Annotated in this window: 53 protein-coding genes and 1 pseudogene (2 of these 54 cut by a window edge); 22 read left to right on the top strand and 32 right to left on the bottom strand. The window is 61.8% G+C overall.

The annotated features are described in order from the left end of the window. Positions 1–105, bottom strand: partial view of a hypothetical protein gene (locus VLJ37_01115; protein ID HSA58269.1) — the start only. It extends 348 nt beyond the left edge of the window; the window shows 105 of its 453 coding nt (coding positions 1–105); it begins with the start codon at positions 103–105; the stop codon falls past the left edge of the window. 67 nt (positions 106–172) lie between these two features. On the opposite strand from VLJ37_01115, the gene VLJ37_01110 reads away from it, so the two are divergent. Together VLJ37_01110 and VLJ37_01105 are read left to right on the top strand one after the other, a co-directional pair. Further along, the gene (locus tag VLJ37_01110; protein ID HSA58268.1) at positions 173–1,177 is read left to right on the top strand and encodes an NAD-dependent epimerase/dehydratase family protein; all 1,005 of its coding nucleotides are present in this window, start codon (positions 173–175) and stop codon (positions 1,175–1,177) included. Positions 1,178–1,180: 3 nt separating this feature from the next. Further along, the gene (locus VLJ37_01105; protein ID HSA58267.1) at positions 1,181–2,323 is read left to right on the top strand and encodes a lysophospholipid acyltransferase family protein; all 1,143 of its coding nucleotides are present in this window, start codon (positions 1,181–1,183) and stop codon (positions 2,321–2,323) included. A 19-nt stretch (positions 2,324–2,342) separates the two neighbouring features. On the opposite strand, the gene VLJ37_01100 is transcribed toward VLJ37_01105, so the two are convergent. The 5 genes from VLJ37_01100 to VLJ37_01080 are packed head-to-tail and all read right to left on the bottom strand — an operon-like array spanning position 2,343 to position 6,405. Continuing rightward, complete coding sequence (locus VLJ37_01100; protein HSA58266.1) at positions 2,343–3,692, bottom strand: glucose-6-phosphate isomerase; 1,350 nt, start codon at positions 3,690–3,692, stop codon at positions 2,343–2,345. Positions 3,693–3,706: 14 nt separating this feature from the next. Continuing rightward, positions 3,707–4,111, bottom strand: a complete 405-nt coding sequence (locus VLJ37_01095) for a hypothetical protein (GenBank protein HSA58265.1) — start codon at positions 4,109–4,111, stop codon at positions 3,707–3,709. Between the two features lie 10 nt (positions 4,112–4,121). Continuing rightward, positions 4,122–4,535, bottom strand: a complete 414-nt coding sequence (locus tag VLJ37_01090; protein ID HSA58264.1) for an SCP2 sterol-binding domain-containing protein — start codon at positions 4,533–4,535, stop codon at positions 4,122–4,124. A 16-nt stretch (positions 4,536–4,551) separates the two neighbouring features. Next, positions 4,552–5,727, bottom strand: coding sequence for an iron-containing alcohol dehydrogenase (locus VLJ37_01085; GenBank protein ID HSA58263.1), 1,176 nt, complete (start codon positions 5,725–5,727; stop codon positions 4,552–4,554). A gap of 48 nt (positions 5,728–5,775) precedes the next feature. Then, on the bottom strand, positions 5,776–6,405 hold the full coding sequence (locus VLJ37_01080; protein HSA58262.1) for a hypothetical protein: 630 nt from the start codon (positions 6,403–6,405) through the stop codon (positions 5,776–5,778). Positions 6,406–6,516: 111 nt separating this feature from the next. On the opposite strand from VLJ37_01080, the gene VLJ37_01075 reads away from it, so the two are divergent. Genes VLJ37_01075 through VLJ37_01060 form a run of 4 tightly spaced genes read left to right on the top strand, consistent with a single transcriptional unit; the run spans position 6,517 to position 10,840 of the window. Next, a complete protein-coding gene (locus tag VLJ37_01075; GenBank protein HSA58261.1) occupies positions 6,517–7,005 on the top strand; it encodes a sigma-70 family RNA polymerase sigma factor in 489 nt (162 codons plus the stop codon). Continuing rightward, the gene (locus VLJ37_01070) at positions 7,002–7,751 is read left to right on the top strand and encodes a hypothetical protein (GenBank protein HSA58260.1); all 750 of its coding nucleotides are present in this window, start codon (positions 7,002–7,004) and stop codon (positions 7,749–7,751) included. Before VLJ37_01075 ends, VLJ37_01070 begins: the two co-directional genes overlap by 4 nt. Further along, positions 7,748–9,289: a caspase family protein gene (locus tag VLJ37_01065; protein HSA58259.1), complete on the top strand. Its 1,542-nt coding sequence runs from the start codon at positions 7,748–7,750 to the stop codon at positions 9,287–9,289. Before VLJ37_01070 ends, VLJ37_01065 begins: the two co-directional genes overlap by 4 nt. A 12-nt stretch (positions 9,290–9,301) precedes the next feature. Then, positions 9,302–10,840 carry an HTTM domain-containing protein gene (locus VLJ37_01060; GenBank protein HSA58258.1) on the top strand — a complete coding sequence of 513 codons (1,539 nt, stop codon included), beginning with the start codon at positions 9,302–9,304 and terminating at the stop codon, positions 10,838–10,840. Between the two features lie 3 nt (positions 10,841–10,843). On the opposite strand, the gene purF is transcribed toward VLJ37_01060, so the two are convergent. From purF to purB, 5 genes are read right to left on the bottom strand one after another with little or no spacing between them, the layout of a single operon-like run. Then, complete coding sequence (gene purF, locus VLJ37_01055) at positions 10,844–12,220, bottom strand: amidophosphoribosyltransferase (GenBank protein ID HSA58257.1); 1,377 nt, start codon at positions 12,218–12,220, stop codon at positions 10,844–10,846. Further along, positions 12,205–14,457, bottom strand: a complete 2,253-nt coding sequence (gene purL / locus VLJ37_01050; GenBank protein HSA58256.1) for a phosphoribosylformylglycinamidine synthase subunit PurL — start codon at positions 14,455–14,457, stop codon at positions 12,205–12,207. The genes purF and purL overlap by 16 nt, the downstream gene beginning before the upstream one ends. Then, a complete protein-coding gene (gene purQ, locus VLJ37_01045) occupies positions 14,454–15,110 on the bottom strand; it encodes a phosphoribosylformylglycinamidine synthase subunit PurQ (protein HSA58255.1) in 657 nt (218 codons plus the stop codon). Before purQ ends, purL begins: the two co-directional genes overlap by 4 nt. Further along, the gene (gene purS, locus VLJ37_01040; protein ID HSA58254.1) at positions 15,107–15,346 is read right to left on the bottom strand and encodes a phosphoribosylformylglycinamidine synthase subunit PurS; all 240 of its coding nucleotides are present in this window, start codon (positions 15,344–15,346) and stop codon (positions 15,107–15,109) included. The genes purQ and purS overlap by 4 nt, the downstream gene beginning before the upstream one ends. Continuing rightward, entirely contained in the window at positions 15,343–16,635 is a 1,293-nt protein-coding gene (purB, locus tag VLJ37_01035; protein ID HSA58253.1) for an adenylosuccinate lyase, read from the bottom strand. Before purB ends, purS begins: the two co-directional genes overlap by 4 nt. Before the next feature lie 154 nt (positions 16,636–16,789). On the opposite strand from purB, the gene VLJ37_01030 reads away from it, so the two are divergent. From VLJ37_01030 to VLJ37_00965, 14 genes and pseudogenes are all read left to right on the top strand, one after another. Continuing rightward, positions 16,790–20,128: a hypothetical protein gene (locus VLJ37_01030; GenBank protein HSA58252.1), complete on the top strand. Its 3,339-nt coding sequence runs from the start codon at positions 16,790–16,792 to the stop codon at positions 20,126–20,128. 69 nt (positions 20,129–20,197) lie between these two features. Next, positions 20,198–23,422, top strand: a complete 3,225-nt coding sequence (locus VLJ37_01025) for a hypothetical protein (protein HSA58251.1) — start codon at positions 20,198–20,200, stop codon at positions 23,420–23,422. Positions 23,423–23,521: 99 nt separating this feature from the next. Next, positions 23,522–25,237 carry a CTP synthase gene (locus tag VLJ37_01020; GenBank protein ID HSA58250.1) on the top strand — a complete coding sequence of 572 codons (1,716 nt, stop codon included), beginning with the start codon at positions 23,522–23,524 and terminating at the stop codon, positions 25,235–25,237. A 79-nt stretch (positions 25,238–25,316) separates the two neighbouring features. Beyond that, on the top strand, positions 25,317–26,792 hold the full coding sequence (rpoN, locus tag VLJ37_01015; GenBank protein ID HSA58249.1) for an RNA polymerase factor sigma-54: 1,476 nt from the start codon (positions 25,317–25,319) through the stop codon (positions 26,790–26,792). Between the two features lie 15 nt (positions 26,793–26,807). Then, entirely contained in the window at positions 26,808–27,137 is a 330-nt protein-coding gene (gene raiA / locus VLJ37_01010) for a ribosome-associated translation inhibitor RaiA (protein HSA58248.1), read from the top strand. 64 nt (positions 27,138–27,201) lie between these two features. Continuing rightward, the gene (locus VLJ37_01005; protein ID HSA58247.1) at positions 27,202–27,663 is read left to right on the top strand and encodes a PTS sugar transporter subunit IIA; all 462 of its coding nucleotides are present in this window, start codon (positions 27,202–27,204) and stop codon (positions 27,661–27,663) included. 8 nt (positions 27,664–27,671) lie between these two features. After that, a complete protein-coding gene (hprK, locus tag VLJ37_01000) occupies positions 27,672–28,634 on the top strand; it encodes an HPr(Ser) kinase/phosphatase (protein HSA58246.1) in 963 nt (320 codons plus the stop codon). Further along, positions 28,631–29,521 (top strand): RNase adapter RapZ, encoded by an 891-nt coding sequence (gene rapZ, locus VLJ37_00995; protein HSA58245.1) that lies wholly within the window; start codon positions 28,631–28,633, stop codon positions 29,519–29,521. The genes hprK and rapZ overlap by 4 nt, the downstream gene beginning before the upstream one ends. Positions 29,522–29,525: 4 nt before the next feature. Beyond that, on the top strand, positions 29,526–29,939 hold the full coding sequence (locus VLJ37_00990; protein ID HSA58244.1) for a PTS fructose transporter subunit IIA: 414 nt from the start codon (positions 29,526–29,528) through the stop codon (positions 29,937–29,939). A 28-nt stretch (positions 29,940–29,967) separates the two neighbouring features. Continuing rightward, complete coding sequence (locus VLJ37_00985) at positions 29,968–30,213, top strand: HPr family phosphocarrier protein (GenBank protein ID HSA58243.1); 246 nt, start codon at positions 29,968–29,970, stop codon at positions 30,211–30,213. Continuing rightward, the gene (ptsP, locus tag VLJ37_00980; protein ID HSA58242.1) at positions 30,210–31,970 is read left to right on the top strand and encodes a phosphoenolpyruvate--protein phosphotransferase; all 1,761 of its coding nucleotides are present in this window, start codon (positions 30,210–30,212) and stop codon (positions 31,968–31,970) included. Before VLJ37_00985 ends, ptsP begins: the two co-directional genes overlap by 4 nt. Before the next feature lie 84 nt (positions 31,971–32,054). Further along, positions 32,055–33,206 (top strand): annotated as a pseudogene (metK, locus tag VLJ37_00975) (methionine adenosyltransferase). Positions 33,207–33,307: 101 nt separating this feature from the next. Further along, entirely contained in the window at positions 33,308–34,570 is a 1,263-nt protein-coding gene (gene ahcY / locus VLJ37_00970) for an adenosylhomocysteinase (GenBank protein ID HSA58241.1), read from the top strand. A 24-nt stretch (positions 34,571–34,594) separates the two neighbouring features. Next, positions 34,595–35,101: a response regulator gene (locus tag VLJ37_00965; protein ID HSA58240.1), complete on the top strand. Its 507-nt coding sequence runs from the start codon at positions 34,595–34,597 to the stop codon at positions 35,099–35,101. Here VLJ37_00965 and VLJ37_00960 read toward each other — a convergent pair. Continuing rightward, positions 35,091–35,939, bottom strand: coding sequence for a hypothetical protein (locus VLJ37_00960; protein HSA58239.1), 849 nt, complete (start codon positions 35,937–35,939; stop codon positions 35,091–35,093). The two genes, VLJ37_00965 and VLJ37_00960, sit on opposite strands and share 11 nt — an antisense overlap. Before the next feature lie 247 nt (positions 35,940–36,186). On the opposite strand from VLJ37_00960, the gene VLJ37_00955 reads away from it, so the two are divergent. Beyond that, positions 36,187–38,259 (top strand): calcium-binding protein, encoded by a 2,073-nt coding sequence (locus VLJ37_00955; GenBank protein HSA58238.1) that lies wholly within the window; start codon positions 36,187–36,189, stop codon positions 38,257–38,259. Here the strand turns inward: VLJ37_00955 and truA are convergent. From truA to rpsB, 20 genes are all read right to left on the bottom strand, one after another. Beyond that, positions 38,256–38,990, bottom strand: coding sequence for a tRNA pseudouridine(38-40) synthase TruA (truA, locus tag VLJ37_00950; protein ID HSA58237.1), 735 nt, complete (start codon positions 38,988–38,990; stop codon positions 38,256–38,258). The two genes, VLJ37_00955 and truA, sit on opposite strands and share 4 nt — an antisense overlap. A 52-nt stretch (positions 38,991–39,042) precedes the next feature. Then, entirely contained in the window at positions 39,043–39,648 is a 606-nt protein-coding gene (locus tag VLJ37_00945; protein HSA58236.1) for a hypothetical protein, read from the bottom strand. A 16-nt stretch (positions 39,649–39,664) separates the two neighbouring features. Continuing rightward, positions 39,665–41,428, bottom strand: coding sequence for a hypothetical protein (locus VLJ37_00940; GenBank protein ID HSA58235.1), 1,764 nt, complete (start codon positions 41,426–41,428; stop codon positions 39,665–39,667). Between the two features lie 22 nt (positions 41,429–41,450). Further along, positions 41,451–42,467 (bottom strand): aspartate-semialdehyde dehydrogenase, encoded by a 1,017-nt coding sequence (locus tag VLJ37_00935; protein ID HSA58234.1) that lies wholly within the window; start codon positions 42,465–42,467, stop codon positions 41,451–41,453. Then, positions 42,464–43,555: a 3-isopropylmalate dehydrogenase gene (leuB, locus tag VLJ37_00930; GenBank protein HSA58233.1), complete on the bottom strand. Its 1,092-nt coding sequence runs from the start codon at positions 43,553–43,555 to the stop codon at positions 42,464–42,466. Before leuB ends, VLJ37_00935 begins: the two co-directional genes overlap by 4 nt. A 2-nt stretch (positions 43,556–43,557) precedes the next feature. After that, a complete protein-coding gene (locus VLJ37_00925; protein HSA58232.1) occupies positions 43,558–43,848 on the bottom strand; it encodes a hypothetical protein in 291 nt (96 codons plus the stop codon). Positions 43,849–43,930: 82 nt separating this feature from the next. After that, complete coding sequence (locus VLJ37_00920; GenBank protein HSA58231.1) at positions 43,931–45,460, bottom strand: 2-isopropylmalate synthase; 1,530 nt, start codon at positions 45,458–45,460, stop codon at positions 43,931–43,933. Continuing rightward, positions 45,444–46,289 carry a CDP-diacylglycerol--serine O-phosphatidyltransferase gene (pssA, locus tag VLJ37_00915; GenBank protein ID HSA58230.1) on the bottom strand — a complete coding sequence of 282 codons (846 nt, stop codon included), beginning with the start codon at positions 46,287–46,289 and terminating at the stop codon, positions 45,444–45,446. The genes VLJ37_00920 and pssA overlap by 17 nt, the downstream gene beginning before the upstream one ends. Before the next feature lie 5 nt (positions 46,290–46,294). Further along, positions 46,295–47,029, bottom strand: a complete 735-nt coding sequence (locus VLJ37_00910; protein ID HSA58229.1) for a phosphatidylserine decarboxylase family protein — start codon at positions 47,027–47,029, stop codon at positions 46,295–46,297. Then, on the bottom strand, positions 47,010–47,504 hold the full coding sequence (gene ilvN / locus VLJ37_00905; protein HSA58228.1) for an acetolactate synthase small subunit: 495 nt from the start codon (positions 47,502–47,504) through the stop codon (positions 47,010–47,012). Before ilvN ends, VLJ37_00910 begins: the two co-directional genes overlap by 20 nt. 98 nt (positions 47,505–47,602) lie before the next feature. Next, the gene (gene ilvB / locus VLJ37_00900) at positions 47,603–49,363 is read right to left on the bottom strand and encodes a biosynthetic-type acetolactate synthase large subunit (GenBank protein ID HSA58227.1); all 1,761 of its coding nucleotides are present in this window, start codon (positions 49,361–49,363) and stop codon (positions 47,603–47,605) included. Between the two features lie 67 nt (positions 49,364–49,430). Then, positions 49,431–50,072 carry a tRNA (adenosine(37)-N6)-threonylcarbamoyltransferase complex dimerization subunit type 1 TsaB gene (tsaB, locus tag VLJ37_00895; protein ID HSA58226.1) on the bottom strand — a complete coding sequence of 214 codons (642 nt, stop codon included), beginning with the start codon at positions 50,070–50,072 and terminating at the stop codon, positions 49,431–49,433. Between the two features lie 4 nt (positions 50,073–50,076). Next, positions 50,077–51,444, bottom strand: a complete 1,368-nt coding sequence (gene rseP / locus VLJ37_00890) for an RIP metalloprotease RseP (GenBank protein HSA58225.1) — start codon at positions 51,442–51,444, stop codon at positions 50,077–50,079. 7 nt (positions 51,445–51,451) lie between these two features. Beyond that, positions 51,452–52,606: a 1-deoxy-D-xylulose-5-phosphate reductoisomerase gene (locus tag VLJ37_00885; GenBank protein HSA58224.1), complete on the bottom strand. Its 1,155-nt coding sequence runs from the start codon at positions 52,604–52,606 to the stop codon at positions 51,452–51,454. Next, positions 52,603–53,400 carry a phosphatidate cytidylyltransferase gene (locus tag VLJ37_00880; protein ID HSA58223.1) on the bottom strand — a complete coding sequence of 266 codons (798 nt, stop codon included), beginning with the start codon at positions 53,398–53,400 and terminating at the stop codon, positions 52,603–52,605. The genes VLJ37_00885 and VLJ37_00880 overlap by 4 nt, the downstream gene beginning before the upstream one ends. A 38-nt stretch (positions 53,401–53,438) precedes the next feature. Beyond that, complete coding sequence (locus VLJ37_00875) at positions 53,439–54,170, bottom strand: isoprenyl transferase (protein HSA58222.1); 732 nt, start codon at positions 54,168–54,170, stop codon at positions 53,439–53,441. A 1-nt stretch (position 54,171) separates the two neighbouring features. Then, a complete protein-coding gene (frr, locus tag VLJ37_00870; GenBank protein ID HSA58221.1) occupies positions 54,172–54,729 on the bottom strand; it encodes a ribosome recycling factor in 558 nt (185 codons plus the stop codon). Between the two features lie 9 nt (positions 54,730–54,738). Beyond that, a complete protein-coding gene (gene pyrH, locus VLJ37_00865; protein ID HSA58220.1) occupies positions 54,739–55,446 on the bottom strand; it encodes a UMP kinase in 708 nt (235 codons plus the stop codon). After that, on the bottom strand, positions 55,447–56,301 hold the full coding sequence (gene tsf / locus VLJ37_00860) for a translation elongation factor Ts (protein ID HSA58219.1): 855 nt from the start codon (positions 56,299–56,301) through the stop codon (positions 55,447–55,449). It lies immediately after the preceding gene. After that, positions 56,298–57,146 carry a 30S ribosomal protein S2 gene (gene rpsB, locus VLJ37_00855; GenBank protein ID HSA58218.1) on the bottom strand — a complete coding sequence of 283 codons (849 nt, stop codon included), beginning with the start codon at positions 57,144–57,146 and terminating at the stop codon, positions 56,298–56,300. The genes tsf and rpsB overlap by 4 nt, the downstream gene beginning before the upstream one ends. 152 nt (positions 57,147–57,298) lie before the next feature. Between rpsB and VLJ37_00850 the strand changes: the two genes are divergently transcribed. Further along, a protein-coding gene (locus tag VLJ37_00850) for a YbaK/EbsC family protein (protein HSA58217.1) crosses the window boundary here: on the top strand, positions 57,299–57,671 show its 5' portion. 110 nt of this gene lie beyond the right edge of the window; 373 of the gene's 483 nt are visible here — the first part of the coding sequence; the start codon lies at positions 57,299–57,301; the stop codon falls past the right edge of the window.

The following is a 57,671-nucleotide window of genomic DNA, read 5'->3' as shown; positions in this document are numbered from 1 at the left end:
CTTTGTCGCGTTGCCGACCTTGCTGCCCAGGTCCAGCGCCTGCGAGTTCGCCGAGACGAGTAGCGCGATGGCTCCGGCGAGAGCCGCCAGTCTTGTTCCCTTCATGGTTCCTCCTCTGTGCATGGGTTGATGTTGCATAACGAAGGGAATGTGTTAACCTTTTTCGACCCAAATGGCAAGAAAGACCCGCAAGTCCGCCCCGCCCGCGATCGCCCTGACCGGAACCTCCGGTTTCGTGGGCAGTTCGCTCCTGAGGGAACTCGAAAAAGACCCGGCCTACCGTCATGTGGTGGCGATCGACTACCGGAAGCCCCCTTTTGAGACGACCAAGACCAAGTTCTACCGGCTGGACCTCACGGAGACGCTGGCGGACTCCAAACTCTTGGAGATCCTCGAGAAGGAGAACGTCGAGACCCTCGTTCATGCGGCCATTCCCGTCTCGCCCCCGCACGATTTGTCCTGGGCGCATGAGCTGGTGTCGGTGGGCACGATGTACGTCCTCGACGCCTGTGCCGCGTGGAAGGTCAAGAAACTGGTTTTCGCCTCCACCACGGAAGTCTACGGCGCCCATGCGACGAATCCCAATTTCCTGTCCGAGGACCACCCGATGCACGGCGGGTTCAAGAGCCGGTTTCTGAAGGACAAGATCGAGGCCGAGTTGCAGGCGCAGAAGTTCGCACGGAAGCACCCGGAGACCGTCGTGACGATCCTCCGGCCCAGCACGATTCTGGGCCCGAACGTCAGAAATTATAAGACGAATTTCTTGCAGTCGCCGGTGATCTTCACGGTGATGGGATATGACCCCCTCCTGCAATTCGTCCACGAGGAGGACGTCATCCGGGCCTTCAAGCTGAGCCTCGACAAGGATTATCCGGGGATCTTCAACATTGTCGGTGACGGCGTCCTGCCCCTGTCCAAGGTTCTGAAGCTGGCCGGCAAGCTCTCGCTTCCCGTCCCCGCCCCGCTTCTCTACCCCATCGTTCAGCTCCTCTGGTACGGCAACGTCGTTCCGGCCCCGGCCTCGCGTTTGGATTTTCTCAAGTACCTTTCCGTCGCCGATGGGACGAAGGCCAAGAAGACGATGGGATTCACCGCACGTTATTCGACGAAAGAGACCCTGCTTTCGTTCATCGGGGCGCAGAGACTCCGCGAGGTCAATCTGCTCGAGGCGACGTAGGCCATGACGAAACACGAAGGAAAAATCGTCCATCTCAAGTCCGTCCCGGCCGGTCCGGACACGGGATCGTCCTTTGAAGAACTCATCCGGAAGCTGGAGAACCGGATCGACCTCATCGAAAAGGAATTCAGGGACATCCGTCCGGCATCTCACCACGGCGAGCTCTCCTCCCTCATCGGTCGCCTGGAGGACCGCATCCAGAAGGTCTCGGAGGAGATCCGGGCGGGCCGAGTCTTCGCCGACGGAAAGAAATCGCTCGCGTTCGTGGAAATCCTCCAACGCCTGAAGAGGCTCCTAAGCCTCCAAGCCACGAAGGATTTTTTGCGCGACCTTTGGTTCGGCCGTTCCGGCGTTGCGGACGAGAGTTATGACGTGGACGAGTTCGGGATGGATCCCGTCTTCATCCAGAAGGTGAAGCCCCTCTTCGACTTCCTCTACTACAACTACTGGCGCGTCTCGGTGGACGGACTGATCCATGTCCCAGCCACGGGCCGCGGGCTGATCGTCGCGAATCATTCGGGCACGCTGCCCTACGACGGCTCGATGATCGCCGCGTCGGTGATCAACGAGCACCCCTCGCGCAAGGACGTGCGCTTCCTGGTGGAGGATTTCGTCTACCATTTTCCCTTCCTGGGCACGTTCATGTACCGCATCGGCGGCGTGCGCGCCTGCCCCGAGAACGCCGAGCGTCTCCTCGCCAAGGAACATCTCGTGACGGTGTTCCCGGAGGGCATCAAGGGCATCGGCAAGAACTACAAGGAGCGCTACCGCCTGCAACGCTTCGGTCGCGGGGGATTCATCAAGCTCGCCCTGCGGATGAACGCCCCCATTCTTCCGACGGCCGTCATCGGGGCGGAGGAAATCCACCCTCTGCTCTACAAATCGACCCTTCTCGCGAGACCATTCGGAATTCCCTACATCCCGATCACGCCGACCCTCCCGCTTCTGGGTCTTTTGGGGATCATTCCCCTGCCCTCGAAATGGACGGTCATCTTCGGGGAACCGATCCGGTTTTCACCCAAGTACGGCCCCAAGGACGCGGAGGATCAGCTGCTGGTCAACCGCCTGTCGGAGATGGTGCGGTGCCGGATCCAAACCATGGTGACGGAAGCCCTCAAGAAGCGCCGCTCGATCTGGTTCGGATAATACCTCGGAGGGGGCTTCTCTAAATCATGTAATTTCTAGATTTTGTGGGCGTAATGCGGCCGCTCAGAAACTCGCGCACGTTCCGCTTGATCCGCTCCACGGCGGGCTGGTCGAAGGGATTCACGCCCAGCAATTGCCCGGCATACACCGTTTCCAGCTCGGCCATGAGCAGAAGCTGTCCCAGGCCGTAGGCGTCCATCCTCTTGAGAAGGATCGTCTGGCTGGGTCGACCCCGCGCGCGCAGGGCCTCCTCGGTCGCGAGGCGCGAAGCGGAGGACAGGTCATGAATCGCCTTCTTTTCGATCAGCGCCGCGTCGTCGCCCAAGACATGCGACCAATCGGGAGCCTCGGGAAGCGCCTCATCGCCCAACGCCTCCTCAACGTCCAGAAAAGTCACCGTCTTGTCCTGGGGGCCGTCGAGGTAGAGTTGAAGCTGGGAATGCTGGTCTTGGGGACCGGCGGAGGACACGGGTGTCGAGCCGACCGAGCCCGCCGCCTCGTTCAAAGGCCTCTTGCCCAGGCTTTCCGCCCAGAGCTGGGCGAACCAGGGCGCAAAATCCTTCAAAGCGTCGGCGTAGGACAGCAGGACGCGGATGTTCCGCTTCCCCAATTTCTCGAAACGCTCCTGCAATATGGCGCTCATCAATGCGGGATTGAGCCAGGGGTCATCCGTGCCGCACCGCTCCTCCATCCTGCGCGCACCCGCCAGAAGGGATTCCACGTCCGCCCCCGCCAGGGTCGCCGGAAAAAGCCCGACGGGACCCAGCACGGAGAACCGTCCCCCCACCCCCGGAGCGATCTCCAAGCTCGGAAATCCCTTTTCCTCCGAAAGCCTCCGAAGGGGGCCTTCGCCGGGATCGGTTATGACGACCACGTGCTTCCACGCTTGATCGCCGAGCGCGGCGCGGAATGTTTCGAAAAAGTACAGAAAGGCCGCCCAGGTCTCGAGCGTCCGGCCCGACTTGCTGATGACGACGAGGAGGGTTTCGGAGGGCCTCGCGGATTTCGCGGTCATGGCCCACGAACCGGCGTCGAGCGTGTCGCAGATTTCCACGGCGACCGCGTGAGGCGACCCCAGGGCGTTGACCAGCAGACGCGGCCCCAGCGCCGAACCGCCGACTCCCAGAACCACCGCCTTTTGGAAACGCTCGCGGACGCCGCGCGCGAGTTCGGAGAGTCTGCGGAGGTCTTCCGTACAATGGGGCAGATCGAGGAAGGGCATCTGGCCCAGCTTCCTCAACTCGTTGATTCCGCGATGGACTTGCGAGGCCTGGGAGCGTACGGCGTCGATGTCGACGCGGGTCAGGCCCGACGGCCCGACGGAATCGGACATCATGTGATTGAAGTCGAAGAGGATATCGGCTTTCACCGGGGAACCTGCCGTCATTTCACACAGACAATCGTATAGGAGGCCGTGCAGCCCTGGACCTCGGGGGGAATCTCGACGCGAGGCTGGACAACTTTTTCACAGATCACCTCGCCCGTCTCGCGGTTGATGGAGACCTGCGTGGAGATGGCGTTGCCGTCGATGGTCGCCGCGGCGGCCGTGAATTTGCATTGGGCAGACGAGAATCCCGCCGGAATCTGGATGAAGCTGCCGTCTCCCGCGAATCCCGCGTCGACCGCGACATTTCCGCCGGCACCCGAGATCGACGCGTCCTTGACGCCTCCGGCGATGGCGCCGTCGTCAACTTCCTCGGGAGACTGCGCCAGGGCCTCGTTACCCGCCTCGGCCCCGCACCCGGACAGGACCGCCAGCATCAGAATCATCGTCAGCCAGGTCTTCATAAAATCCTCCTTAGGGGATGAGATAGGAAGCGAACCCCTTTTCCTGAAGATATTTGGGGTACATGTCGTACGCCGGTTTGATGATGGGCAGGAGCTTGAGGATCTTGGGGATCGGCCCCTTGGCCACCATCTCGCGCCTCGCCAGGGCGACGACCAGGTTCACCTTGCCGAACCAAAAGCGATGGGCCGTGTCGGCCTTCATGCTCATCTCGACATTCGCCTTCTTGACGTCGTCGTTGTAGCTGAAGACGGGGGATTCGCCGGACAAGTCAATCGTGATGGCGAGCGGCGGGTCGGCGTAGGCGAACTTGAGGATTAACTTCGAGTCCAGGAGCTTTTTCCGCATCGCCTCGTCCGTCGTCAGGTACTCAAAAAACCCTCCCAGGACCTCCTTCAGCCGCTCCGATGACTCGAATGTGGGCATCACCGCCTCCTTTGGTCTAATAGGCCTTTTTCACGGCCTCGAGGACGTCTTCCTTGACGACTTCTCGCGGGTTGTAAAAGCTCGTCCCGTCGTTGACCGCGCCTTCGGCGATCGCTTCCAATTGATCCTCGGTCACGCCGGCGTCCCGCAGACGATAAGGCAGGCCGCAGGCCTGGCTCAACTCTTCGCGAAGCCTCAAGACCGCCTCGATGCCCTTCCGGGCCGACGACTCCACACTCAAGCCGGCCGTTTTCACGCCCAGGAGATTCGCGATCTCGGCGTACTTTTCCGCGCAAACAGACAGGTTGTACTCCATTCCCCAGGGGAGAAAGATGCTGTTGGCCGTGCCGTGATGGACCCCCACGAGGCCTCCGGTCGCATGAGCCATGCCGTGGACGACGCCCACCATCGCGTGGTCGAAGGCGATGCCCGCCATGGTCGCGGCCGTGAGGAGATCCCCGCGGGCGTCGATGTCCTCGCCGTGCAGGACCGCCTTGAGGATGTTTTGCCGGATCAATGGGATCGCCTTGGCGCCCATGGCCTCTGAGAACGGATTGGCCTGAATGCTCGTGAAGGATTCGATGGCGTGCGTGAGGGCGTCCATGGCCGTCGCCGCCGTCAGCTTCGGAGGAAGCCCCACGGTCAACTCGGCGTCCAAGACGGCCAAGGCCGGCGCCAGATGACGGTCGACGAAGGAGAGTTTCGTGTGGGTGTCCTCGTCCAGGATGACCGCCGCGCGGGTCACCTCGCTCCCCGTCCCCGCCGTCGTGGGAATGGCCACGAGGGGCTTGAGCGGGCCAGGCAGGGTTTCGGCGCCAGAATAATCGCGGACCAGGTCGCCTCCATGGGTGAAGAGGATCGCCGCGCCTTTGGCCGTGTCGAGGACGCTCCCGCCGCCGATGGCGATGAATCCATCCACGTCGAGTCGCGCCGCCTCGTCCGCGCAGCGCTTGACCGCCTTGAGCTCGGAGTTGGGCGGGACCTCCCTGTAGATGCCCTTGATCTGAACCCCGGCGTTCTTCAGTCCTTCCAGAACCGGATCGATGACCTTGAGCTCGGCCAACATCTTGTCGGTAACGATCAAGACCTTGGTCAGGCCCAAGGCCTCAAGTTCCGCCGTGAATTCACGCGCGATACCGGGGCACGAGATGATTTTGGTGGGGCAGTGGAACTGAAAAAAAGCCTGAGGCATCCGGTACTTATATCCCGGAATGCCTCAGGCCGCAAGAATTACGAAGAATTATGAGGGCTGGGTCTCGGGGGCCGGATCTTCGGTGGGCTGGGTCTCCGGATTGACCGTTCCATCTGTGGGCCCGCTGGGGAAAAGGTCATTCGAGGGACAGGCCGGGTAAGGGTCCTCACCGCACATCGGGCTTTCCAGGGGCACCAAGAAGGGACCGACGTCTCCACCCCGGCGGCAGGTCGAAGTGCCGAGGTAATAGACATCCTTGTCGTCCACGGAGTTCGGGCCGTCGCACCAATAGTCAAAGTGGCAAACATGCCCCTGGCGGAAGCAGTCCCCTTCCACTTCGTTTTCGTCGATCGCGGCCGCGCAGATGATCTTGTCGCCGGTGATCTCACCATTCGGGTCGGGAGCGAAGAAATAGAGCCCGTTGTCAAAGTTCAATTGAGCGGGAAAGACGAGCGTGTTGTATTCAATATTGACGTGCTCGCCCGAGCCGTCCACCAAAAGCTTGTCCTCCACGTCCAATTCTTGGCCGTTGTCCGTGGTGTCGCTGCCGTAGCTGTAACCATTGCTGTCCAAAAGCGCATTGGCAAACTGGGACCCGCAGCTGGAGCTCGCGCCCGAAGTGAAGAGGAAGCTCGCCGGCAGCGCGAAGAGAACAGCGAGGCGGATGAATGTTTTCATGAAAATCTCCTTCGCCCGTTCGACACGCCCTCCTTTGAGATTGCGCCGGAATATATTTTTTGATTCGCCGGTTGCGTGAAGACCCTCTCTTGTGTCTAAAAATCCCCCCTCGTGAACAAGGACGATATCCAAGCGCTTTACGAACAGTACGGAAGCTGGATCTTCAACCGCGCGCGTTCCTTGCTCAAGGACGAACAGTCGGCCCATGAGGCCATGCAGGACGTCTTCCTCAAGGTGCTGGAGGCGAAGGCCGACTTCCGGGGCGACTCCTCGCCCTGGACCTGGCTCTACCGGATCACTACCAATCACTGCTTGAACATGATTCGGAGCCGGAAGGCCTGGCGGAAGGCCATGGAGGGCGTGGGCCGGGAACAGTTGGTCCTGGAGCAAACCCATGAAAACGGCGCGGAAGTACTCGTCAACAAGGACTGGTTTGTCAAAATCATGGAAGGCGAGGATGAAACCACGCAGCGCATCATTTTTTGCTATTACTTCGATGAAATGACGCAGGAAGAGATCGTTGAGGCACTGGGAATTTCCCGAAAAACGGTCTATAAAAGGCTTAAGAAGTTCATGGACAAGGCCAGGAACAGACTATGAAGGACGATTGCCCCAGACCGCTGGACTTGGTCAACGCCTTCCTGGAAGGAAACGGGAAGTGGGACGGCCACGTCCGCGCCTGCCCGTCTTGCGCCGGGCAGATCCGGGAACTTGAGGCGGACCGGAAGGCGTTCTTGATCAAACACCCCTTTTCCTCCTTTTGGGAAGGCTTGGAGAAGAGGAGAGAAAAGCGCCCTTCGGCGTTTGGGCGCTTTTGGGACCAGATCCGCTCCTCGGGCGCCCTCCGGGCCGCGGCCGCCATGGCGAGCGTCGCGGCGATCATGTTCCTGGTCTACCACCGCCCCACCCCGCCAGCGCCGAATCCCGAGATCCTGTCGAAGGGGGGCGTGGACCTGGGCTTCTATGTCGCCTCCGCGACGGGGGGCGAGGCCGAGCGGGGGAAAAGCGGCATGGCCGTCCCCGCTGGGACGGCGCTCCAATTCGTCTACTCCGCTGGAGATCCTTATCTGATTTTGATCGGCGTCGAGGCCGACCGGTCCTTGTCCGTCTACTACCCGTCCTCGGGAACCGAGAGCGCCTCCGTCGCATCGGGGAGCCAAAAGAAACTGCCGCAGGGGCTTCGCTGGCAACCCAAGACCGGTTACGAGCGTTTTTACGGCGTCTTCTCGAAGACCCCCGTCAAGCTGGAGGAGATCCAAAAGGCCTTGGAAGGAATTGCGATTGAGAAATCCGCCAAGCTTCCTCTTCCCTACGCCCAGGCCTCTGTGATTTTATACAGGAAGTGAACGTCACGCCCATCTTCCGCGCGGTCTTCCTCGCTCTTTTTCTCTTGGTTTCGCTTCCGGCGGGTGCGGCCATCCATCGGATCGCCCTCATCGTCGGAAACAACGAGGGAAGCGACACAAAACCGTTCCTGCGTTATGCCGAACAGGACGCCAAGAACCTCTCCAGAACCTTGACGCAGATCGGCGGGTTCGCGGACGCCGACGTCACCCTTCTTCTGGACAAGAATCCCGGCACGGTCCTGGAAAAGGCCCGGGCGCTCGCGGCCAAGGCGTCCCGCCTCTCCCGGACCCCACAGGATCAGGTGCTTTTCCTCTTCTATTATTCCGGCCACTCCGAAGGAAATCTCCTGGAACTGGGGCCCTCGACGCTCGACTTTCAGGACCTCTACGACGAGCTGAAAAAAATACCGGCGACGACCCGAATCGTCATCCTCGACACCTGCCAGAGCGGCCGGATGATCCAAACCAAGGGCGGCGTACCGATCCCTCCGTTCTCCATCCCGTCCGACCAGCCGCAGCTCCCCAAGGGCGAGGTCTTCATCACGTCCAGCATGCCGATCGAGGACTCGATCGAGTCCTCCGAGTTCCAGGGATCGCTCTTTACGCACACGTTCATTTCGGGCCTCAGGGGCGCGGCGGACTTTGACCTCGACGGCCGTGTCTCCTTGAACGAGGCCCTCTCCTTCGCAAGCCAGTACACGTCGCTGAAGGCCAGCGCCGTTCAGAAGCGCCAGCATCCCACCTACGAATTCAACCTTTCCGGAACGGGGGAGGTTTACATGACCGAACTCATGGCCGGCGCTCCCCTGCTCTATCTCCCACCCGCGGAGGAGGGAACGTTTCTGGTCTACGAGCGAAAATCGGGGGCTCTCGCCGCGGAAATCCCCAAAAAACCCGGCGCCCCCCGCTACGTCGCCCTGCCTCCCGGGGACCTGAGCCTCCGCAAGGATTCCGGCGGCTTCTCCCAGGAGCAATCGATCGACGCGGACCTGGGGGGTCTCTATTACTTCCGGTCGGACGAGGCCCAACGGGTGCGCATCAGTCCGTCGCGTCGGATCCACTCGCCTCTGGCCGACGGAAAGGCCGCGGCCGTGACCCTGCGCGAGGGCGAGATGGTCCGTCTGCGCCTCTCGGAGAGGATCACGAGCAAGGACAACCAGGCCGGAGACCAGGTCCGCCTGGAATCCGCGGAAGACGTGTACGTGAACAACCGGCTCGTCATTGAGGCGGGGGCGCCCGCACGAGGCGAAATCCTGGCGCTCCGCCGAAAACGCGGGATCGTCCACGGAGAGCTCGTCTGCCGGCTGGGCTACGTCCGCGCGGTGGACGGCCAGTGGATCCCGCTCGAGGGCATGATTTCGCGGAATCCCTCCGGCTCTCTGACGCCCACCGGCTCGGAGACCGAGACCGACGTCGCATCGGCGATCACGGCCTTTTTCTTCCTGCCCTTCTACCCCCTCTTCAAGGGCCGCGACGCCGTCCTGGAAGAAGGCACCCTGTTCGAAGCTTTTGTGGCGCGCGACGCCGCCATACGTTAAGTTAGCCGTCCGATGGGGGACTTCCGCGCGCGGCTCAGGGACAAGCTGACTCACATATTCGGCAGCGACCTGCGCTCTCTCGCCGCATTCCGGATCGGGCTGGCGGTCCTCATTTTTTTCGACCTCGCCGACCGGGCCCGAGATTTGAGGGCCCACTACACCGACTGGGGCCTCATGCCCCGCGGAGCGTTGCTCGATCTCTTTCTGCACCCCTCGTGCTTCTCCTTCCATTTCATGAACGGGACCTGGCAGTGGCAGGCCTTCCTCTTTCTCGTCGCGGCGCTTTTCGCCCTCGGCCTGCTCCTCGGGTACCGGACGCGCTTCATGACCGTCGGGTCTTGGCTCCTCTTGGTCTCGCTCCAGAACCGGAATCCCTTGGTCCTCCAGGGCGGCGACATCCTGTTTCGGATGATCCTCTTTTGGGCGATGTTCCTTCCTCTCGGAGCCCGGTGCTCGATGGACCGCCGCCTGGCACGCGTCTCCGAAGAAACGGACCCGAAGATGGTCCTCACTTGGGCGACGGCGGGAGTCCTCTTTCAGGCGTTTCTTCTCTATTTCTTCGCCGGCATCCTTAAGACGGGTCCCGAATGGACGAAGACCTACACGGCCGTCTACTACGCCATGAGCATCGACCAGCTCACCACCCCCCTCGGCCATTGGCTCCTCGGCCACCCCGGTCTCATGAAGGCCCTGACCTACCTCACCATCAAGATCGAGATCTTCGGGCCGCTCCTTTTCTTCATCCCGGTTTGGACGGGCTTTTTCCGCCTCGCCGCCATCCTCCTTCTCTTTGGGATGCAGATGGGGTTCGGCTCTGCGATCCGGGTCTACATCTTTCCGTGGATCTGTTTTTGCGCGACCTTTCCGATGATCCCTTCGGTCTTTTGGGACAAACTGCCACGCACCTTCAAAGCCTTTAGCGGATGGGGTCTTCGTGCGGCCGAATGGATGCGCACACGGGCCTTTTTCGAGCCGCTGCAGCGCCGCCTGCCGCCCAAACCGCCCTCCGTCGCGACGCCCCGCTGGCTCAATCTGACCGCCGCCTTCTTTCTCGCCTACGTCCTCCTTTGGAATTTGGGCACCCTTCCCGCGTCCTTTCTGAAGAAAAAGATCGACGTGCCCGGTCGGCTCAAATGGATCGGCTCGGCCCTCCGGATCGACCAGCAATGGAACATGTTCGCGCCCTATCCGCTCAAGGACGACGGCTGGTACGTGATCCCGGGCACGCTCGTGGATGGGACGGAGATCGACGTCTTCCGGGGCGGCGGTCCGGTCTCCTGGGAAAAGCCCAAGTACGTCGCCTACACCTACAAGAACCAGCGCTGGCAGAAATACATGATGAACCTCTGGAGCCGGGATTTTGCAAACTTCCGGGAGTTCTACGGAAAGTACCTTTGCCGGTCATGGAACGACAGCCACAGGGCAGGCGAAAAGCTGGACCACTTCACGATCTACTACATGAAGGAAGATACGCTCCCCGAACGGGAGGCCGAGCCCGAGAAGATCAGTCTTTGGGAGCATTATTGTTTCAAGATGCCGGAGAAGAAGTGAGCCCTATCTCGATGCCAGCTTGAGTTTGCTTGAGCTTTCCTCCACGGGAACCGGGTAGTTCCCCGTAAAGCACGCGTCGCAAAACCATTCACCGGGATTCTTCTCGAACCAGTAGAGCCCCTTCGTCGAAAGATAGCCCAATGTATCAGCCCCGATGTATTTGCGGATCTCTTCGACCGAGTGCGACGAGGCGATCAGCTCCCCGCGGCTCGGCGTGTCGATGCCGTAGAAGCAGGGGTCCGTCGTGGGCGGCGAGGAAATGAGCATGTGGACCTCCTTCGCCCCCGCGTCCCGGATCATCTTCACGATCTTCTTGGAGGTCGTGCCCCTCACGATCGAGTCATCGACGACGATCACCCTCTTGTCCTTGATCAGCTCGCGCACCGGATTCAATTTGATCTTCACCCCGAAGTGCCGGATCGAATCTTTGGGCTCGATGAACGTCCGGCCCACGTAGTGGTTCCGGATCAGGCCCAACTGAAACGGGATGCCGGACTCCTCCGCGTAACCCAGGGCCGCCGGCACGCCGCTGTCCGGGATGGGGATCACGATGTCTCCCTCGATCCTGTGCTCCCGAGCGAGCTGCTGCCCGAAACCCTTCCGCATGAGGTAGACGTCCCGGCCAAAAATGTGGCTGTCCGGCCTGGCGAAGTAGATGAACTCGAAGATGCACATCGCCTTCTTGTGAGGGACGCCGAACGGCTTTTCGGAATGCATGCCGTCCTTGTCAAACACCAGGACCTCGCCGGGGTCCATCTCGCGCACAAAATCCGCCTCGATCAAGTCCAGCGCACAGGTCTCGCTCGCCACGACCCAGGCATCGCCCTTGCGGCCAACGACGAGCGGCCTCCAACCGAAGGGATCGCGCGCGGCGATCATGCGGGTCTCGGTCAGAAAGACGAGCGAATAGGCCCCCTTCACCTGTTTCAGGGCGTCGATGATCCTCTCGACGAGAGAGCTCTTGGTCGACTGCGCAATGAGGTGGATGATGACCTCCGTGTCCATCGTGGACTGGAAGATCGACCCGTGGGCCTCGAGCTCGGCGCGGATTTTCTGGGCGTTGACGAGGTTCCCGTTGTGGGCCACCGCCAACCCACCCCGGGAATAATCCACGGCGATCGGCTGGCAGTTCTTGAGGGCGCTCTCGCCGGCCGTCGAATACCGCACGTGGCCGATGGCCCGGGATCCGGGGAGTTTTTGGAGATTGGTCTCGTTGAAGATCTCCGCGACGTGCCCCATGTCGCGGTGGCTGTGCAGGGCCTTGCCGTCGGAGGAGACGATGCCCGCGCTCTCCTGCCCCCGGTGCTGGAGGGCGTAGAGCCCCAAATACGCGAGGTTCGCGGCCTCCGGATGGTTAAAAATGCCTACGATGCCGCACATTCCCCGAACACACTCCTCTCAAAACCCGATGCCCAGACCGATTCAAGTTCTTTCACGGGAACATTAATCAAGTCTTTGATATTTAAATGCTTTCCGGTAACGCTTCCGATCTGTTTTACCGGGACATTTTTCAGTCTAGCGGCTTTGAGGAGGGACTGCAAATCGGATTCCCGGATGCTGACAAGGATGCGGGATTGGGTTTCGGCGAACAATCCAACGGCCCCGTCCCCTGAGATGGCAATGGAGGCCCCCAGGAGACCGGGTCCTGTGAAACAGCATTCGGCCAGGGCGACGGCGATCCCGCCTTCCGAACAATCGTGGGCCGAACGAATCCAGCCCTTCTTGATCCCCGCCAGGCAGAGGTCCTGGACCGCCTTCTCTTTCTTGAGATTCAAGGCCGGCGCGTCCCCGCAAATCTTGCCGGTCGTCAGCTTCAAATACTCGGATCCTCCCAGATCCCTTTCGGACGCGGCGGACGGGCCCAGCAAGACGATCACGTCCCCTTCCTCCTTGAACCATTGGGTGCAGTGCGTGGAGACGTCGTCCAATAGCCCGATCATGCCGATCGTCGGCGTCGGAAAAACCGCCCCGTCCGGGGATTGATTATAAAAGCTGACGTTTCCCGAGATGATCGGCGTGCCCAAGACCCTGCAGGCCTCTCCCATCCCGTTTAGGGCCTCCCGGAACTGCCACATGATTTCGGGGTCTTCGGGACTCGCGAAGTTCAGGCAATCCGTCACCGCCAAAGGGCGGCCGCCCGAGCACGCGATGTTCCGCGCCGCCTCGGCGACGGCGATCGCCGCCCCCCGCCGGGGATTCAGGTAGACATAACGGCTGTTGCAGTCGGAGGTCATGGCCAGGCCCTTCTTCGTCAGCTTGCCTTCGGTATGCGGCTCCTTGATCCGGACGACGGCGGCATCCGAGCCCGGCAGGACGATCGTGTTCGCGCCGACCATGTGGTCATACTGGCGGTAGACCCATTTCTTGCTGGCGATGGTGGGGGAACCTAACAACTTCTTTAACGTTTCGCTGCCATCGGACCGGGCGAACACGAGGTTCGCCCCTACAATTTCCGCGAATTCCTCGCGCACCCGCCCCAAATAGGCCGGCTTCTTGACCGGCCTCTTGTACACCGGCGCCTCGTCCGTGATCGGCCCCGTGGGGATGGTCCCCTCGAGTCCTCCCTCCTTGAGGACCTTGACCCGGTCGCCCTTGACGACCCGGCCGACGACCGCGGCATCCAGGTCCCACTTGTCGAACAGCTTCAGAATCCTCTTCTCCGACCCCTTTTTGCCCACGAGCAACATCCGTTCCTGGGACTCCGAGAGCATGATTTCGTAGGACGTCATGCCCTGCTCGCGTTGAGGGACCGTCGCCAGGTCCAAGTCGATCCCGACGCCCCCCTTCCCCGCCATTTCGAGGGAGGAGCAGGTCAAGCCCGCCGCGCCCATGTCCTGGATTCCGACGCAATCCTTGCCGTGAAAAAGCTCGAGACAGGCTTCCATCAGGAGTTTTTCCGTGAACGGATCGCCGACCTGCACCTGCGGCCTCTTCTGTTCGGAACCCTCTTCAAACACGTCGGAGGCCATCGTGGCGCCGTGGATGCCGTCCCGCCCCGTCTTGGAGCCCACGTAGATGACGGGATTCCCGACTCCCGCCGCCTTGGCGTAAAAGATGCGGTCCTGGCGGACCACGCCGACGCACATGGCGTTCACGAGCACATTGCCGTTGTAGCAGTCGTCGAAATAGACCTCGCCGCCGACCGTCGGGATCCCCATGCAGTTGCCGTAACCGGCGATGCCGCCCACGACCCCGTCGATGACGTGCCTCATCCCCGGATGTTGCGGATTCCCGAACCGGAGCGAATTGAGGAGGGCGATCGGACGGGCCCCCATCGTGAAGATGTCCCGCAGGATGCCTCCCACGCCCGTCGTCGCGCCCTGATAGGGCTCGATCATCGACGGATGGTTGTGCGACTCCATCTTGAAGATGACGGCCAGCCCGTCGCCGATGTCGACGATGCCGGCGTTCTCACCGGGCCCGCAAATGACCTGCCGGCCCTTGGTCGGAAGCTTTTTCAGATAAATCTTGGAACTCTTGTAGGAACAATGCTCGCTCCACATGACCGAAAAGATCCCGAGCTCCACCATCGTGGGCTCGCGGCCCAGGATTTTCAGAATGTGGCCGTATTCGCCGGGGGTGAGCCCGTGCTGTCCGATGACATCCGCGTTGATCATGTCAGTAACGATTCAAATAATTTCCTGCCGTCCTCGTTGCCCAGGGCCGCCTCCGCGCATCGCTCGGGGTGCGGCATCATCCCCAAGACGTTGCCCTTCTCGTTGACGATGCCGGCGATGCCGCGCTGCGAGCCGTTCGGGTTGACGGGGGCGTAGCGAAAAACGACCCGTCCCTCGCCTTCCAAACGGTTCAGCGTCTCTTCATCGGCGAAATAATTGCCGTCCCCGTGCGCGATGGGAATCCGCACGCGTTCGCCTTTCTCATACCGGGCCGTAAAGGCGGTCCGGGGGTTCGCCACTTCGAGACCGACGGTTTCGCAGAGGAACTTCAAATCCCGGTTCCTCATCAGAACCCCCGGGAGCAGCCCCGCCTCCGTGAGGATCTGAAACCCGTTGCAGATGCCGAGGACCTTTCCGCCGGCCTTCGCGAACTTCACCACCTCGCCCATGACGGGCGAAAAGCGGGCAATCGCGCCCGTGCGAAGGTAATCCCCGTAGGAGAATCCGCCGGGGACGATGACGCAATCGGCCTTGGGCAACTTGGTCTCCTTGTGCCAGACGAAGTGGGCCTTCTGCCCCATCACCTTCGTGACGGCATGGTAGGAGTCCCAGTCGCAATTCGAGCCGGGGAAGACGAGGATTCCGAATTTCATTCGAGCTCGTACCTATAAGACTCAATGACGGTGTTCGCCAAAAGCTTCTCGCACATTTGCTTGACTTCGGCTTCGGCCTTCGAGCGCTCCACGCCGTTCAGCTTGAGCTCGATGTACTTGCCGATGCGCGCGTCTCCGACCTCGGCGAAGCCGAGGGTGGCGAGCGCATGCTGGACCGCCTTGCCCTGGGGATCGAGGACGCCGGGCTTGAGTGTGATGTAGATCTTCGCCTTCATTTGAAAACCCTTTCAAAGATCGCATCCACGTGGCGGAGCGCATGTCTCAAATCAAACGCTTCATCAAAGTCCTTCTTTTTGAGCCGTCCCGCGACGTCCGCGTCCTTCCGGACTTCCGCCTCGAAATCGGCCCCCTGCTCCCAACTTTTCATCGCGTTCCTCTGAACCAGCGCGTAGGCCTCCTCGCGCGTCAGGCCCGATTCGATGAGCTTCAGCATGACACCCTCCGAAAAAACGAGCTTGCCCATCTTTTCGAGGTTCTTCTTCATGTTTTCCGGATAGACGACGAGCTTCTCGATCAGACCCGTGAGCCGGGCCAACATGAAGTCCGACAGGACCGTCGCCTCGGGGCCGATGATCCGTTCGACCGACGAATGGCTGATGTCGCGCTCGTGCCACAGGGCGACGTTTTCGAGCGCGGGCACGACGGCGGACCGGACGAGACGCGCGAGCCCACAGAGGTTCTCCGAAAGGACGGGGTTCCGCTTGTGGGGCATGGCCGAAGAGCCCTTCTGCCCCTTCGAGAAAAACTCCTCCGCCTCCAGAACCTCCGTCCTTTGAAGATGCCGAATCTCGGTCGCGATCCGCTCGACCGAGGAAGCGAGTAGGCCCAAGGCCGAGAAAAAAGCGGCGTAGCGGTCCCGCGAGATCACCTGTGTCGAGACGGGGTCCGGCTTGAGCCCCAGCTTCTTGCAGACGTATTCCTCGACTGCAGGCTTCAGGTGGGCCATGGTCCCCACCGCCCCCGAGATCTGGCCGACCGAGACCTCCTCCCGCGCCTTCTCCAACCGCTCCCGGTTCCGCTTCATCTCGGCGTACCAAGACGCCACCTTGAGCCCGAAGGTCAAAGGCTCGGCGTGAATCCCGTGGCTCCGGCCGATGCAGGGGATGGCCTTGTGCTCCAGCGCCCTCTTCTTCAAGGCCTCGAGGAGCCCGTCCATGTCCTTTAAAAGGATGTCGGCCGACTTCTTCAACTGGACGGAGAAGCAGGTGTCCAAGACGTCGGAGGAGGTCAACCCCCAGTGGAGGTAGCGCCCGTCGGGCCCGGCATTCTCGTTCACGTTGGTCAGGAAGGCGATGACGTCGTGCTTCACCGTCCGCTCGATCTCGTCGATGCGGGCGACGTCGAATTTGGCCTTCTTGCGGATCTTGTCGGGAATATCGGCCGGAATCTTCCCAAGCATTGCCCACGCTTCCACCGCCAAGAGCTCGATTTCCAACCAGATTTTGAATCGGTTTTCCGGCTCCCAGATGGCGGTGAGCTCGGGACGCGAGTAACGAGGAATCACGGGGCGTTTCTAACAAAGAAAGACAAATTCTCAAGAACCTTTTCGAAACTTTCATCGGTCCCCAAGTGATGTGACCTAACTTGTCTTTAAAAGATAACGTATTATTATTGTTATCCTTTAGCAACATTCCTTGAAAAACGGCGATGGGCATTGTATGGCGTCCCACCGAGTCGATCGTCTCACCGTCCTCCATCCCGACCTCCCTGACGGGAAGGTCACCGTCGAACTCCCCTGGGGCTCGTTCCCGGACCGGATGCAGGAGACCCTGGACGCCCTGGACGCGAACGACGACGGAACGATCGTCTACTCCCCGCTCTCCGGATCCTCCGCCCCAGCGGAGGCTGAGGTCGTCCATGCGAACGGAACCGTCGACCGCTTCTTCCGCCTCTTTTGGTCCTATGAAGGCGTCGCGCCCTACGCCCGCCGGGATTTGAGCGAGGCGACCATGGACTCCCGGACGGCCTCGTCCGAAGAGATCCAACTCAAACTCTACAACCAGGCCGCCTTGTCCCTACTGAAAGACAAGAAGGACCCCGCCCTCTTCCGCTTGGCCGGGCGCGTCTTGGCCACGGTCGCGGATTACCAGCACCTTTATGAATTGGGCGAGATCGCGCGCGACCGGTGGACGACGACCAAGGACCTGCGCTTCGTGCGCGTTGCCGAGGAACTCTTCTTGGAAGCCCGGAGGCTGGCCGCTCCCGTCCGTATCGGACGTTTTGAATGGATGGAGAAGATCGATGCCTCCCTCCAAAAGATAAACCCCGTCTTGGACAAGGCGGACCGGGAGGCCCTCGCCCTATCCATCCAACGCCCTTTTCTCCTGGCCTCCTTAGGCTCGCCGATCACGGCGGATCTCGAAACCCTGAAAAAGGACGACGGGCTCGTCTTCTTCGAGGTGGCGGTTCCGAAGTCGTGGGTGGAAAAGTCCGAACGCCGGGGCGAAACGGTGGAAGACTCGCTGATCCACTATTTCACCTCCATCGAGCGCCCCACCCTCAAGGGATCGCCCTTTCAGGACGCAGTGGAAGATCGGGAATATCCCCTCATCCCCGCCGCCGCCGAGGAGGACCAACCCGGGGCCACGGACGACCGGATTGACGTCCAATCCTCCTTTCACGTGAACCAAGACCGGATGAATCGGGTCCTCTTCGAGAAGAAAAAGGGGGACATGGTCTACTACCGGGTGGGCTTTCGGTTGCCTAGCTCCGTCCAGGCCTTGGGCGGACGATCCCTCCGGCGCTTCGATCTCAAACTCACCTTGGGCGAGGACCAAGGCACCCGAGAGGTCCCGGGGGCCTTCATCCTGCAGGACATGGCGGACAAGACCAGCCGGGACGTCTTCGCCACGGACCTTCACTTAAGCGAGCGCGACTACGACATCGTCCGCGTCCTTCTGGAGTCCATGGCCGAAGACGTCTCATCCGGCAACGCGCCTGACTCCCTCCCGGAGGACGCCGCGGCCATCGAGCGGTTCTACGAGTCCGTCAACGAGAACGTCGAGGCCTCGTTCGAGTCCTGGAACGATCTCTACCGCCAGGGCAAGATCGACCGCGTCTTCCTCCTGGGCGACTTGGCCGACTTCGTGAACCTGGGCTTGAGCCTTCAAAAGCAGGGCTTCCGGAGCACCAACCTGCGCCGACTCCAGCACATCCTATCGAAGGCGGAGTTCCCCCTCCTGACCGTCACCGGCAACCACGACCATCGGGGCCAGGGCTTCGCCACCAGCAACCATCGTCGGAATTTCGTTTTTCAGGAGGGTCTCCAGAAATATTATGAAAAGTATTTCGACAAGAGCGGGACCGACCACCCCTTCGCCCCGTCCTTCCCTGGTAATCTCTACTGGAACGGAGGCATCCGCGCCTTGATCATGGGGACCTGTTCGAACGACGCCGACTGCCTCGACAGCCAGATCTTGGACCGCCTGAACTCCGACAACCCCTGGAAGATCCCCAACGACGGGTTTCTGGGCCATCAGCTGCGCGAGATCGGAACCTACGAGACCTACGGAACCGGCCTGGGGAACGGTTTCCGCGTCTTTCTCTGGCCCACCGAATCGGAGGACTTCTACTTCGCCAACTTCTTGCTCAAGGATTGTCCCGATCCCGTGGGGATCTTGAGCGCGGACAGTTGTTTTTGGCGTGGCTTGGAGAATTACTGGGTCAAGCAGGAACCCAACGGCATGGGACCGAACCCGGAGAACTTTTTGGCCTTCGTCAATGAGCTTAAGACCGCCCAGTCACGCGGCGAACGGGTCATCCTGGGAGGTCACTATCCGGTGATCTCCACGGGAACGGGACCCGACGGCGTCCAGGCCGGAACGGATACCTTGAAGGGCGACGTGGCCTGGTCGGTCCGTCTCGCCTCCTATTACTTCCGTTCCGCGCAAGGGGATCCTGTCCTGGCAGCCTCGATCTCCGGCCATGTCCATCATTACGAGGAGTACGACTTTTGGTTCCACTTCCACCATTTCGCCGAGGAGAAGCACAAGAAGGAGCATCACGGGGAGAGTTTCACCGGCATGGCCCTTCAGGACCACATCGACGAGATGAGCGAAGAGATCGAGGTCCAGTTCCGCAAGGAGTTGGGAGACATCTTCGACCAAGCGGACACGTCCCTCTACGCCCGTCTCGAGGATTTTCGGGAACGCTGGCATTTAGACGACATCACCCATATCCGCCAAGTCTCCCAGGCGGGCGCGGAGGGCTTCCCGGGGCCGGTCGTCCGCGAGGTCAACAAGGATTCAAGCAAGCACGGTCGCAATTGGGGGACGGCGTTCGTCAACGCGCCGGCCATCGGCCCGCCCGCGGACGTCGACCAGGGCTACTTGATCGTTACCACGAAATCCGACGGAACCTTTGCCATCGAACCGCGTTTCGTGCGCCGGGCCGGCGACGGGCGCATTCTCGATGTTCCGGGGACAGACTTGGAGTCGCTCCGCAAAGGGAGGTGGCAGGAGATCCACGATTGGGACCCGTCGCGTGCGATCGCCCCCTTCGTTCCGCTTCAGGGCAGGACGGTCTCGCGCGTGAACGATCACACCTTAAGACCAAGGCGGACCTTCGACTTCCTCCCGCTGATCTATCAATACCCCGCGGGCAAGATCGGCTTGAACTTGGACTTAACCCTCCAGTGGGATTCCCCGTCGGCGACGCCGGATACCGTCCTTGGAGGCGAACTCGTCTTCCCCTTGAACGATCACGTCAATACCAGGCGCTTCGGGCATCCCAATTATGTCGCGCTCGGCGCGGCCTATTCCTTCGAAAACGAAGATCTCAAGACGCGCTTCGGGATCGACTGGGGCCAGTTTCGGACCGACGTCACCTTGGAGAATTTAAGCTCGGCCCATCCTATGTTCGGAGGCGAGCTGCTGTGGCATACCGTCCTGCCGCCTCAACCCGGCGTTGGTGTCTGGATCAATTCGGATTTCGAGGGAAACGTCTCGGGAGGGCTCATGTTGCGGGCAACGCCGACCCTCCTGACCGTCAGGCCCTAGCGATCCGTTCTTTTTATTAGACAACTTTTTCGAGGGCTGCCGATCACCTGGCACGGAGGTATCCCTCGAGTGTCCACACCCGTCCGGCGGCTATCGATTTCGCACCCGGACCTCGACCATCCGGTGGACGTCCCCCTGCCCTGGGACAACCTCCCGGCGGCTTATCAATCCATTCTCGACGACCTGGACGCCAACGACGACGGCGAGGTGAGCTATTCCCCGATCGAGGGAGGGGCCACGGCCGTCCTCCCCGTGGAAGCGCATCACGCGGACGGATCGGCCGCGCGTCTCCAACAGGTCCTCTGGGGCGTGGCCCGAACCTACCCGGCCAATAGCCGGGACGGCGACCGGGTCACGTTGACCGACCGGACGCGGCAGATCCAGACGCTCCAGGACCAGGTCTTCGACAACGTCGTCCTCCCCCTCTTGGGCGACCGGAGAAACATCGGGCGTTGGCGTGCGGCCTTGCGGCTCCTCTCGGAGACCGGGGATTACCGCCACCTGTACCGCCTCGGCGTGATGGCCCGGTCCCAAACCGCGAACCAGACCGACTTCCTGCGCCTTTCCGAAAGCCTCCTCCTGGCGGCCAAGCGGATCGCGGCCCCCGTCCGGGCGGCGCGGACCCAGGACTTTCAAGGCATCGTCAACGAGCTCTCGGAGGTTCAAGCCGCCCTGGACGCGGCGGACCGGGCGGACTTCCAGAGGGACGCGCGCTCCCCCTATCTCCTGGCGGCGCCCGGCAGCCCCATCTCCGCGAACTTGGCCGACTTGGAGCGCGAAAACGGGACGGTCACCTTCGCCGTCGCCGTGCCTCAGGCGTTTATCGACGCCCATCCGACCGACCTCGATAGGGCGATCGCGGATTCGTTGAACACGGACGGAGGCGTTTTCGCCCGCCGGTCGGTCTTTCAGGACCAAAACGACGGCGTCGAAAGACGGCTGACGGCGGTTTCCGTCGAGCGGGACGCGCCGGGATCGGCCGACGACCCGATCGGTGCAACGTCTTCCTTCCACTTGGACCACGGCCGGCTCGGCCGGACCGTCTTCCGCGGCCGGCCCATGACGTATTTCCGCGTCAACTTCCGCCTGGAGAACCCGCCAGAGGCCCTCGGGGGACGTCCGATCCGGAAATTCGACCTTGTGATCCGGAGGGGCGAGACGACCCGGACCGTCCCTGGCTCCTTCGTCCTCCAAAACATGGCGAACACCACGAGCCGGGACGTCTTCGCCTCCGACCTGCACATCAACGAGCGGGACTATGAAATCGTGCGCGTCATGCGGTCGAGCCTCCTTTCCCTCGCCAACCGTTACGAAACCGACGGCATCCTTCCGGACCAGGTCCCCATCCTCCGGAGCCAGGCCGAGGAGGTCGAGCGATTCTACGAGTCGGTCAACGAGAGGATCGAGGCGGCGGTCGACCAGTGGAACGAGGACTACCGGGCCGGGCGCATCCACCGCGTCTTCCTGGCAGGCGACCTGGTCGACTTCGTCAACATCGCGGGCACCTTGGAGCGGCAGGGATACCGGGGCACGAACCTTCGTAGGTTTCAGGAGATTCTCGGGAGGCTCGAGGCCCCGATGCTGGTCGTGAGCGGCAACCACGACCATCACGGCTACCGGTTTCCCCTCTCCCTCCACCGGCGGAACTTCATCAACGCGGGCGGACTTCAAAACCTCTATGAGATGCACTACGACACGCATCGCTTTCCCAACTCCGTCCTCTACTTCGAAGGCGTGAAGGGGCTTCTCCCGTCCTCGAGCTCGGGCGACGGCTGGATCTCGGACGTGATCCGCGAGCTCTCCGCCGACAACCCCTTCGGTCCGGTCAACGACGACTTTCTGGACCACCACATGCGCGAGCTCGGCACCTATGAGACCTACGGAACCGGGCTCGGCAACGGCTTCCGCGTCTTCGCCTGGCCGACGGAGACCGAGCATTTCAACTATGCGCGTTACCTGTTGGAGGAGGTCCACGATCCCGTCGCGCCGGGGGTCATTGACGGAATCGCCCAGTACGTGGGCCGGCAACACGTGAACGGCAAGGGCCCGAGGCCCGAGACCTTCATCGCGTTCCTCCGGGAGCTGGAGGCCGCGCGTTCGAGCGGCCAGAGGCTGATCCTCATGGGCCACTATCCCCCGTTCTTTGCCGGAGAAGGCCCCGACCAAACGCCGGACGCGGCCGATTCGCTTCGGGGCGACGCCGCCTGGGCGGTCCGCCTGGCATCTTGGTACTACCGGCGGCCGAACGGAGAGGCCGTGATGCCGCTCGCCGTCTCCGGCCATGTCCACCATTATGGGGAATCGGACTTCCGGTTTCATTTCTCCGATGCCGCGGAGGAAGCCCGTTTCCGGACGGGGCTGGGGAATATCCTCCAGAGGAAGAACGCCGGATCGATCTTCGACGACCTCCACCAGCTGCGCCACGACTGGGATCTGGACAATCGAATTGAAATTCGACGCGTCCAAGACCCGGGATCGGACGGCCTCCCGGGCCCGATCATGAGGGACTTCAACGCGAACTCGTCTTCTTATTGCCGCCAAAGGGGGACGGCGTTCGTCAATCTGCCCTCGGTCGGCGTCCCCTCGGAGGACGGGAGCGGATATCTCGTCCTCACGACGAACCCCGGCGGGAGCGTGGAGACGCAGCTCAAATTCTACCGGATGGCGCACGACGGGCGGCCGGTCCGCGCCTTGGGACGCGACCTGGAGGGTTTCCGGCGCGGCCGTTGGAACGAGGACCGGGCCTGGGACGCGTCGCGCACGATGCCCGCCTTTGCGGCCCACACCCAACCGACGGCGGTGACGACCTCGGGGCCCGGAGTACCGGGGAGCCAGCCGCATTGGGATTTTTTCCCGATCGTCTACCAGTATCCGAGGGGCAAAATCGCCCTCACCTTGGACGGCGGCCTCGAATGGGACGCCCGCTCCGGCCGGGTCAGCGGCATGATCGGCGGACAGCTCCTCTTTCCAACGACCCACCACATCCATACCGTTATCGGCGGACCGAATTATTTCGCCATGGGAGCGGAATACTCCGGGCTTTCGAACGACCTCCGTGTCCGGATCGGACTGGACTGGGGTCTCCCGACGACCTACCTCACGGTCAACCGCCTCACGAGCGGCAATCCGGCCTACGGCGGTGAGATTTTCTTCCATGGGATTTTCCCGCACGCCGGCCTCACGGTCTGGGGCGAGTCCACAAGGGACGCCGACTGGGCCGCGGGTCTCGGGCTCCGGCTGACACTTCCGCTCGTCACGTTCCGTAGTTCGAGCGGAGCCCATCCCGATCGATAGGTGTGGATAAGTTTTTTCGCTCCGCCGTCATAAATTCCTGGATTTTTTCCCGAAGAGGTCTAAGAAGAAATTCCAGCCAGATCGTCATAGAATCTTAACGTGAAGACAAAATTCATCTTCGTCACCGGCGGCGTCGTTTCCTCCCTGGGAAAAGGGCTGGCGGCGGCCTCCATCGGGGCCTTGCTGGAATCACGCGGCCTGAAAGTCACCCTTCAAAAGCTCGATCCCTACCTCAACGTGGACGCCGGCACGATGAACCCGTTCCAGCACGGCGAGGTCTTCGTCACCGAGGACGGCGCCGAGACCGACTTGGACTTGGGCCACTACGAGCGCTTTACGACGATCCGGACCTCCAAGCTCAACAACTTCACCACCGGGCGGATCTACGATGCCGTCATTCATAAGGAGAGAAAGGGCGAATACCTGGGCAAGACCGTCCAGGTGATTCCCCACATCACCGACGAGATCAAGGGCGCCATCATGCAGGTGACCCGCGGGGTCGACCTGGTCATCGTCGAGATCGGCGGCACGGTCGGCGACATCGAGAGCCTCCCCTTTCTGGAGGCCATCCGGCAATTCCGCTTCGACGTGGGCGAGGAGAATTGTCTCTACATCCACCTGACTCTCGTTCCCTTCATCCCGACGGCGGGCGAGCTCAAGACCAAGCCCACCCAGCATTCCGTGCAGAAACTCCGCGAGATCGGCATCCAGCCGGACCTCCTTCTCTGCCGGACGGACCGTCCCCTCTCCAAGGAACTCAAGGCCAAGATCGCCCTTTTCTGCAACATGCCGGCCGACTGCGTGATCACGGCCAAGGACGTCGACTCGATCTACGAGGTGCCCCTGGTCCTTCATGAGGAGGGATTGGACGAAAAGATCGTCGAGATCCTCAACATCTGGACGCGGACGCCGGAATTGGGGGCATGGCAGGAGCTGGTCCATCGCATCAGGAACCCCAAGCAGTCGGTGACCATCGCGGTGGTGGGCAAATACGTGCACTTGACCGACTCCTACAAGAGCCTGAACGAGGCCCTGAAACACGCCGGTTTCGCCAACGAGGCGAACGTGAAACTCAAGTTTTTCGATTCCGAGGAGCTGGAGGGCGAGGGAGACATCGGAGCCGCCCTGGCCGGGACGGAGGGCTTGGACGGCATTCTCGTCCCCGGCGGCTTCGGCAACCGGGGCGTGGAGGGCAAGATCCGCGCGATCACCTACGCGCGCGAGAACCGCATCCCCTACTTCGGAATCTGTCTGGGCATGCAACTGGCCGTGATCGAGTTCGCGCGGAACGTCTGCGGCCTCAAGGACGCGAACTCGACCGAGTTCAACCCCCAGACGGCGCACCCGGTGATCGCCCTCATGGAGGAGCAGAAGGCCGTCGTCATGAAAGGCGCGAGCATGCGGCTGGGCGCCTACCCCTGCGACGTGGAGAAATCGACGCTGGCCTTCGAGGCCTATGGCGAAATACAGATCTCGGAGCGCCACCGCCACCGCTTTGAGTTCAACAATTTCTACATGGACAAGCTCACGGGCAAGGGATTGGTCGTCTCGGGCGTCTGTCCCCAGGGCGGGCTGGTCGAGATGGTGGAATTGAAGAAGCATCCGTGGTTCCTGGGTTGCCAGTTCCACCCGGAGTTCAAGTCGCGCCCGCACCAGCCGCATCCGCTCTTCCTGCGCTTCATCAAGGCCGCCTGCGAGTACGGGCGGCGCCGCCAATGGACGGGAAAGGTCGACAAGGCGCCGGACGCGGCCGCGTCCGACTCCGCAAGTCCCGCCTCCGGCCTCTCCGACACCACGAAAGTCAAGACTAAATAGCCCCCCAAAAAATATAGTTTTCGATCGCGGCTCCTTTCTTGACAAGGCCCGGCCTGGTTTCTAAAATTTGGGCAGATTTATGGCCCTTGAAATCAAGCAGAGCCTGAAGCTGGCCCAGCAACTCGTCATCACCCCGCAACTGCAGCAGGCGATCAAGCTGTTACAGCTTTCGCGGCTCGAGCTTCAAAACCTGGTCCAGCACGAACTCCTCGAAAACCCCATTCTGGAAGAAACGCCCGAGGAGACCGCGTCCAAGGAGGAGGAGGAGGTCTCGGTCACCGAACCCTCGGCCCTCCTGCACGACCAGCACGACAAGGAGCAGAAAACCGCCGAGGTCGGCACCAAGGACGGCACGCTGAAGGAGCCCACCAATTTTGACTGGGAAAATTACATGGGCAACTACAACGCCGCGGAGTCCGGCGGCGGCGAGTCCCGGGATTTCAGCGACGAGCCCCCGCCCTACGAGAACCTGGCGCCGACCGGCACGTCCCTTCAGGATCACATCCTCTGGCAACTCCACATGGCGGCGGTCCCGCAGGAGGAGATTGAAATCGCCGAGGAGCTGATCGGCAACATCGACGACGACGGCTACATCAAGGGCGACTTGAACGAGATCGCCCAAAAAATGGGCGTTTCGCTCTTTCAGATCGAGAGCACCCTGGCGCGCATCCAAGAGCTTGATCCTCCGGGCATCGGGGCGCGAAACCTCCAGGAATGCCTCAAGATCCAGATCAAACCATTCGAGCAGCGCGAAAGAGGTCTTCTCGAGTCCCTGATCGATCACCATCTCGAGGATCTGGAACGAAAGAACTATCCGGCCATCCTGAAGGACTTGAAGATTTCCATGGAAAGGCTGCGCGAGCTCGCTCACATCATCTCAACGCTGGAGCCCAAGCCCGGTCGGCCCTTCGGCAGCGAGCGGCCCCAGTACATCATCCCGGACGTCTTCGTGGAGAAGGCGGGTACCGAATACATCGTGTTTCTGAACGACGACGGACTTCCCAAGCTCCAGGTCAGCAATTTCTACCGGAACGCTCTTTATCAAAAGGAAATGCCGTCGAACGCCAAGGAGTACATCCAGGACAAGCTCCGATCGGCCCTCTGGCTCATCCGGAGCATCCATCAAAGGCAGCGCACGCTCTACCGGGTTACGTCGTCCATCGTGAAGTTCCAGAAGGACTTCCTCGAGCACGGCGTCTCGGCGCTCAAGCCCATGGTCCTGCGCGACATCGCCGAGGACATCAACATGCACGAGTCGACCATCTCGCGCGTGACGACCAACAAGTACGTGCAGACCCCGCGCGGGCTCTTTGAGCTGAAGTTCTTCTTCAACGCCCGCGTTCCCTCCGGGAACGGCGACGGGCTCACCTCCGAGGCGGTCAAGGAGGAGATCCGGAAGCTCGTCACCGGCGAGGACCCGAAAAAGCCCCTTTCCGACCAGATCATCACGGACCAATTGAACAAGAACAACATCCAGATCGCGCGAAGGACCGTCGCAAAGTACCGCGAATTGATGGGGATTCTCCCCGCGTCCCGCCGTCGCCAGGTACTCTAATCCAAGGAGGTCTTTTTGGAAATCAACCTCACTTTCCGTCACGCCGAATCCTCGAAAGTTCTCAGGGATCACATTCAGGATAAAATCGACCGGCTCGCGAAATATTTCATCAAGCCGACGAACGCCCACGTCATCCTGAACGTCGAAGGCACGCGGCACGTCGCGGAAATTACCTTTTCCGAGAATCACGGCCTCTTCAACGCCAAGGCCTTGAGCCACGACATGTATCTCTCCGTCGACCGGGCCCTCGCGAAGATCGAGCGCCAGATCAAGAAGTATAAGGAAAAGGTCAAGGGCCACCACAGGAAACCCGGCCGGAGCCCGAAAACGCGCCGCTTGGCGTGACATTACAATTGCTTTTTGCGCAGCCGGGGTCTATAGACCCTCCCTCGCACAGCGGACCGCCGCCATGAAAATAAAGCAGATACTCTCCAAGTCTTGCGTTCTTTCCCACTTGTCCGCCCGGACGAAAGACGACGTCATCACGGAACTCGCCGGGCTCCTCGCCACGAATTTCTCGAATCTCTCCCGCGATGAGATGATCGGCATCCTGTCCGAACGCGAAAAGCTGGGGAGCACCGGCATCGGGAACGGCGTCGCCATTCCTCACGGAAAGATCCCCGCCCTCACGCAGATCGTGACCGGCTTCGGGCGGAGCGTGGAAGGCATCCCCTTCGACTCCCAAGACGGAAAGCCGGCGCACCTTTTCTTCGTCCTGCTCGCGCCCGAGAACGCGGCGAGTCTCCATCTCAAGGCCCTGGCCCGTCTTTCGCGACTCCTCAAGGACGTCCATTTCCGCAACAAGCTCATGGAAGCCGCGGACGCCGACCAGCTGTATCAGGAGATCATCGGAGAAGATGACAAGTTCTAAGGCGACTCATGATCTCATTGCCCGTTTCCTCTTTGCTCGGCGACAAGGATTACCAGCTCGAGCTTGAGTCCCTCTCGAAACAACGCATCGCTTTCAAGAAAATCCTGATCCCCCAGGTTCAAAAGCCGGGATTGGCCCTCACGGGCTACACGGCCAACCTGCAGCCGGGTCGTATCCAGGTGCTCGGAAACTCCGAGGTGCACTTTCTGAGGAACATGAAGCCGGCCAAGGCCGCCGCCGTTCTCCGGCAGATCTGCCGGAGGGATATCGCCTGTTTCGTCGTCACCAACCGCAACCGTCCGCCCTCCGTTTTGGTCCGGGAGGCGGCCCGCGGGCGGATCCCCCTCCTCCGGACCTCCCTCACCACCGGCATCTTCATCCAGCGCGTGACCCGTTTTCTCGAGGACAGGCTGACCGAGACCACGACCACGCACGGGGTCCTCCTCGACGTCTTCGGCGTGGGCGTCCTCCTTCTGGGCAAGAGCGGCATCGGCAAGAGCGAGTGTGGGCTGGAGCTGGTCATGAAGGGGCACCGGCTGGTCGCGGACGACGTCGTCAATATCTGCAAGAAAGCGCCCACCTCGCTTTACGGCTTTGGCTCGGAACTCATCAAGTACCACATGGAAATCCGGGGACTGGGCATCATCAACATCAAGGATCTCTTCGGCGTCACCTCCGTCCGGGACCAGAAATTGATCGAGCTCGTCATCGCCATCGTCGAATGGAACCCGCGCCAGGAGTACGAGCGCCTCGGGATCGACCAGCAAACGCACGAGATTCTGGGCGTGAAGATCCCCTTCATTCAACTGCCCGTCCGACCCGGACGGAGTCTCACCACCGTCATCGAGGTCGCGGCGAGAAACCATCTCTTGAAGCTTAAAGGCTTCTATTCGGCCAAAGAGTTTCAGGCCAAGCTGACCCGCCAGCTCCTGTGGGGCGAGAATGAAAAGACCCGTGGGACCGTCGCATGAGCCGCGCCTCTCCCGAAATCCTCCTGATTTCCGGTCTCTCCGGAGCGGGTAAATCGACCGCGCTCAATCTTCTGGAGGATCTGGGCTATTTCGGGATCGACAACCTGCCGGGCGCCCTGCTCCCTCATCTCCTGGATCTCCTCCAGGCCGGCCGGGGCCTCAGCCACCTGAAGAAGATCGTGCTCGTCATGGACGCCCGCGAGAAGGGTTTCGTGAAAAACTTCGAGCGTTGCTTCCGTCTGCTTCGGGAGCGCAAGGTCCGGCACCGCATCGTTTTCTTCGACGCCCGCGACGACGTTCTCGTCCGCCGCTACTCGGAGACGCGCCGCCGCCATCCCCTCGCTCCCACCGGACGGGCCTCGGATGGGATCCGCAAGGAACGTGCCCTTCTCACGCCGATGCGGGGTGCCGCCCACGACGTGATCGACACGACCTATGTCGGCCTCAAGGACCTTCGCGGACGGATCCTGTCACTCGTTCGGGACCGTACGCCATCGAGAGGCCGGCAAAAACCCTCCGTCACCGTCGTCTCCTTCGGCTACCGCCACGGGCTTCCGCTCGAGGCCGACCTCGTGTTCGACGTCCGTTCGCTGCCGAATCCTCATTTCGTGCCGCGTCTTCGCCCCCTCTCGGGGCGCGACGCCAAGGTGGCCCGCTTTGTTCTCGGCCAGCGCGAAACCAAGGGGCTCTTAAAGCCCATCCGCTCCCTTCTTCGCCTCGTCTTGGAGCGATCCGTTCGCGAGGGAAAATCCTATTTGAACATCGCCTTCGGCTGCACCGGAGGGCGCCACCGTTCGGTGGCCATCGCCGAGTCGGCGGGGAGAGACTTGAATCGGTGGGGGTATGCGGCTAAAGTGGTTCATCGGGACGTGAACCGGGAGGAATGAAGGCGTGATCGGGACCATTGTCGTATCGCACGGAAACATAGGAATGGAGATGGTGCGCGTTGCGCGCTCCATCGTCACCGACGCCGCCCCGATGGCCGGCGTCGCTCTTGAGCATGACGAGGATGCGACTCAGATGCGGGACAAGATCCTCGCGGCGATCCGCGAGGTGGATCGCGGCGGCGGCATCCTGCTCCTGTCGGACATGTTCGGCGGAACGCCCTCGAACCTGTGCCTGTCCTTTCTTCAGGAAGGGCGGATCGAGGTCATCACGGGCGTGAACCTGCCCATGCTCATCAAACTGGCAAGCTTTAGGGGGGAGAGGCCGCTGGCGGAGATCGCCGCGTTCATCCGGGAATATGGTCAAAAAAACATCGCGCTCGCCGGAGAAGTCCTCAAGGGAAGCGCCGGCTCCGCCTAGAGAGGGCGGGACCGTCAAGACGTTCCTCATCAAGAACGACCTGGGCCTCCACGCGCGCGCAGCGGCGCAGTTCGTGAAGATCGCCAGCCGTTTTGGCGCGGAGGTCTTCGTGAGCAAGGACTCCCGGGAAGTGAACGGCAAGAGCATCATGGGCATCCTCATGCTCGCCGCGGCCAAAGGCTCGAAGATCACCATCCGCACGGAGGGCGCCGACGGACCGGACGCCCTGGCCGCCCTTGAAGTGCTGATCGAAAACAAATTCGGCGAACAATGAGCGCACGCCGCCTCAACCGGCAGCTGAAAGGAATCGCGGTCTCCCCGGGCATCGCCGTGGGGACGGTCCATCTCCTCGAGGCGGAGCCCGTCAACGTCCCGAAGTACTGGATATCCGACCGCGAAGTGACGGGGGAGATCAACCGTTTTCGCCAATCCCTCAAGCGCACCCAGACCGAACTCGCGCGCATCAAGGAAAAGCTTTGCAAATTCCAGGCGGGCGATCAGGCCAAGATCATCGACTCGCACCGGCTGATCGCCCAGGACGAGCAGCTGGTTGAAGGAACCATCCAGGCCGTCCGGCAGGAGAAGATCAACGTCGAGTGGGCCTTCCACAAGGAGGTCCAGAAGATGATGGAGGCGTTCCCCAAGACCACCGACGCCTATTTTCGGGAACGTTACAGCGAGCTGGGACACGTGGCCCGGCGCATCCTGCTCAACCTCCTCGGCGCGGACGCGCCTTCCCTGCCCAAGCTGGACAAGGACGCGGCGATCGTCGCGCACGACCTCTCTCCCACCGACACCGTCCAGCTGGTCAAGGGAATGACCCAGGGATTCGTCACTGAAGCGGGCGGGTCGACGTCACACACGGCGATCATCGCGCGCGCTCTCGACATTCCGGCCGTCTGCGGCATCGAGGGGATCACTCACCTCGCGCACGAAGGCGACCCCATCCTCATCGACGGCAACGAAGGGTTGGTGATCCTCCACCCCTCCGCCGCCGAACAGAAACAATACAACACGCTCCGCAAGAAATTCGAGCGGCAGGAAAATCAGCTTCTCAAGGAGGCCCACCTGCCGTCCGTCACGATGGACGGCTACCGGCTGCGGCTCGCGGCGAACATGGAACTCCTGGATGAGATTCCCGCCATCAAGTCCCACGGCGGCGAAGGCGTCGGGCTTTTCCGCACGGAAATGCTCTTCCTCTCGCGGAAACGCCTGCCGTCCGAAGACGAACAGTTCCACGCCTACCGGGAGGTCCTGCAAAAGATGGCCCCCGAGTCGACGACCATCCGCACCTTCGACATCGGCGGCGACAAGGTGATGGATGACGAGGACTTTGACGAAGGCGTGAATCCCGCGCTGGGTCTCCGCGCCATCCGCTACTGTCTGAAGCGGCGCGACCTCTTGAAGACGCAGCTTCGCGCGATGCTGCGGGCGTCCCGCTTCGGCCCCCTCAAAATCCTGATCCCCATGATCACGAACCTGGAGGAGCTCCGCCAAGTGAGAAAGATCGTCGGCGAGCTTCAGGACGAACTTCGCGACAAGGGCTCTCCCTTCGATGGATCGGTGAAGCTCGGCGCCATGGTGGAAACCCCCGCGGCGGCCCTGATGGCCGAGGAGCTGGCGGCGGAGTCGGATTTTTTGAGCATCGGCACGAACGACCTGATCCAGTACACCCTGGCCGTCGACCGCGTGAACGAGGAGGTCTCCTACCTCTACGAACCCCTCCATCCGGCCGTGCTCCGCCTCCTCAAGATCATCAGCGACGCGGGACGCGCGCGGAACATCGACGTCTCGGTCTGCGGCGAGATGGCCGGCGACCCCCTCTGCTTCCTGATTCTCCTGGGATTGGGCCTCACGGAGCTTTCGATGACCCCCCTCTCCATCCCCCGGGTGAAAAAGCTCACCCGCTCGGTCACCTTCCGCCAGGCCAAACAACTCCTCGACCGCGCGCTCGACTGCAAAACCGCCACCGAAGTCGAACACCTCGTACAGCGGGAAACCCAAAAGATTCGGGCATTTGCCAAGCTCTGAGCGCTTCCACCCCCGGCCCGATATCAACGATTGACTTCGGGGAAATTCCCCGGTTACTTACGGGACTCTTTTTTGGAGACTCTTATGGCGAAAGAATTCCTCTTCAGCTCGGAATCAGTGACCGAAGGCCATCCGGACAAGGTGGCCGACCAGGTCTCGGACGGCGTCCTCGACGCCTTCTTGGCCCAGGACCCCCTCTCGCGCGTGGCCTGCGAGACGCTGGTCAGCACGGGGCTTGTCGTCATAGCGGGCGAAATCACAAGCAAGGGCATGGTCGACTACCAGAAGATCGCGCGCGAGACGATCGCGGAGATCGGATACACGGACTCCGGCATCGGCTTCGACGCCTCCTCCTGCGCCGTGCTCGTCACCGTCGGCCGCCAGTCCCCCGACATCTCCCAGGGCGTGACGCCCGGCGAGGGCCTCTTCCCCGACCAGGGCGCCGGAGACCAGGGCCTCATGTTCGGCTATGCGACCGACGAGACGCCGGAGCTCATGCCGATGCCGATCGTTTACGCCCACAAGCTCACGCGAAAATTGGCCGAGGTCCGCAAGTCCAAGAAGGTCCCCTTCCTGCGACCGGACGGCAAGTCGCAGGTGACCGTCGAATACCGCGACAGCCGGCCCGCCCGCGTTCACACGGTGGTCCTGTCCTCCCAGCACGATCCCTCGGTGACGTACAACCAGCTCAAGGACGCCCTGATGGAGGAAGTCGTCAAAAAGACGATCCCCGACCAGATGCTCGACCGCGACTCGAAGTTCTTCATCAACCCGACGGGCCGGTTCGTCGTCGGCGGGCCGCACGGCGACTCCGGGCTCACGGGCCGCAAGATCATCGTCGACACCTACGGCGGCTGGGGCCGCCACGGCGGCGGCGCCTTCTCGGGCAAGGACCCGAGTAAGGTGGACCGCTCCGCCTGCTACATGGCGCGATACGTGGCCAAGAATATCGTCGCGTCGCAATTGGCGAAGCGCTGCGAGGTCCAGATCGCGTACGCGATCGGCTACGCCGAGCCCATCTCGTTCATGGTGGACACCTTCGGCACGGGAAAGATCGCCGACGAGAAGCTGGCGGAGATCGCCTCCCATCTTTGGGACCTGCGCCCCGCCGGCATCATCAAGGCCTTGGACCTTCTGCGCCCCATTTACAAGAAAACGGCGGCCTACGGGCATTTCGGGCGCCAGGATCCCGACTTTACCTGGGAGAATACGGACCGGGTGAACGATCTGCTCCGGCTCGCGGGCGGCAAGGGCGTCTCATCAAAAAAGACAGACACCGCGGGCGCGGCGGTTCGCGGGGAAAAACGGGAGGCGGCCGCGTTCGTGGCCAGAACGAAATGACCCAAAATTACGACGTCAAGGACCCCAAACTCGCCGAACAAGGAAGATTGCGGATTGAGTGGGCGGCCCAGAGCATGCCCGTGGTGAGGAGCATCCGCGAGCGCTTCGAAAAGGAAAAGCCGCTCAAGGGCGTGAAGATCGGTGCCTGCCTTCACGTGACGACGGAGACCGCTTATTTGATGCTCGCCCTCAAGGCCGGCGGCGCGGACATCACCCTCTGCGCCTCCAATCCGCTCTCCACCCAGGACGATGTGGCGGCTTGCTTGGCCATCGAACACGGCATCCCCACCTACGCGATCAAGGGTGAGGACAACGCCACCTACTACCGTCACATCGAGGCCGTCCTGGACTCCCATCCCGTCATCACGATGGATGACGGGGCGGACGTCGTGGGCCTGCTGCATCAAAAGAGGAAATCCCAGCTCGCGGAGGTCATCGGCGGCACGGAAGAAACAACCACCGGCGTCATCCGCTTGAAGAGCATGGAGCGCGACGGTATGCTCGCGTATCCCATTATCGCCGTGAACGAGGCCTTGACCAAGCATCTCTTCGACAACCGTTACGGCACCGGACAGAGCACGATCGACGGCATCATCCGCGCCACCAACCGCCTTCTCTCGGGTTCGAATTTCGTCGTCGCCGGCTACGGCTGGTGCGGCAAGGGGCTCGCCATGCGCGCGAGGGGCATGGGCAGCCGCGTGATCGTAACCGAAATCGACCCCCTCAAGGCCCTCGAGGCCGCCATGGACGGTTTCGAGGTCCTGCCCATGCACAAGGCGGCCCCCTTGGGTGACATCTTCTGCACGGTCACGGGCAACAAGAGCGTCCTCCGGCGCGAACACTTCGACGCCATGAAGTCCGGCGCCATCCTCTCCAACTCCGGGCATTTCAACGTGGAGATCGACATCCCCGCCCTGGAGTCGCTCGCCAAGGGACGGAGGAAAATTCGTGAATTCGTCGAAGAATTCACGATGGCCGACGGCCGCAAAATCAATCTTCTCGGTGACGGCCGCCTCATCAACCTCGCCTCCGCGGAGGGCCACCCCTCCAGCGTCATGGACTTGAGTTTCGCCAACCAGGCCCTCTGCGCCGAATACATGCTTAAGAACGCGAGGAACCTGCAGAAGAAGGTCTACGACGTCCCGGAGGCCATCGACCGGAACATCGCCGAGATGAAACTCAAGCATCTGGGCATGACGATCGACAAGCTCACGCCGGAACAGGAACGCTACTTGGCGTCCTGGAACGAAGGGACCTAGCCGGTCCCTTCGAAACGAGGGCACGTGACGAAGATCCTCCTGATCGAGCCGAATGAGGCGCATTCCAAGCTGATCCGGGACCGGATCGAGGCGGGAATCGACCGCGCCCGCGTCGATGAGACTCCGAACCTCAAGAAGGGCCTCGACCTTCTCACCCGTCGCGCTTACGACTGCATCCTGACCGATACCGCGACGCCCGAAGAATCCGACATCCGCCTCATCCAGCAGCTTAAGAAAGCCGCCGGAACCGTTCCCATCATCGTCGTCACGGGGCGGACCGATGACGGCCGGGCCTCGGCGATCATCCGGAATGGTGCGGCGGACTATGTCCTGAAATCGCGCGCCACTCTCGAAGCCATCCCCGAACTGGTGCGCAAGAATATCCTCAAGAGTCAGGTCAAGCATCCCCTCCTGGTTCCGGCCAACGTGTTGCGACGGATTCTGGACGAGATCGAGAAAAACGTCTCGCGGGACGTGCGCGCGAAGATCCGGAAGATCCGCAAGAATACCGAGAAACTCCTTAGTCGTTAGGTTTCTTTCCGAGTTTGGCCTGGACGGCCTTGAAAAGGGCCTCGACGGACGTGGTCTCGCTCACGTCCGCGTAGGAGCGCTGGATCTCCTCCAGGAGATCGCGGACATCGGCGTATTTCCTCTCCTGGTCGAAGAGCCGCCGCGCCTCATCGAGCAACGCCTTGGCCTTTTGAGTCCGCGCCGCTTTGAGCCGCGCCTGGAGCCGCCGGGCCTCCGCCACCTGGGAGGATTGCGGGTGCTGGGCGATTACGCCTTGGAGAAAAACATCCGCCCCGTCGGGGATGGCGCCGGCATCGATCGCGGTCTCGAGGTCGATCATTTCGAGCGAAACGATGTCCCTCTTCCGGGCCCCCGTCCCGAGGTCCTTCATGGAGGCGAGCCTCTCCTTGGCCTTGGCCAGAACCGCCGTGGTCTCTTCGGAGCGAAGCAGGAGCCTCCGGTAGATAAGGCGCGCCTCCTCGAACCGTTTTTGCAGAAAGAGCAGGTTGGCGAGGTCGTACTGGAGCTTGAGGGAATCCACCTCCGCCGGCAGGTCTTCCAGAACGATCTTGAGGGAATCGATCGCTCCATCGATGTCCCCCGTGTCGGCCAATGCCTGACTGTAGAGGACCTTGACGATGACGGGCAGATAGTGTTCCGGCTGCCCGGCCGCAAACTCCCGGTAGAGCTGGATGACCTGTTTGTAATTGTGCCGTTCAAACTCGCGAAGGACGTTCTCGACCAGGGTCTTTTCGGGGGGGGGCTCGGCGAGAACGGCCGGACCGGTCCCCAAGACGATCAAGATCGCGAGCAAAACGGCACGATTCACGCCCTGCTTCTTCGGGGCTTTTGTCCTCAAAGTCAATGTTTCGGTGAGGACTTCAGACCTCAGTCTTGGGGTCCTTTCACGGGAAGACCCGCCACCTCCTCATCGGTAGACCCTAAATACATATAATAATATCAATAAGATATAAATCTTCCGCCCTCCCCATTTGTGGCATATATGTTGCAGATTCCCTGCTTTGAGGACCCAGGAGATTTGCGGGCGGAAACTCGCAACGTCTTCTGGTACGATAATCCTCAAAACGAGGGAGATTCCAGTGAGCGTGAACGGCATTGGCGGTCCAAACAATACGCAGCAGCCCCAACAGACCCCGTCTCCATTGGTGGGCACCCAGTCCGGCTCGCCGACGGTCGGGACCCAAACGGGGGAGCCCACGGACGAAGGGGCGCCTGGCGTCAGCACGGCCGAGGGAGGATCCGGAGAAGGGTCCGTACCCACCCCTGCAGACGCGAACCTTGGTTATGGCGAAGTTGACGTCGAGAATTCCTGGCTCGGCCAGAATTTCCCTAAGGACGGCAAATACGGCAATCCGATCATGGAAGCAGCGGAGATCCAAAAAAAGCTCGATGAATACGAAAGCCTCGCGGAAAGCAGGGATCAGCTGGAGTACTTGGCCGAAAGAGGAGACGCCAAGGCCGCGGATCTTCTGGCCAAACTGAACAAGTATCTCCCCAGTGAAAGGGAGATCGAAAAAATGCAGGACAGACTCGACACACTTTCCGAGTTCCTCGACGGGCTCGACGCCAATAAACTGGCCGCTTACGGGGATGCCGATGGGGACTTGGTGACAAATGAGGCCGAGTTGGCGAACGGAACAAATCCTTTCGCGCAAGATACCGATGGCGACGGGATTCACGACCGGGGAGAATTGGAATTACAGCATATCGTCGGCTTTGAATGGATGGACCCGACTAACGGCGACGCCAATCGTGACGGCAAAGTCGACAGCTTGAACCTCCCAGCGACAATCTCGGCTCGGTATACGGTCGGAGGAAATTCCGGCACGGGCGGTGCTAGCGGAACCGGCGGCGCGGGGGGCACCGACGGCGTTGGCTCTCAAAGCCAAAACCTCATGTGGCAGACACCCTCCGCGGACGCCCAGTCGGTGGACGGTGCGACCGGCGGGACCATCGACGGCGAGGGCGACGTGGTCTTCAACGCCAGCGGCGATCTGGACATCAGCGTCAGCGGCAGCGACCTCATCATCACCCAAGGCGGCGTGACGACCACCATCAAGAACTTCGAGAGCCGCAAGATTTACATGAACGGGACGGCCGAAAACGTCACCTTCCACGACATGAACGCCAGCGTCTTGAACGCGAAGGATTCGGACACCGACGGCTTCGCGGACTCGGGCGTCAAGTGGGGCGACGGCATCAAGGTCGCCAGCAGCACCAACACCTACGACCCCTTCAACGGCTCGGTCGCCATCGACGAGGCCGCATCGACCGCCGAGGAGGTCGTCTACAACGCCAACGGCGTCGCCGGCACTTTCGAGATTCCCGAGACGATGGGCGGCAACGTCGTGGAGATCACGTTCGAGGGCAACGACGTCATCGTGACCGTCAAGGAGACGACGGGCGGCGATCCGATCAAGAAGTTCCGCCTCAAGGACGGCAAGACGGCGGTCGAGAACGGCGACATCACCTTCAAGGGCACGGATGCGAACGACTATTTCTACACCGAGGGCAAGGTCACGATCTACGCCGGCAAGGGCAACGACTTCGTCGCCGCCGGCGCGGGCTCCCAGATCTACGGCGAGGACGGCAATGACGTCCTCTCCGTCAGCGGCACGGCCAACGGCAGTCGGTTGGACGGCGGGGCGGGCGACGACGTCATGGAGGGCTCGGACGGCGTAGACAACCTCGTGGGCGGCACCGGGAACGACGCCATGTACACGGGCACGAGCGAAGGCGATAGCCTTGACGGGGGAACCGGCGACGACATCGGTATCGTCTCGAACACGGCGACCGACGCCAACTACACCATCCAGATGGGCGGCGGGATCGACATGTCGAACGCGACCAACACCTCCGTCGTGGAGGGCGGTTCGGTCGACGTGCGCATGGACGATCTGGACGGCCTCCGCGGCTTCCTCCAGGGCCAGAAGACCGAGGCGAGCGGCGCCCTTTTGGAAGAGTTGGACAAGGCCGGGAACCTGACCGACAACGCGGCCCAGATGGCCGCCTCGTCGGTCCGAGACGCCTTCCTCGCCTACCTCATGAAGAAGAAGAGCGAACTCGAGAGTTCGTTCGGCGCCGACCACTCCGGCGGCTACGGCGACGACACGGACCCGGTCAGCCCGCCTCCGCCCCCTGAAGATACCGGGCCCTAGTAACGGATTGAAACGAGAGTCAAACCAAAGGCCGGGGCCGTCGCCCCGGCCTTTTTTCTATCCCGAGACTGCAATATTTTTCGAAATTCCTTCGGTGTGACCCTTCCCTTCCCCACATCCACCAGGGTCCCCACGATGTTTCGGACCATGTATTTGAGAAACCCTTCGCCCGTGATTTCGACCCGGACCTCCGGTCCCTTCTTTTGAATCGTCACGCGCTCCACGCGCCGTACGGACGTCTTCGTGTCGCTTTGGGCACCCCGAAAGGCGCTGAAATCATGGCGTCCGGGGAGGGCCTTGGCCGCACGCCGCATCGCACCGAGGTTCAAGGGGTCCCAAACGTGCCACGCGCGAAGCCTCTCCAACGCGGATCGTGATCCTTCGTTCCAGATCACGTAACGGTACGTCTTGGATTGGGCGCTCCGAATCGCATGGAAGCCTCCGTCCGACTCTTCGACGGACTTGACCGCGACCTCGGGAGGGAGGAGGCCGTTCAAGGCGATCAAGAATTTCTCGGGCCGGATGCGCGACTTCGTCCGGAAGTGCGCGACCTGGCCCAGGGCATGGACCCCGGCGTCCGTCCGGGAGGCGCCGACCAATTTGATGTCTTCCTGGGTAATCTTGCGGAGGACGTCTTGAATCGTCCCCTGCACGGTCCTCTTATGCGGCTGAATCTGCCAGCCGGAGAAGGCCGATCCATCGTATTCCAACGTAAGTTTGAGGGTACGCATGTCCGTCCTGTGGACGTAAGAGCCTGTAACGCTCCTTCGTCGCTAACAGGCTCTAAAATTCGAAGAGGAATCCACCGGTCGCCGTGAGGTTCGAGAGGTCCAATCCGCCCCCGCCGAAGTTGTTGATCCAGCCGTAGCGTCCTTCGATCGTGAAATAGACGTCATTCACTCCCATCTCGTTCTCCATGAAGTCCGAGAGCGGGTCGAGCCGGTCCAGCAGGATCTGAAGCCCCGCCGCCCCGTGAAGCCCGAACTTGAACCCGCTGGTCGAGCCACCGTTCAGGGTTTCCCGGAAAAAGACGTAATCCGGTCCCGCCTTCACGTAGGGGACCAGGAGCTGGTCCTCCCTGAAATCCGCCCGGAAGGCGAAGCTGTTGTGGACGGGAATCAGGAGCAGGTTGAACTTGTCCCCGGAGGGTGCGCCCGACGTCGCGCCGAAGGCGGTCCCGTCCTCCATCAGGAGGCCGACCCCGAGCTCCGCCCCGAACTTCGATTTGTACAGGAATCCGAACTCGATCGAACCCGTGGGGGAAACGGTGCCGAGGGAACCGCGCGTCGTCCCGTTGGTCGGAAACCAGGCGCCCGCCTTGAATTCCAGGGAGAACCATTGAGGCGTATTTTCCGCCGCCGGCAAGGCCGCAGGCCAGAACAACATCATGAAAATGAATAACCGCTTAAGGACGGCCATAAATGAGCGAACAGCCCCCTTCCCCCACTGCCTCCGCAAGCCCCACCGTTGCCTCCGGGGTCGCCGAAACGGGCGTCCCGTCCGGGAACGTCGTCGTGCGGGCTCCGGTGTTGCCGGCCGTGTCCACCGCCTCAAGGCCGATGAAGTACGTCACGCCGTTCTCGAGGCCCGTGACCTTGGCCTTGACCTCGTCGCCCGAAGAGGGCTGGGTGATCGTCCCGGCGATCTCCGACTTGCTCCCCACGGCCTCGGCGTTCGAGTCCACGTAAAGGTTGTAATGGTCGATGTCGCTCTGATCCAGACGCCGGAAGGTCAGGAAAATTTTTTGGTCCCCAAAGGAGGTGCTGATCACTTCGATCCCCGGGGGAGGCGTGTCGACCGTGATGTCGACGGCGTCGCGGCCCGTGAGGCCGTCCGCGTCCGTGACGAAGACGAAGACGCGGTTCGCCCCCTCCCCGAAAAGGCCCGCGTCAAAGGCGATGTCCGGCGTCGTCACGTCCACGCCGGCCGTGTCCACCGTTCCGGAGGCGACCTGCGTCGTTTCATCGCCGACCGTGACCCGAAAGCTCCCCGTCACGTCGGTCTGAAAGGTCAGTGCGACGCTCTCCCCCTCGGAAAAGGTCCCGTCGCCCAAGGACGTGCCCGTAATGCTGACGAAGGGTTTGTCGGTGATGACCGACACATTCGCGTTGCTGACGGAGGCGTACACATAGCCGTCGTCCACACTGGAGGCCACGAGATCATGCGGCGTCGAAGACAGGGTGAGAGGGTCGTTTGTGTCGTCCCCCGAACCACCGTCGTTGAAGTCGATGACCTCGGGGATCCCAAACCCGCCGATGTTGAGGTTTAGGTCGATGACCGAAAGGCCCGAAGAGCCCGAAATATAGGCGTACAGGTCGTCCGGACGGGCGACCTCCGTCACGGCGATGGCCGAAGGGGCCGAATTTGGAGACAGGGGGATGGGGTTGACGCCGGCCTCGATCGGGTCCGTATCCACCAGGGTATCGGTGGCGGTATCGATCACATGGACAACTTTGTCCGTCGCGTCGACGACAAGCAGAAAATCCCCGTCCGGCGTCGCGGCCGCGGCCGGAAGATCCTTGTTCGTCGCCGAGATCGTGATCGTCCCGGACAGGCTCACCGCACCCTCCGCCAGCACGAAAACGAGCCCCCGGTTGCTGGTGACGTAGATCTTGTCGTTTCCACCGACGAACGGGACGAAGACGATGGCCTCCGGCGAGACCGGAGAGCCCAAACCGTCCACGAAAGTCACCGAGCCCGAGGTCTCGTCGCCCGTATCGAACACGACGACGGAGTTGCCCCCGGGATTGAGGAGATATACCTGGTCGTCGGAGGCAGCGGCCTCGGGATCGGCGGCGATCTCGCCGAACGATCCGTCGATCACGTGAAAGGCGTCCGGCTCGGCCGCCAGGTCGTCCAGGTTGATCGTCAGGAGGTCACCGTCGCTCTGGGCCGCGAAGAGCGAGTTTCCGCGGATGGAGAGCCCCGTCACGTCTCCGCCCGTGTCAGCAATCCCCTCGTTCTCGTCCCCTTCCAGGAGCGGGACCTGCTCGGACGTTAACGCGAAGGTCTCGGTGTCGATGCGAAAGATCTTGTTGGAGAAGCTGAGGAAGAGAAAACGGTCGCTCTGGGCGATGAAGGACGTGGCCTGGGAGCTGACGAGGCTGAGCGAAGCTTTTTCCCGGTCGGGGAAGGCGGAAACCGATGCCGGCATCGTGAGGGCGATCACAAGGATCGCCCCTACGGATATTTTAGAGGTATTTTTCAATGAGGATTTCCGCGATTTGCACCGCATTCAAGGCGGCGCCTTTCCTCAGATTGTCCGCCGCCACCCAAAGATTGAGGCCGTTCGGGATCGACGCGTCTTCGCGGATACGTCCGACGTAGACCTCGTCCTGGCCCGCGGCCTCGATGGGGAGCGGGTATTCCTTCTTGGCCGGCTCGTCCTTCACGACCACTCCCGGGATCTTGCGCAGGAGCTCGCGGACCTCGGAGGCCTGCGCCTTTTTCTCCGTTTCGATGTTGACGGCGGCGGAATGGCCGACGAAGACCGGCACTCGAACCGCCGTGACCGTCACGCCCATGTTCGGGGCCTCGATCATCTTTTTCAGCTCCTCGACGATTTTCGCCTCCTCCTTGGTGTCCCCCCCCGGCAGAAAACTGTCGATCTGCGGGATGACGTTGAAGGCGAGCCGGTACGGAAAGACCTTCAGGACCGGGTCCTTTTGGCTGAAGAGGGCCGTGGTCTGCTGGGCCAGTTCGTCGGTGCCGCCCTTCCCCGCCCCGGAGGCGGACTGGTAGGTGGAGAGGACGAGCCGTTTGACGCCGTATTGATCATGGATGGGCTTGACGGCCACGGCGACCGGAATCGCGGAGCAGTTGGCGCCCGCAATGATGCCCTTGTGGCGGGCGATGGCGGCCGCGTTGACCTCCGGGACGACGAGCGGAACGTTCGGGTCCATCCGGAAGGCGCTGGAGCAATCCACGGCGACCGCGCCCTGGGCGACGGCCTTGGGAATCAACTCCTTCGAAACGGCGGTGGGCGTGTCGCCCATGACGATGTCAATGCCGGCGAAGGCGTTGTCGCCGACAAGCCTCACCTTGACGGGCTTGCCCTCCCACTCGATCTCCTCGCCCACCGATTTTTCAGAGGCGAAGAGACGGAGCTCGCCGACGGGGAATTTTCTCTCCGCGAGGATTTCGATCATCTCCCGGCCGACCACCCCGGTCGCTCCCAGAATCGCCAGATTATATTTTTGCTTTTTCACAGTCTCTCCATCACTTTCCCGGCCATTTCCCGCGTACCGATCTGTTGTTTTCCCTCTTCCTGAATGTCACCGCAGCGGAAGCCGTCCTCGAGCGTTTTCTCGACCGCCCTTTCGATCCGCCCGGCGACGTCGTCGCGGCCCAACGAGTACCGTACCATGAGGGCGCACGATAGAATAGTGGCCAGCGGATTCGCAACGCCTTTCCCGGCGATGTCCGGGGCGCTCCCGTGAACCGGTTCGTACATACCCTGCGGGAACCCCAACCGGTTCTTCTTGGCCCCGAGCGAGGCCGAGGGTAGCATGCCGATGGAGCCCGTGAGCATGGCCGCCTCGTCGGAGAGGATGTCCCCAAAAAGGTTGGTCGTCACGATGACGTCGAATTGCCTTGGATTCCGCACGAGCTGCATGGCGCAGTTGTCCACGTACATGTGTTCGAGGGTCACCTCGGGATAATCCTTGCCGATCGCCGCCGCCGTTTCCCTCCAGAGGATGGAGCTCTCCAGGATGTTCGCCTTGTCGACGGACGTGACCTTCTTGCGTCGCGCCCGCGCCGCCTCGAAGGCGGACCGCACGATCCGGTCGATTTCCGGCGTCGTATAGACCTCGGTGTTGAATCCCTTCTTCCCTTTCCCCGTCTCCTTGATGCCCCGCGGCTTTCCGAAATAGATACCCCCGGTGAGCTCGCGGACGACCAGGAGGTCGATCCCGCCGACGACGTCCTCCTTCAAGGTTGAGGCCTTCGCGAGGGCCGGCAGAATCTTCGCCGGACGAAGATTCGCGAAGAGCTTGAGCCCGGCTCGAAGGCCCAGAAGGGCCTGCTCGGGCCTCTTGTCGTGGGGAAGATTGTCCCACTGAGGGCCCCCGACGGCGCCCAGAAGGACGGCATCCGCCTTCTTGGCCTTCTTGAGCGTCTCGGGCGTGAGCGGAATGCCGCTCCGGTCGATGGAACACCCGCCGGCAACATCCTTTTCGAGGTTCAACTTGAGTCCGGAGCCTTCGAGCGCCTTTTCCAGCACGCGAACGGATTCCTCCATCACCTCGGGACCGATGCCGTCTCCCGCCAGAATCAAGATCTTCGCCTTTTTCATCCTCAATTCCCTTTCTTCTTGAACAACTCTTCCAATTTCCGCTTCGACTCATCCGCCACGGAAGCCTCCTTCAACCGCTCCGACGCCATCCGGAAGAAGCTGCAGAAATTAGCCGCCTCCTTGTCCACCACCCGCTCCGCGACCGGCTCCCGGCACTCGTTGTAGGAGTTGGCGTCGTAGAACTCGCAATTCTTGCAGCAGCGGAGGTCACGGCGGCACTTCGGGCAGGTATCCCGGCGCCCGACGATGCCGTCGACTTGAATCTCCGTTCCGCAGGAATAACAGTTCGCCATATCGAAAAAGCCACCGAATTAATTCGGTGGCTGTGCCCGTGACAATCCCGGACATCCAGCCCCGGAATTAATTCCGGGGCTGCTAGAGCTGGGCCGAGACCTTTTTCTCGATGTGCTCGATCCGGTTCAAGGCGGCGATGTAGGCCTTCGCCGAGGCGACGATGATGTCCGTGTGCGAGCCCACGCCACGCACGGTATGGCCGTTCTGCTGGAGCTCCACCATCACCTCGCCCTGGGCGTCCGTCCCGCCGGTCACGGCCGTCACGACAAACTTTTCCAGGTTGCCCTTGAACTTCGAGAGTTTCTTCAGGGCCTTGAAGACCGCGTCGACGGGGCCGGCGCCGGTTTCGACCGCCTTGAGCTTCTTGCCCTCCTTCGTGATCTCGATGGCTGCGCGCGGCTTCTTCTTTGTCCCGCAGGAGACCTCGACGCCTTTGAGGGCATAAGTCTCGGGAACCGTCCGGACCAGGCTCGTGACGATGGCCTCGAGGTCCTCCTCGAAGATCGCCTTTTTCTTGTCCGCCAGCTCCTTAAAACGCTTGAACGCCTCCTCCATCTCGTCGTCCGAGAGGTCGAACCCCATCCCCTTCAAGCGCGTGCGGAAGGCGTGCCGGCCGGAGTGCTTGCCCAGGATGTACTTATGCTCCGTCAACCCAATCGACTCCGGCGTCATGATCGAGTACGTCATCTCGTTCTTGAGCAACCCGTCCTGATGGATGCCCGACTCGTGCGCGAAGGCGTTGGCTCCCACGATCGCCTTGTTCGGCTGGACGGAGATGCCGGTGATGTGCGTCAGGAGCTTGCTCGTCGGGTAGATCTGCTCGGTTGCGATGTTGGTCGTCAGCCCCAGACGGTTCTCGCGGACCTTGAGGGCCATGACGATCTCTTCCATCGACGCGTTCCCGGCCCTCTCGCCGATCCCGTTGATCGTGCACTCCGCCTGGCGCGCCCCGTTCTCGATGGCGGCCAGCGAATTCGCGACCGCCAACCCTAAGTCGTTGTGGCAATGCACGCTCACGGTCGCCCGACCGATGTTCGGAACCGTCTCCATCAAATAGCGGATCAACGACGCGTACTCCGACGGGATCGTGTAACCGACCGTATCGGGCACGTTGATGGTCAATGCGCCAGCCGTGATGACGGCTTCGAACACCTTGGCCAAATACTCCCGGTCGCTCCGGGTCGCGTCCTCGGCGGAGAATTCGACGTCGTCCGTGTAACCCTTCGCGCGACGGACGGCCGCGACGGCGTCCTCCAAGACCTGTTCCCGGGACTTGCGCAGCTTGTACTTGAGGTGGATGTCCGAGGTCGCGATGAAGGTGTGGATCCGGCGCTTGGGCGCATCCTGAATGGCCCCCCAACAAGCGTCGATATCGGCCGCGTTCGCCCGAGACAGCCCGCAAATCGTCGGGCCGGCGACCTCCCGAGCGATTTTCTGCACAGCAGCAAAATCGCCCGGAGACGCGATGGGGAACCCGGCCTCGATGATGTCGACCCCCAAACGCGCGAGCTGCTGGGCCATCCGGATCTTTTCCCCGGTGTCCATGCTGTAACCGGGCGACTGCTCACCGTCCCTCAAGGTCGTGTCGAAAATCTTAACTACGTTGCTCATAATCCTCTCTCCTCGCCTCTCCGTCATTTCCGTTCATCGGTATGACGGTGAAGCGCCGTCCTTTCGTTTTGGTCCTTTCGCCCCGTTCCGAAACCCTTTCGGCGCGAGGCTGCCTCAGTTGCAGCAGCCATAGGGCCGGACCGGACAGGGCGTAGACCATGAAGCCGCCGAACAGGACGATGTTCGGGTCGATGGCAATGATGCCGATCATTATCGCGGCCCCGATCAGGATGTAGAAATAGTTGTTCCTCTGGATGTTGTATTCCTTGAAGCTCCGGTAACGGACGCTGCTCACCATGAGGACGGCCAGGAGCGGCACCATCACCAGGGCCGCGATGCTTTTGACCGGGGACTCGGTCCCCAAGACCGCCTCGTGGAAGAGGACGAACGTGGCCAGCAGGCACGCCGCGCCGGGCGTCGGCAATCCGCTGAACTTGAGCTTCTTCTCCTTTTTGTCCTGGCGTTCGGGCGCCGTTTGGACGTTGAAACGCGCAAGCCTCAAGGCCGCGCAGGCGAAAAACAAGAAGGACAGGAACCAGCCGACGGGCCGAAACCCGGACAATGTCCAGGTGTACATGAGAATCGCGGGCGCCATTCCGAACGACGACAAGTCGACCAGGGAATCGTACTCCTTGCCGAAATCGCTCTGCGTCTTGGTCATCCGCGCGATGCGTCCGTCGATGGCGTCGCAGAGGCTCGCGAAGAGAATCGCCCAGGCGGCCGTGTGGTGGTCGCCGTTGATCGACCGGACGATCGAAAAAAAGGCGAAGAAGAGCCCGCCCGTCGTAAAGAGACTCGGAACCAAGTTGATGCTTTTCTTGAGTTGCATTTTTTTCACGTGAGCCTCCCCAAAACGGATTGACCCGCCTTGACCTTGTCGCCCGTCTTCACCCGAACCTCCGCCTGCGGGGGCAGATAGACATCCACCCGCGATCCGAACCGGATGAGGCCGAAGCGTTCCCCGCGCGTCACCCGTTCGCCGCCCTTGAGGTAACAGACGATCCGGCGTGCCACGAGACCCGCAATCTGGACGAACAGGACGTCCCTCCCGTCGGATTTCTGGCTTCCTTCACGAGCTGTAGCGAGCGCCGTGTCGCGGGAAGCGACACGGATTACGATCGCGTTCTGCTCGTTGTCGAGCGACGCCTTCTCCGCGTAACCCATGAGGAACTTGCCCGGATTGTAGCGCACCGTTTCCACGCAGCCCGAGATGGGGACGCGGTTCACGTGCACGTTGAAGACGTTCATGAACACGCAAATCCGCTTCATGCGCCGGTTCAGATAGCGGCCCTCATCCACCTCGGCGACGGAGATGACCCTCCCGTCCGCAGGCGACACGACGAGATCCTCGCCCGGCGGCGGGGTCCGCTCCGGGTCGCGAAAAAAATTGACGACGAACGCCGGCAGCGCGAGCGAAACGGCCCCCGCGACGGGGCCGGCCAGGATGAATACGACCGCGGAGAGGCCCAGGGCGATCAGGATGAAGGGGATCCCTTCGCGGGCGATCCCCATCCCGCCCCGCATGACCGGAACCTGCGAGACATCCGTGTCAGCCCCCGACAAGGACATGTTCCCCTCTCTGAATCGCGATCATCCCCGTGCGGACCACTTCCATGATGCCGTGCGGCTTGAGGGCCTCCAGGGCCTTGTGCAGGTCCTCTTCGTCGCCGGTCACCTCCACGACGACGGCGTGGGCATTGTTCTCCAAGGCGCGCGCCCCGAGCCTTTCGGCGATCTTCAAGACCTCCGCCTTCGCCCCGGGCTTGACCTTGATCAGGCACATCTCGCGGGTGATGTGGCGCTCGCGCGTCAGGTCCTCCACCGTGATCACGTTCACGAGCTTGTTCAGCTGCTTGATGATCTGCTCCACGATCTGGTCGCTGCCGTGCGTGACGATGGTCATCCGCGAGAGCGTCGGGTCGGTGGTCTCCGAGACCGACAATGAATCAATATTATACCCTTTAGATGAAAAAAGACCGGCAACACGAGCCAGGACCCCAAATTCGTTTTCAACCAAAACTGAGATCGTGTGTTTTCTTTCCATAGCTTCTCCAACTTCGTCCCCCTGTATTGGGGGAGGCAGCCCAAGGATCCGGCTTTGCCGGTCCTTGGGCGTCGGAAGGGGGCGAAGCCCCCTCCGAGTCAAGCGAGTAGCATGTCGTCTAGGGCTTTTCCAGCGGGCACCATGGGGAGGACGTTCTCCTCTTTGGCGACTTGGAAGTCGATCAGAACGGGCTTTTTGACCTTGAGGGCCTCACGCAGCACCGGCTCGACGTCCCGCGGCTTGCTGCACTTCAGCCCCACCGCCCCGTAGGCCTCGGCGAGTTTGACGAAATCCGGCATGCCGGCGGTCAGATCCGACTCCGAATAGCGGTGTCCGTAGAAATATTCCTGCCATTGGCGGACCATGCCCAGGTAGAAATTGTTGATAATGGCCGTCTTGACCGGGAGCTTGTACTGGACCGCCGTCGCCAGCTCTTGGATGTTCATCTGAATGCTCCCGTCCCCGGAGATGCAGAAGACCGTCTCGTCCGGACAGGCCATCTGGGCGCCAAGCGCGGCCGGCAGCCCGTAGCCCATCGTCCCCAATCCGCCGGACGTGCACCACTTGCGGGCCTTGTTGAACGGAAAAATCTGCGCCGTCCACATCTGGTGCTGACCGACGTCGGTGGTCACGATGCACTCCCCGGCCGTGACGTCGTAGATCTTCTGGATGACGTACTGCGGCCGGAGCTCGCCCTTCATGTCCTGCGGGTAGTAGATGGGATGCTCCTCGCGCCACTTCTTGATCTGGCCGTGCCACGCCCGGATGGACTCGCGGTACTTGCGGGCCCTTTCGGGATCGCGTTCGACGATCGCCAAAAGCTTCTCCAACGCCTGCTTGGCGTCGCCCACCAGGGCCACGTCCACGGCGACGTTCTTGCCGATGGAACTGGCGTCGATATCCAGATGGATCTTCTTGGCGCGCACCGCGAACTTCTTCAAGTCGCCGGTCACGCGGTCGTCGAAGCGCGGGCCCAGGGCGACCAGGAGGTCGGCGTTGTTCATCGCCATGTTGGCCCAATAGCCGCCGTGCATGCCGATCATGCCCATCGAGAGCTCGTGGGAGCCCGGGAACCCTCCGAGGCCCATGAGGGTGATGCCGACCGGCAGGTTCAGTTTTTCGGCGAACCTCTTCACCAACTCCGAGGCGCCGGAGGCGACGATGCCGCCGCCCATGTAGAGCACGGGCCGTTCGGATTCAAAGATCAGTTCGACCGCCTTTTCCATGTTGCCCGAGGCGGGCAGGACCTGGGGTTTGTACCCGCGCATGTCGACTTTCCGGATCCCCTTGTATTCCGCCGTGGCGAGCGTGACGTCCTTGGGGATGTCCACCAGGACGGGTCCGGGACGGCCCGTCGACGCGATGTAGAAGGCCTGGTGGATGATGCGCTCCAGGTCGTTCACGTCCTTGACCAGGTAGTTGTGCTTGGTGCAGGGACGCGTGATGCCGACGATGTCCGCCTCCTGAAAGGCGTCGTTGCCGATCAACGGGACGGGCACCTGCCCGGTGAAACAGACCATGGGCACCGAGTCCATCATCGCCGTGGCGAGCCCCGTCACCGTGTTCGTGGCCCCGGGACCCGAGGTGGCCAGGCAAACGCCGGGGCGGCCCGTCACGCGGGCGTAGCCGTCCGCCATGTGGGTCGCGCCCTGTTCGTGGCGCACCAAGATGTGTTTGATCTTATCCTGCTTGAAGATCTCGTCGTAGACGTACAGGAGGACGCCGCCTGGATAGCCGAAGATCGTGTCGACGCCTAAGTCCTCGAGAGTCTTGAGAAAAATTTGTGCCCCCGTCATCTTGACGGGCGCAGGTTTCGTCAAGATCTCGTTCGACTGGATTTTCGTGGGGGATGTACTCATAACCTATTGAAATCATTAGGCCGTCCGGGGAGTTCTTTGTCAAGGTGTTTTCGGGGCTTTAGCCCGCTCACACGGGCTTTCGAAGGTATCGGGGCAGAACCGCGGAGGGTGATGAACCTTCGGCGAGAAGGGCGATATTGGCCGCCCTGGGGGCATCAAAGAGGGCCGGAGCCATCCGTCCCTTCATCGGATCGCCGTCCCCCTTCAACAGACCAACCCCATCGCCGAGGAAGAGCGTATCGCCTTCGAGAGAGCGGAAACGTTCCAAGAAAGCGGCGACGGGCAGGACCGCGTCCTCCTGAACGGGAACCGGCCTCCCCCCCTCCATGCGGTAGACGCCGAAGTAGACTTCGCCCCGAAAGGCGTTGAGGAGGGGAACGACAAGCCCGGGAAACACGGCGGCGTTCATCGCCAAACCCTTGAGCGTGGAAACGCCCGCCACGGGCCGGCCATGGGCCAGGGCGAGTCCCTGAGCCGCCGCAATCCCGATCCGAAGCCCGGTGAACGAGCCCGGTCCTTCCGCGACGGCGAAGAGGTCGATCTCCGAAGGCGCGACCTCCGCGTCCCTCAGAAGGTGTTCAATCGCGGGCATCAACCTCTCCGAATGGCGAACCGAGACCGAAAGCGTGGTTTCGCCCAGCAACCGGCCGTCCTCGACCAGCGCGACGCTTCCGGTCAGGGTGGATGTCTCGATGCCTAGTGTTTTCACGAAACTAAAAGATGTTGCGAAGCTTTCCCAGGATCTCGCGGAAGCCCCAGACGCTGTCGACGTCGTTAAGCGTCACGAGCAGCATCAGCGAAATGAGGAGGAAGAAGAAGGCCTGCTCCGCGATCGCGCGCGCCTTCGCCGGAACCGGGCGCCGGATGACGCCTTCCACCGCGAAGAAGAGAAAGTGCCCGCCGTCGAGGACGGGGACCGGCAGGAGATTCAAAACGCCGAGCTGGATGCTCAAGAAAGCCAGGAAATACAGAAAGTCCGAAAGCCCGGACTTGGCCGCCATCGCCGAGGCCTGGGCGATGCGGATCGGACCTCCCAGGGCCTTATAGGAGAGATCCAGCGTGACCAGCCGCTTCAAGACGGAGAGCGTCTGTCCCGTCAACCGGACGTTCTCTTCGAAACCGCGTTTGAGGGACTCGGCGAAACCGTACCGCTTGAGGGAGAAATGCTCCGTGTGCCGCGAGGCGTCCTTGCGGATGCCGATCAGCCATTTCTTCATGCCCGTGTCGTAGGCCGGGGTCACGGAGACGGTGCGCAGGTCCCCTCCCCGCCGCACCGTGATGGCGAGGACCTTGCCCTGGGCCGCCTCCACCTTGTCGGTCATATCGGTCCACGTCGCGACCGGCTGCTGGTCCACGGCCGCGATCTCATCGCCGGGCTTCACGCCGCCCTTGTCGGCTGGGCCGCCCGGGACGACCTCGTCCACGAGGGGCTCGTTGCCGATAAAATAAGACGGCTCGATGCCGAGCGTCCCCGCCTTGGTCTCCTTCGACTCCTCGACGGCCGCCGTCCGGGAAAGCGTCTCTCCGCCGCGCCCCACCTTCAGCGTCACCGTCTTGTTCGCCTGCAGGACGACCGTCTCCAACACGTCGCGCCACGTGGCCATGGACCGGCCGTCGATCTCGAGGATCTCATCCCCCGGCTGCAAGCCGGCGTCCGCCCCTCCGGAACCCGCGCGGACCCCGACCAAGACCGGCTTCTCGTCCAGGAATTTGGGTTCCATCCGTCCCACGAGAAAGACAAGCGGCATGATGGCGAGCGCCAGGATCAGGTTCATGGCGGGACCGGCGAAGACGACGATCATCTTCTGCCACACGGGACGCGCCGAATAGTTTTTCTCCCTGGGAATTTTCGCGTTCTCGGAGTCGTTGGGGTCCTCGCCCATGAGCTTCACGTAACCGCCGAACGGCAGGGCCGAGGCCTTGTACTCCGTCTCTCCGCGGCGGAAGCCGAAGAGCTTCGGGCCGAAGCCCAGGGAGAATTTTTCGACTCCGATCCCCTGTTTCTTGGCGGCGAGGAAGTGCCCGAACTCGTGGATGAAGACAAGGACACCCAACGTGAGGATGAAATAGAGTATCGTCATAGTCGTTTCAGGCGGCCGCCGGCTGGGTCTTGGCCTCTCGCCGGGCCCAGGCGTCGGCCTCGAGGACGTCCTCGAGTGTCTTGAGGGCGAAGGGGTTGTGCCGGTTCATCGTTCTCTCGACAAGTCTCGGAATGTCGTTGAAGCCCAGCTCGCGGTTGAGGAACCGCGCGACGGCGACCTCGTTGGCGGCGTTCAGGACCGCCGGCATCGTCCGCCCCTCCTCCGCCGCGGCATAGGCGAGCTTCAAGGCCGGAAATTTTTCAAAATCCGGCGGGAAGAAACTCAAGGTGCCGACCTTGAGAAGATCCAGGCTTGCGACCCCAGACGTGACGCGCTCCGGATAGGCCATGGCGTGGGAGATGGCGCACCGCATGTCCGGCACGCCCAGTTGCGCGATCACCGAGCCGTCGATGTACTCCACGAACGAATGTACGATGCTCTGCGGATGCACGTGCACGTCCACCTTCTTGGGGGGCACGTCGAAAAACCACGTCGCCTCGATGACCTCGAGCCCCTTGTTCATGAGCGTCGCGCTGTCGACGGTGATCTTCGGCCCCATGCTCCAATTGGGGTGCTTGAGGGCCTCGTCCACCGTCACGGTCGCGAGCGATTCCTTCGACCGCTGAAAGAACGGCCCGCCCGAGGCCGTGAGAATGATTCGCTTGACGTCTTCGCGCCGGTTACCCGCCAGGGCCTGAAAAATCGCGCTGTGCTCGCTGTCGATGGGGATCAAGGGGACGTTCTTTTCGCGGGCCATGCGGGTCATGATCTCGCCCGCGATGACGAGGCTCTCCTTGTTGGCGAGGGCGACGGGTTTGCCGGCTTCCAGGGCCGCCATGGTGGGCCGCAGCCCCGCGGCCCCGACGATCGCCGACACGACGAAGTCGGCTTCGGAGGACCGTGCAACTTCGCAATTCCCTTCGTCCCCGAAAAGGATCTCGACCGCTTCGCCCTTCAAACGCCCCCGAAGCAACCCGGCCTCGCCGGCCCCCGCCACGGAGACCCGCTTGGGCCGGAAGGCGCGGACCTGCTCAACGACGAGATCGACGTTTTTCCCCGCCGCGAGCGCGACGACCTCGAAGCGCTCCGGATGCCGCGCGACGATGTCGAGCGTCTGGGTTCCGATCGAACCCGTGCTCCCAAGAATGACGATCTTCTTCATAGAAAGTGGGAATACCAATAAACGACGGGTGCCGTGAAAAGCAAGGCGTCTATCCGGTCCAACATCCCTCCATGGCCGGGGATGATGTTCCCGGAGTCCTTCACGTGGAAGCCCCGCTTGATCAGCGACTCGCACAGGTCGCCCAGGGGCCCGAAGGTCCCCACCAAGAGGGTCAGGATCAATCCCTGGGCCAACGTCAGGTCGTTCGCCAGCAGTTTCCAAAAGACGAGAAAGCCCGTGAAGGTTCCCAGATACCCTCCCACAAAACCCTCCACGGTCTTTCCCGGCGAGATCTTGGGCGCGAGCTTCCGGCGTCCGAGCTTGTGGCCGAAGAAATAGGCGAAGGTGTCGTTCAGCCACGTCATGGCCAGGAGGGCGAAGACCCAGAAGACGCCGTATTCGCGGTCCCGCAGTAGGCCCACGAAGGCCCCGAACGTCCCGATGTAAAGGACGCCCAGGGCGGTCAAGGCGATCTTCGGCGCCTGGACCTCGGCCGTCTCCTTGGGGGCCAGGCAGTAATAGGCGAAAGACAGGACGACGATCCCCGTGAGCTCGAGGAGCAGCCACCGCTCCGTCGCCGGACAAAACAGGAGGAAGGCCGTATGCAGGACGCCCAGAAAAACCGCGACCGCCCTTTCGCGGGGGGGAAGGGCCACGATGGTGAAAAACTCAAATAGGGCGAAGAGGAGGCAGAGAAGGACGAAGGACTTGAAGACCCACGTCATGGGCGCAAAGATCGCCCCGATCACGAACGGGGCGCCGATCAGGACGGTGACGATGCGTTTGATGAGCATGGGGGGTTCGCCTACCGGGGCGAATACAAGATTCGCCCCTACACGGCAATCTGTTCCGATGTCTTGCCAAACCGGCGTTCCCGGCGCTGGTATTCGTCGACGGCCTTGACGAGTTCCTCGCGGTTGAAGTCGGGCCAGTGCGTCTCGGAAAAATAAAGTTCGGCGTAGGCGGCCTGCCAGAGGAGAAAATTGCTGATCCGGCGCTCCCCGCTCGTCCGGATGAGCAGGTCGGGATCGGGGATGCCCGCCGTGTCCAGGTAATCGGAAAACCGCCCGACGGAGATGAAGTTGTCGCGGAAGTCACCCCGCTCCTTCTCCTTCAAAAGCTCATTCACCGCCCTCATGATCTCGTCCCGGGCGCTGTAGCTGAGCGCGAGGATCAAGAACATCTTGTCCAGATGGCTCGTCGCCGCCTCGGTCTCGCGCAGGGTCTTGAGCACGTCCGGCGGGAGCCGCTCGACGTCGCCGATCGAAAGAAGGCGGATCTCGTTCTTCAGGAGCTTGGGGCGCTTGTTGACGAGGAAATCCTTGAGGAGGGCCATGAGGGCCGTGATCTCGTCCTTGGGCCGGGCCCAGTTCTCCATCGAGAAGGCGTAGAGCGTGAGGTAGCGCACTCCCATCTCGCGGCAGGCCGTCGTGATCTCGTCGACGACCTCGCTGCCCCGACGGTGGCCCTCGATGCGCGGCAATCCGCGGGCCTTCGCCCAGCGGCCGTTGCCGTCCATGATGATGGCGATGTGCTGGGGGAGTTTTTTGAGATCTTGAGACACCTCAGATCTCCATGATCTCTTTTTCTTTGTTGGCGAGAACGGTGTCGAGCTGGACGATGTACTGGTCGGTCATCTTCTGGATCTCCGTCTCCCACTTTTTCAGGTCATCCTCGGAGATCTTGCCGTCCTTCTGCACCTTCTTGACCGTCTCGTTCGCCTCGCGGCGGGCGTTCCGGATCGAAACGCGGGCCTCCTCCGTCACCCTCTTGGCCACCTTGACCAGGTCCTTGCGCCGCTCCTCCGTCAGGGGCGGGATCGAAAGCCTCACGAGCTTGCCGTCGTTGACCGGCTGAAGGCCCAGCTCCGACTTGTGGATCGAACGCTCGATCTCCTGGAGGAGCGACTTGTCCCAGGGCGTGATGACGATCGTGCGGCTGTCGGAGACCGAGAGACTCGCCACCTGATTCAAGGCCATGAGGCTCCCGTAGCTGTCGACCCGGATGCCGTCCAGGATGGCGACCGAGGCCCGCCCCGTCCGGAGCTTGGAGAATTCGCCGCGCAAGGATTCGACGGTCTTGTCCATTTTTTGCTTTGTTTCGGATTGGATTTTCGGATCCATGAGCCCCCCTTACGAGACGGTTGTTCCGATATTCTCCCCACAGACGACCTTTTTCAGATTCCCCTTCTTGAACAGATCGAACACGACGATGGGCAGCTGATTGTCCATGCAGAGCGAGATGGCGGTCGCGTCCATCACGCGCAGGTTCTTCTTGAGCACGTCCAGATACGTCAGCTTCGAGAATTTTTTCGCCTTCTTGTCCTTGAACGGGTCCGCCGAGTAGACGCCGTCGACCTTCGTGCCTTTCAGGATCACCTCGGCCCGGACCTCCATGGCGCGCAGCGAGGCGGCGGTGTCGGTGGAGAAGTACGGGTTGCCCGTCCCCGCCGCGAAGATCACCACGCGCTTCTTTTCCATGTGCCGGACGGCCCGGCGGCGGATGTAGGGCTCGGCGATCTGCTGCATCTCGATGGCGGTGAGAACCCTCGTGTAGACTTCCATCTTTTCGAGGGCGTCTTGGAGGGCCAGGCTGTTGATGACGGTCCCGAGCATGCCGCTGTAATCGGCGGTCGCGCGGTCCATCCAGGGCACCTGCGAGCCGCGGAAGAGATTGCCGCCGCCCATGACGATGGCGATCTCGATCCCCAGGTCGTGGACCCCTTTGATTTCCCGGCCGAGCTTGCGGACGGCGTCGGGGTCGATTCCGAAATTGCCGGAGCCGGCCATCGCTTCGCCGGAGAGTTTGAGGAGGACGCGTTTGTAATGGGCGGCTGGCATTTAGGCGGCGGCTTCTTCACCCACCTGGAAACGGACCATTTCGACGATTTGGGCCCCGGCGGCCTTTTCCTTGAGAAAGTCGCCGACGGACTTCTTGCCGGTGGTGTCCTTGATGAAGGGCTGATCGGCCAGGCAGACCTCGCTGAAGAAGCGGTTCAACTTGCCTTGCAGGATCTTGTCGACGAGGTTTTCGGGCTTGCCCGCGAGCTCCGGCGACGCCTTGAGGACGTCCTTTTCGCGGTCCAGAACCGCCGCCGGCACCTGCGCGCGGTCCACGAAGCGCGGCGACATGGCGGCAGTGTGCATGGCGATGTCCCGCACGAGGGCCTCATCCGCGGCGCCCTTGACGCGGATCACCGAACCGATCTTGGCCCCGGCGTGGATGTAGGACGCCAGCACCTCGCCGCCCCCCGCCTGCAGGAGGCGGAACCGGCGGACCGCCATGTTCTCCCCAAGCTTGGCGACCAGCTGGTTGACGACGTCTTGAACCGTCCCGTCGCCCAACTTTTGGGCCAGGAGGGCGTTCAGATCGGCCGGCCTGGCCTTGACGATGTGCTCGCCCAGGACATTGATGAAATTTTGGAATTGATCCGTGCGCGCGACGAAATCCGTCTCGCAATTGACTTCCACGATCGCGGCGGCCTTTTTGTCGGGCCCGATGGAAACGCCGACCAAGCCCTCGGATGTGGCCCGGCCGGCCTTCTTGGCCGCCTTGACGACCCCCTCCTTGCGAAGGTGGTCGATGGCCTTCTCCATGTCGCCGCCCACCGAGGCGAGAGCCCTCTTGCAATCCATCATCCCGGCCCCGGTCTTTTCCCGGAGCTCGCGGACCTTCTCGGCGGAAATCTCCGTCATACGGCGCCTTCCTTGGCGATCTCGGAGGCCGCGCGGCCGGCCGTGTACTCCCCGTCCGTCTCCGCCTCATAGGCCTCCGCCTTGGTGACGAAGGCCTTGCCGCGTCCGCCCGCCGCCTCGCGGGTACCCGCGCCGGACTCTGCCGCGATGCGGTCGCGCAGCACGTTCTCGCGCTGGGCCATCCCGTCCAAACAGGCCTGGACGACCTTGGCGGTGAAAAGACGGATGGACTTGATGGCGTCGTCATTGCCCGGCACGAGGTAATCGATGCCCTCGGGATTGCAATTGGTGTCGGCGATCGCAACGACCGGAATCTTCAGCCGGTTGGCCTCCAGGAGGGCGATATCTTCCTTGTGCGGATCGACGATGAAGATGATGGCCGGAAGACGGTTCATGTCCTTGATGCCGCCGAAGGATTTCGTCAGGTTGATGATCTCGCGCTCCACCATGAGCTTTTCCTTCTTGGTCAATCCTTCGAGAGCGTTGTCTTCCTTCTTCTTTTCGAGGTCCTTCAGGCGGTTGATGGAGGTCTGGATGGTCTTGAAGTTGGTGAGCGTCCCGCCCAGCCAGCGATGGCTGACGTAGAACATCTGGGCCTGCTTGGCCGATTCTTCAATAATGGGCTGGGCCTGGCGCTTGGTGCCGACGAAGAGGACGTTGCCGCCCTCGGACACGGTCTTGGCGATGAAGGCGCACGCCTCGCGGCAGAGATCGACCGTCTTCTGAAGATCGATGATGTGGATGCCGTTCCGGGAGCCGAAAATGAACGGCTTCATCCGGGGGTCCCAACGGTGCGTCTGGTGACCGAAGTGGACACCGGCTTCGAGCATTTCTTTGACGGACATTTCGACCATACATTCTCCTTACGGGGGGTATTCGAAAAATTGAGCGTTTTCGGATACATCCATCACCCCGTTTATGCAAGAAAAAACTGTAACCCGGGGGCTCAGGGTCGTGATATTCTTAGACAAAGAACAGCCTACCAGGAGGTGCCCGTATGATACCACAAGCCTTGGAAGAGTATCTCAATAAATCCAATGTCTGGTACGAGGTCCGGCACCACCCCCCGACGATGACTGCCGAACAGTTGGCCCAGAGGGAGAACGTGGACGGCCACAAGGTCGCCAAGGTGGTCGTCATGCGCGAGGACGGGGCCTATTACATGATGGTCCTGCCCGCCTCCTACTTCATCGACATCCGGGAGGCGCGGAGGCTCACCGGCCACCCGAACCTGCACTTCGCCAGCGAATCCGAGCTGCAGCAGGCCTTCCAGGATTGCGAATTGGGCGCCATGCCGCCGATGGGCCGTCTCTACAACATGCCGGTCTACTCCGAGACGGACCTCTCGGACGACGACGAGATCGAGTTCA

Source organism: bacterium, from assembly GCA_035454885.1.
GTDB lineage: Bacteria > UBA10199 > UBA10199 > JACPAL01.
Note: the sequence above shows the minus strand (reverse complement) of the source record. Positions and strands in the feature narration are given on the sequence as shown.

Bases quoted from the DNA above. Each gene is read 5' to 3' on its own strand.
- VLJ37_01110 (HSA58268.1), top strand. From the start codon at position 173: ATGGCAAGAAAGACCCGCAAGTCCGCCCCGCCCGCGATCGCCCTGACC.
- VLJ37_01105 (HSA58267.1), top strand. From the start codon at position 1,181: ATGACGAAACACGAAGGAAAAATCGTCCATCTCAAGTCCGTCCCGGCC.
- VLJ37_01095 (HSA58265.1), bottom strand. From the start codon at position 4,111: ATGAAGACCTGGCTGACGATGATTCTGATGCTGGCGGTCCTGTCCGGG.
- VLJ37_01090 (HSA58264.1), bottom strand. From the start codon at position 4,535: ATGCCCACATTCGAGTCATCGGAGCGGCTGAAGGAGGTCCTGGGAGGG.
- VLJ37_01085 (HSA58263.1), bottom strand. From the start codon at position 5,727: ATGCCTCAGGCTTTTTTTCAGTTCCACTGCCCCACCAAAATCATCTCG.
- VLJ37_01080 (HSA58262.1), bottom strand. From the start codon at position 6,405: ATGAAAACATTCATCCGCCTCGCTGTTCTCTTCGCGCTGCCGGCGAGC.
- VLJ37_01070 (HSA58260.1), top strand. From the start codon at position 7,002: ATGAAGGACGATTGCCCCAGACCGCTGGACTTGGTCAACGCCTTCCTG.
- VLJ37_01060 (HSA58258.1), top strand. From the start codon at position 9,302: ATGGGGGACTTCCGCGCGCGGCTCAGGGACAAGCTGACTCACATATTC.
- purF (HSA58257.1), bottom strand. From the start codon at position 12,220: ATGTGCGGCATCGTAGGCATTTTTAACCATCCGGAGGCCGCGAACCTC.
- purL (HSA58256.1), bottom strand. From the start codon at position 14,457: ATGATCAACGCGGATGTCATCGGACAGCACGGGCTCACCCCCGGCGAA.
- purQ (HSA58255.1), bottom strand. From the start codon at position 15,110: ATGAAATTCGGAATCCTCGTCTTCCCCGGCTCGAATTGCGACTGGGAC.
- purS (HSA58254.1), bottom strand. From the start codon at position 15,346: ATGAAGGCGAAGATCTACATCACACTCAAGCCCGGCGTCCTCGATCCC.
- VLJ37_01030 (HSA58252.1), top strand. From the start codon at position 16,790: ATGGCGTCCCACCGAGTCGATCGTCTCACCGTCCTCCATCCCGACCTC.
- rpoN (HSA58249.1), top strand. From the start codon at position 25,317: ATGGCCCTTGAAATCAAGCAGAGCCTGAAGCTGGCCCAGCAACTCGTC.
- VLJ37_01005 (HSA58247.1), top strand. From the start codon at position 27,202: ATGAAAATAAAGCAGATACTCTCCAAGTCTTGCGTTCTTTCCCACTTG.
- hprK (HSA58246.1), top strand. From the start codon at position 27,672: ATGATCTCATTGCCCGTTTCCTCTTTGCTCGGCGACAAGGATTACCAG.
- rapZ (HSA58245.1), top strand. From the start codon at position 28,631: ATGAGCCGCGCCTCTCCCGAAATCCTCCTGATTTCCGGTCTCTCCGGA.
- ptsP (HSA58242.1), top strand. From the start codon at position 30,210: ATGAGCGCACGCCGCCTCAACCGGCAGCTGAAAGGAATCGCGGTCTCC.
- ahcY (HSA58241.1), top strand. From the start codon at position 33,308: ATGACCCAAAATTACGACGTCAAGGACCCCAAACTCGCCGAACAAGGA.
- truA (HSA58237.1), bottom strand. From the start codon at position 38,990: ATGCGTACCCTCAAACTTACGTTGGAATACGATGGATCGGCCTTCTCC.
- VLJ37_00945 (HSA58236.1), bottom strand. From the start codon at position 39,648: ATGATGTTGTTCTGGCCTGCGGCCTTGCCGGCGGCGGAAAATACGCCT.
- leuB (HSA58233.1), bottom strand. From the start codon at position 43,555: ATGAAAAAGGCGAAGATCTTGATTCTGGCGGGAGACGGCATCGGTCCC.
- VLJ37_00925 (HSA58232.1), bottom strand. From the start codon at position 43,848: ATGGCGAACTGTTATTCCTGCGGAACGGAGATTCAAGTCGACGGCATC.
- VLJ37_00920 (HSA58231.1), bottom strand. From the start codon at position 45,460: ATGAGCAACGTAGTTAAGATTTTCGACACGACCTTGAGGGACGGTGAG.
- pssA (HSA58230.1), bottom strand. From the start codon at position 46,289: ATGCAACTCAAGAAAAGCATCAACTTGGTTCCGAGTCTCTTTACGACG.
- VLJ37_00910 (HSA58229.1), bottom strand. From the start codon at position 47,029: ATGTCCTTGTCGGGGGCTGACACGGATGTCTCGCAGGTTCCGGTCATG.
- ilvN (HSA58228.1), bottom strand. From the start codon at position 47,504: ATGGAAAGAAAACACACGATCTCAGTTTTGGTTGAAAACGAATTTGGG.
- ilvB (HSA58227.1), bottom strand. From the start codon at position 49,363: ATGAGTACATCCCCCACGAAAATCCAGTCGAACGAGATCTTGACGAAA.
- rseP (HSA58225.1), bottom strand. From the start codon at position 51,444: ATGACGATACTCTATTTCATCCTCACGTTGGGTGTCCTTGTCTTCATC.
- VLJ37_00885 (HSA58224.1), bottom strand. From the start codon at position 52,606: ATGAAGAAGATCGTCATTCTTGGGAGCACGGGTTCGATCGGAACCCAG.
- VLJ37_00880 (HSA58223.1), bottom strand. From the start codon at position 53,400: ATGCTCATCAAACGCATCGTCACCGTCCTGATCGGCGCCCCGTTCGTG.
- frr (HSA58221.1), bottom strand. From the start codon at position 54,729: ATGGATCCGAAAATCCAATCCGAAACAAAGCAAAAAATGGACAAGACC.
- pyrH (HSA58220.1), bottom strand. From the start codon at position 55,446: ATGCCAGCCGCCCATTACAAACGCGTCCTCCTCAAACTCTCCGGCGAA.
- tsf (HSA58219.1), bottom strand. From the start codon at position 56,301: ATGACGGAGATTTCCGCCGAGAAGGTCCGCGAGCTCCGGGAAAAGACC.
- rpsB (HSA58218.1), bottom strand. From the start codon at position 57,146: ATGTCCGTCAAAGAAATGCTCGAAGCCGGTGTCCACTTCGGTCACCAG.